Here is a 57671-nt window from a genome sequence, read left to right as displayed (position 1 = left end):
TCGATGCCTGCGGCGGCAAGACCGACACGAGGATACTTTCGGCGCTCGTCGACAACAGGATACCGGCGACGATCTTCGTTACCGGCATCTGGCTGAAGCGCAATGCCGAAGCCGTCGAGATCATGCGGGCGCATCCCGATCTGTTCGAACTGGAAAACCACGGCGGCCGCCACATTCCGGCGGTCGATACGCCGCAGAAGATCTACGGCATCCGCAGCGCCGGCAGCCCGGACGCCGTGCAGGCCGAGGTCGAATCCGGCGCCGCCGCCCTAGCCGGCGCAGGCGGGCCCGCGCCAAAATGGTTTCGCGGCGCAACCGCCGAATACAGCCCCTCGGCGATCGCCATGATCCGCAGGCTGGGCTTCAAGATCGCCGGCTTCTCGGTCAATGGCGACGGCGGCTCGCTGCTCGGCGCGAAGGAAACCGCGCGCCGCATCGCCGCCGCCAAGGACGGCGACGTCATCATCGCCCACATCAACCAGCCGACCCATGCGGCCGGCGAGGGCGTGGTTCAGGGGCTGCTTGCCTTGAAGCAGAAGGGCATGACCTTCGTCCGCCTCGACGATGCCGAGGGCATAGGCAACGACGGCACGACGGACTGAGTTGCCATGATATTCAGGTGAAGCCGGCCTGCGAACAGCGAGTTCCTGCGCTTCCGGCCTTCGCCAGCCGAAGCACTCATGAATGGCACGTCAGTTAAGGTTACGGCCGGCGTAGGCCGGCTCTCGGAACTCGCTTTTGTCGGCTCGGCCTGACCTGAATCTCAAGGCACCTCTGGCGGGCCAACAAAGGCTCAGCCCGGCTCAGCTTCGACCGTTACCTTGCTCGTATAGAATGCGCCGTGATTGCGGATTTCGGCCATCTCGTCGAATGGCGTCTCATAAGCCCACATTGCATTTTCGCCGACGTCGCCGGCTTCGCGGACGCTCCAGTAGCTGGCATCCCCTTTGTACGGGCAATGCGTCGAGTGCTCGGTGGCGGCCAGCTTGCTGAAATCGATGTCGTCGAACGGGATGTAGAAAGCATCCGCGTAGGGCGGCTCCGACAGCACCTTGGCCCGGGTCGACCGGGCGATGACGGTGTCGCCCGCGCGCACGATGACGCTGCCGCGATAGGGTTCGACGGTGATCGCCTTGTCCGGGTTGCGCTGGAAGCCGGGGGCGGGGTTGGCGAGCTTGTCCATGAATGGGTCTCCTTGGGGGAGATTTACATGTGTCGGACAAGCGCGTCGCGCAAGCCCGCGCGGCGCGAGGTGTCATCACCATTCATTGAATGTCTGTCACGCAGCCGTCAGGCGGCCGTCTTGAAGGCATCCATGAGGCTGGCGTAGGCGGCGGCAATGCCCGCAACCGGATTGGTGCTTCTCGCCGCGGTTTCGACCTTCAGCGCGCCGCCGCTGGTCGGCAGCGTCAGCAGCAGGAACTGACGATTGTCGGCGTTGCCGACGCAGGCCGCGGCGACATGTTCACCCTCGGTCCCGTTTTCGACGCGCATCTTGAACAGCAACGTTCCGCCGACGGCCTCCAGCGCGCCGCCGACGACTTCGGCAAATTCATCTTCGGAAACTGTTTTGGTGTCCGGCGTCAGAACGTCCAGACTTTCGGCAAGCGTGCTTTCGAGGGCCTTATCGTCGAGCTGCGCGTCCATGCGAACCACTCCATTCGCCAATCTCACCCAGCCCGTTAATGAAGCTTAACGGCGACGATGGCCGGATTATGGCGGTTTTTCAGGTTCTTCGATCCATCCACGGGCTTCGACTTATGGCGGCTGGACAAACCGCCGGTTCGTTCCACAATGCGTGAAACAAACGACGCGAATGCGCAAAGGGGAGGAACAGATGCTTGGATTGATGCAGGAATGGCCGCTGCTTTGCCACAAGCTGCTCGACCATGCCGAACGCCAGCACGGCGGCAGGGAGGTCGTGTCGCGTTCGATCGAAGGCCCGATCGTGCGCACCACCTTCGCCGAAATCCATCACCGGGCGCTCAAGGTGGCGCAGCGGCTGGAGCGTGACGGCTTCAGGCTCGGCGACCGCATCGCAACCCTTGCCTGGAACACGGCCCGCCATATCGAGGCCTGGTACGGCATCATGGGCATCGGCGCGATCTATCACACGCTCAACCCGAGGCTTTTTCCCGAGCAGATCGCCTGGATCATGAACAATGCGGAGGACAAGGCGATCTTCGTCGATTTGACCTTCGTGCCGCTCCTGGAAAAGATCGCCGGCGCGATCCCGTCGCTGAGAAAGGTGATCGTGCTGACCGACCAGGCGCATATGCCGCAAACGTCGCTGGCGAATGCCGTCGCCTATGAGGAATGGCTGGCCGAGGCCGATGGCGCCTTCGCCTGGAAGGCGTTCGACGAGAACACCGCCGCCGGCATGTGCTACACCTCGGGCACGACGGGCGACCCGAAGGGCGTGCTCTACAGCCACCGCTCCAATGTCCTGCACGCCATGATGGCCGCCATGCCCGACGCCATGGGCATATCCACCCGGGATGTGATCCTGCCTGTCGTGCCGATGTTCCACGCCAATGCCTGGGGTCTTGGCCAGAGCGGACCGATGATCGGCGCCAAGCTGGTGATGCCCGGCTGCAGGATGGACGGAGCCTCGATCTATGATCTGCTCGACACCGAGAAGGTGACGTTCAGCGCGGCCGTACCGACCGTCTGGATGATGCTGCTGCAATATCTTGAGGAGACCGGCAAGAAGCTGCCTCACCTGAAGAAGGTCGTCATCGGCGGCGCGTCCTGTCCGCGCGCCATCACCGCCAAGTTCCAGGACAACTACGATGTGCAGGTGGTGCATGCCTGGGGCATGACCGAGATGTCGCCGCTGGGCACGCTCTGCACCCTGAAGCCGCAATATGAGACGCTGGCTGGCGAGGCGCGGCTCGATATCCAGGGCAAGCAGGGTTTTTCGCCCTTCGGCGTCGAAATGAAAGTGACCGACGACGACGACAACGCGCTGCCCTGGGACGGCAAGACCTTCGGGCATCTCAAGGTGCGCGGCCCCGCGGTGGCCCGCGCCTATTATGGCGGCGCCGGCACCGAGCAGTTCGATGCCGATGGCTGGTTCGACACCGGCGATGTCGCCCATATAGACGCCAGCGGCTACATGCAGATCACCGATCGCGCCAAGGACGTCATCAAGTCCGGCGGCGAATGGATATCGACCATCGATCTCGAGAATCTCGCCGTCGGCCATCCCGACGTGGCGGAGGCGGCGGCTATCGGCATCCCGCATTCGAAATGGGGCGAGCGGCCCTTGCTGGTCGTCGTGAGCAAGCCCGGCAGGGAGCCGAGCAAGGGCGACATCCTCACCTTCATGAGCGGCAAGGTAGCGAAGTGGTGGATGCCCGACGACGTGGCCTTCGTCGGCGAAATTCCGCACACCGCCACCGGCAAGATCCAGAAGACCAGTTTGCGCGACCAGTTCAAGGATTACCGCCTGCCGACGGATTGACCAAAAATGTTTGTTCTTTCGGCTTCAAGCCGGCGTCAAAAACCGCTAACTCTCGGCGCGGGTTGGGACGACACGGCACAGAATGGCATCTATTCCTGAACGGCAGACGTCGAGGGCGGCCGGCTGGTCGCGGCGGATCGGGGCATTTTCCCTCGTCCTTTTGCTCACCGTCATTGCCGCCTACAGGCTGGGTCTCGTCGACACACCGCCTTTCCTGTGGGTGCTGGCGGTCGTGGCGCTGCTGGCGGCGCTTGCCCTGTTGCTGGCTGGTCTCGGTCTATCCAGGGTCTGGAGTTTCGGCGATCGCGGTGGCCGCGATCTCAGCATCGGCGCGCTGCTGGCGCTTCTGGTGCTGGCGCCATACGGCGTCGCCGTCTACTGGGCGACGATCTATCCGCCGCTGCGCGACATCTCGACCGATCTCGACGATCCGCCGGTGCTGGACACCAGCGAGCGCACCGCCGACATGAACGAGCTGTCGCCGCCCACCCCGGGCGAACAGAGCCTGCAGGCCGACGCCTATCCGTTAGTTAGCGGGCGCACCTACAACCTGCCTTTCGAAACCGTCGTCGACGCTGTTGAAACCGTGCTCGACCGCCGCGACTGGCAGCTGACGGCGCCTTATCCCGACATCAACGGCCAGAGCGAGGCGACCATCAATGCGCTGGCCAAGGGCTTCGTGCTCGGACTGCCGGCCGACGTCGCCATCCGCGTCACCGACGACGGCGAGCAGGTCGTCGTCGACATGCGCTCGGCTTCGCGCTACGGCCGCTACGACCTTGGCGACAATGCCGCCCGCATCACGGATTTCCTCGGCGAGCTCGACCAGGAGGTCGCCGGGCAGGTCGGCGCGGCGCCGGCCGAGTGATCAGCCGGCGGGACTGAAAACACCGTCGATGGCAGGCTCGCCGTCGGTTGCGACCAGGCCGCGCGCGACCAGATCCTCGAGATGGGCAAGCACCGAAAGCCCCGCGGCGCCGTGCAGCCGCGGGTCTGTGTCGCGATAGATCGCCGCGACCATTTCCGCGATCGTCCGGTCTCCGGCGCGGATGCGTTCCAGGATCGCCCTTTCGCGCATCTTGCGATGCGTCTTGAGGCCGCGCATGAACCTTCGCGGCGCGGTCACTGGCCCGCCGTGGCCCGGCAAAAGCAGGCGATCGTCGCGCGCCAGCAGCCTGTCGAGGGAGCTCATATAGTCGGCCATGGCGCCGTCCGGCGGCGCGACGATCGAGGTCGACCACGCCATGACATGGTCGGCTGAAAACAGGGTTCCGGTTCCCTCGAGGGCAAATACGGCGTGGTTGGCGGTGTGGCCGGGCGTCAGCACGGTGCGGATTGTCCAGCCGTCGCCCTCAGTCAGCGCATTGTCGGCCAGCACGACATCGGGAACGAAGCCAAGGTCGGCGCTGGCGTCGAGCGGATTGACCTCGCCGATGCGTAAAGGCCGTGCCGGTCGATGCGGGCCTTCGGCAAGCGTTGGCGCGCCGGTCAGCTCTTTCAATCGCGCCGCGAGCGGCGAATGGTCGCGATGGGTGTGGCTGACGAAGATGTGGCTGACCGGGCGGCCAGCGATCACGGTAAGCAACGTCTCGAGATGGACGTCATCTTCCGGCCCTGGGTCGATCACCGCCAGAGTCTCGCGGCCCACGAGATAGCTGTTGGTGCCGTGAAAGGTGAAAGGGCTCGGATTTCTGGCGGTGATGCGCAGCACATCCGGCGCAACCGCAACCGCCCGGCCATAGGCGGGATTGAAACTGGTGTCGAATTCAAGGGCCATGCCGGCGGGCTCCGTTGCAATGCGGCAAAATGATTGCCGCCCGATACGGAAGCCAATATAGGAAAATTAGTGCATGTCGCCCAAAAGTGCGCAGCGGTTTTGGGAGAACGACATGCATCGACACAAAGTCTGAAGCGCGTTGCCTGAAATCCGTTTCTGCGCGGCGCGCTTCAAGCCAGCAAATCAGCCACCCAATAGATTAGCCAGAATGGGGAAGACCATGGCAACTGCAACCACGATGCGCCCGCTTGTTTCTCTCACTCTGCCGGATCGGGGCGCTGCCCGGCTCGCGACTCAGATCTTCCTGGCACTCGTCGGAACCCTGCTGCTGACGCTTTCGGCCAAGACCAAAGTGGTGCTCGGCCCGGTCGACATTTCGCTGCAGACGCTGGCCGTGCTGTTGATCGCCTCGGCGTTCGGCCTGCGGCTGGCCGTCGCCACGCTCCTTCTCTACCTCGCCGAAGGTGCTTTTGGCTTGCCGGTTTTCCAGGGTACGCCGGAAAAGGGCATCGGCATCGCGTATATGCTGGGTTCGACGGGCGGCTATCTTGCCGGCTTCGTGGTCATGGCGGCGATCGCCGGCTGGGCCGCGGATCGCGGCTGGGACCGCAATCCGTTCAAGCTGTTCGGCGCTATGCTGACGGCGGAGGTCGTCATGATGGCCATCGGCTTTGCCTGGCTGGCGATCCTCATCGGGCCGGAAAAGTCCTGGCAGTTCGGCGTCCTGCCCTTCATCGTCGGCGACCTGATCAAGGTGGCTTTGGCCGCCAGCCTTGTGCCGGCCGTGTGGACATTGCTCAAGCGCGGCTGAGACAATCGGCGAGAAAAGGGCCGGCGGGCGACAAGCGCCGGCCGGCCCTTTTTCATGGCGCTGTCGGATTTCGCTCGAAACCGCCTTATGCCAGATGATAGAAAGCGATGAAGTAACGTCGGGAAGCAGTCGAAGCCGACATTGACAAGCCAGCGCCCGAAAACTAAGCACGGGCAACTTGGCGTCGAGGCGGGGGCCGCGGTAGCTCAAGGAGAGCTTGTTGAAAGGAATTATCCTTGCGGGCGGCAGCGGAACACGTCTCTATCCGCTTACATTAGCGATTTCTAAGCAGATACTGCCGATCTACGACAAGCCGATGATCTATTACCCGCTGAGCGTGCTGATGCTCGCGGGAATTCGCCAGATTCTCATCATCTCGACTCCGCGCGACTTGCCGGTCTTTCAGGCATTGCTGGGCGACGGTTCCGAATTCGGGCTGGAATTGTCCTATGCCGAGCAGCCGCAGCCCAACGGTCTCGCCGAAGCCTTCATCATTGGCCGCGAGTTCATTGGCAACGACAGCGTGTCGATGATCCTTGGCGACAACATCTATTTTGGCGGCGGCCTGTCGCAACTCTGCCGCGAGGCGGCGATCCGCGAGGGCGGCGCCTCGGTCTTTGCCTACTATGTCGACGATCCTGAGCGTTATGGCGTGGTTTCCTTCGACAAGGCCTCCGGCAAGGCTCTGACGATCGAGGAGAAGCCGCAAAAGCCGAAGTCCAACTGGGCCGTGACCGGTCTTTATTTCTACGACAACAACGTGGTCGACATTGCCTCGACGATCCGCCCTTCGGCGCGCGGCGAGCTCGAGATCACGGCGGTCAACAACGTCTATCTCGAGCGTGGCGAACTGCATGTCCACCGTCTCGGCCGCGGCTATGCCTGGCTCGACACCGGCACGCATGACAGCCTGCTCGAGGCATCGTCTTTCGTGCGCACGATCGAGCATCGCCAAGGCATCAAGATTGCGTGCCCCGAGGAGATTGCGCTGGAGCAGCACTGGATCAGCGCCGACAAGGTTCTGGATCGCGCCTTTCGGCTCGGCAAGAACGAATATGCCGCCTATTTGCGCCGGCGGGTGGCCGATCTGATGGAGGAACGCGGTGCTTGAGGTCAGGCCGCTCGGCCTCGATGGCGTGCTGGAGATCGTGCCCAAGCGGCATGGCGATGCACGCGGTTTTTTCAGCGAGACCTGGAATGCCGAACGCTTCGCCGAAGCCGGCATCGATCTCGCCTTCGTGCAGGACAACCATTCCTATTCCGCCGCGGCCGGTGTGCTGCGGGGCCTGCATTACCAGTTGCCGCCGCGCGCGCAAGCCAAGCTGCTGCGCGTCATCCGGGGCAGCGTGCTCGATGTCGCGGTCGACATCCGCCGTTCTTCGCCCACTTTCGGCAAATGGGAAGCGCTGGAGATATCGGCCGACAAGGGCAACCAGGTTCTGGTGCCGAAAGGCTTCGCGCATGGTTTCGTCACGCTCGTGCCGGATACCGAGGTGCTCTACAAGGTGACCGACACCTACTCGCCCGGGCACGACCGCTCGATCCGCTTCGACGACCCGGCGATCGGCATAAAATGGCCGGCGATCGCGGGCGGCTTCCAGCTTTCGGACAAGGACCGCAACGCGCCCTTGCTCGGCCTGGCGGAGGTGTTCGCGTGAGGAGGGATGGCGGCATGAATTTTCTGGTCACCGGAGGCGCCGGCTTCATCGGCTCGGCCGTGTGCCGGCATCTGTGCGCCAATCCGGCCTATCGCGTCACCAATCTCGACAAGCTGACCTATGCCGGCAACCTCGCATCGCTGAGGCCGATCGAGAACGCGCACAACTACCGCTTCGAGCAGGCTGATATCTGCGACGAGCGCGCGGTGCTGGAGATCTTGCGCCGCGACGACATCGACATCGTCATGAACCTCGCCGCCGAGAGCCATGTCGACCGCTCTATCGACGGCCCCGGCGCCTTCATCGAGACCAACATCGTCGGCACCTACCGCATCCTGAATGCCGCGCTGGAATACTGGCGCGGACTGTCCGAGACTCGCCAAGGCGGCTTCCGCTTCCATCATGTCTCGACCGACGAGGTCTTTGGCGACCTGCCTTTCGACGGCGGCATGTTCGTGGAGGAGACGCCTTACGCGCCGTCCTCGCCCTATTCGGCCTCGAAGGCGGCATCCGACCATCTGGTGCGGGCCTGGCACGAGACCTATGGCCTGCCGGTGGTGCTTTCCAACTGCTCGAACAATTATGGCCCCTATCATTTCCCGGAAAAGCTGATCCCGCTGGTCATCCTCAACGCGCTCGACGAGAAGCCACTGCCCGTCTATGGCGCCGGCGCCAATGTGCGCGACTGGCTGTTCGTCGAGGACCACGCGCGGGCCCTTGAACTGGTGGCCACCAGGGGGCAGCCGGGCGAGAGCTACAATGTCGGCGGCAATTCCGAGCGCACCAATCTCGGCGTCGTCGAGGCGATTTGCGATCTTCTCGACCTGCGGCGGCCGCGCGCCGGCGGCAAGCGCCATCGCGAGCTGATCGCCTTCGTCACCGACCGCCCCGGCCATGACCGGCGCTATGCGATCGACGCCTCCAAGATCGCGCGCGACCTCGGCTGGGCGCCGCGGGAGGACTTCGACAGCGGCCTGGCAAGGACCGTCGACTGGTATCTCGACAACAAATGGTGGTGGGGGCCGATCCGCGAGCAGCGCTACGACGGCGCGCGGCTGGGCCGAGCTACGGCGCAAAAGCGCCCGATCGAAAACGCCCCGGTCGAGAACGCCCAGATCGAAAATGCAAGGGTCGAAAGCAGCCCGGCCGGGAACGCGGCCGAGAGCAGGAAGGTGACCACGTGAGGCTTGCCGTCACCGGACGCGAGGGCCAAGTCGCCGCAAGCCTGGTCGAGGCGGCGCGGGGCCGCGACGATGTCGAGGTCGTCGCCGTCGGCCGGCCGGCGCTCGACCTGGCGCGGCCAGACACGGTGTTCGCAGCCCTTGAAGCGGCAAGGCCCGACATCGTCGTTTCCGCCGCCGCCTACACCGCCGTGGACCAGGCCGAGGACGAGAAGGATCTGGCGTTCGCCGTGAACGCCACCGGCGCCGGCAAGGTGGCCGAAGCCGCGGCAAGGCTCGGCGTGCCCGTCATCCATCTGTCGACCGACTATGTGTTCGACGGCACCAAGAACGGCGCCTATGTCGAAACCGACCCGACCGCCCCGCTCGGCGTCTACGGCGCCTCCAAGCTCGCCGGCGAAGAGGCTGTGGCGGCCGCTAACCCCCGCCACCTCATCCTGCGCACCGCCTGGGTCTACAGCCCCTTCGGCAGGAATTTCGTCAAGACGATGCTGCGCCTCGCCGCAGACCGCGACGAGATCGCGGTCGTCGCCGATCAATGGGGCAATCCGACATCCGCGCATGATATTGCCGAGGCGATCCTGCATGCGGCGGCGAAACTGGTCGACGACAGCAATTTCGCCGCCTTCGGCGTCTACCATCTGGCGGGCACCGGTGAGATCAACTGGAGCGGCTTTGCCCGTCACATCCTGGATACGAGCCAGGCCCTTGGCGGTCCGCATGCCCGTATCCTCGACATCGCAACCGCCGATTACCCGACAAAGGCAAGGCGGCCGGCCAATTCGCGGCTATCGAGCGCGAAATCGGCGGCTGCATTCAGGTGGACCGCTCCGGATTGGCGGGAATCGACCGGAGCTGCCGTAGGTCGTATCGTCGCCGACCGTTCGGCCTCGGGACGTTGATCGACAGCCCGTGCCATGGAATAGGTCCGAAGCGATCTGGCGCGCCGTATAGAGACAGTCCGATGCGATGAACGAGGCGCCGTAGAAGGATGCTCTGAGATGACCGCGGGGGAGCAAATGGCCATGCCCTGCCCCTTCGTCAACACTACAGCGCAATGCAAACAAAAAACCTCTGGCTCTCCCGCTCGCTCCGCGCTAAGGCGATAACCGGGTTACGGGGGTAGGGGATTTGCAATCCAGGGTGGTGCCGGACGCTGGTCGGGCCGGCGCCGTTCTGGTAGGCATATCCCGCGCCTGGAGCCAGTACTGCCCAATGACCGCATACGTAGAAGCCGTATCGGAACTCCGACCGAGGATGCGGCGCGCCATCATCATGGTCCAGGACCTCGTCATGGTCCTGGTCGCGGTTGCGCTTAGCCTCATCCTGTCGCAGTCGCGGCTTTCCTTCGACGCGTTCTCTTCCGGCGGGCTGGCCTGCTGGGCGCTCATCGTGCTCATCGCCCATCTGCTGTTCCGATCCAGCGGCCTCTACAACACCGTCTGGCGCTTTGCCTCCACGCCCGACTTCTTCAACATCCTGAAGGGCTGCGGCAGCCTGACGGTGATTCTCTATCTGGCCTCGCTTGCCTTCCGCTTCTTCTTCCAGCCGGTCGCCGGCCTCAACGAGCGCCAGTTCATCGTCTTCTTCCTGGTCTCCTTCACCATCATTTCGGCGCCCAGGCTCTATTATCGCTTCCTGCGCGACGGCGCGAGCTGGCGCATCCTGCGCCGCGCCGCCGGCGATGCCTCGACCAAGCAGGCGCTGTTCATCGGCCGGCTGAGCGAGGCGGACCTGATCGTCCGCTTCACCCGCACGGCCATGCCTGCCGAATACGCCATCGCCGGCATCATGGCCACCGAGAGCGACGCGCCGCTCGGCACGCGGATCCAGGGCGTTCCGGTCGTGGCGCTGCGGCCGCGCCTGGTCGAGGTGCTGGAGGAATATGTCAAGGGCACGGAAAACCTCGACCTCCTGATCTTCGGCCAGGGGGTCGAGCGCGAGATCGAGGACTATGCCGAGCTGGTGCGCATCGCCCGCCACAGCGGCATCGCCGTCGTCCAGTTTTCCGGCCTGTCGGAACTGGGGCAGGGCGGCAAGCTGGTTCTCGATGCCGTCGAGATGGCGACCATCATGCGCCGTTCGGCGGTCGCCACCGACATCACGCGCATCGGCGCCTTCGTCGGCGGCAAGCGCGTGATGGTCACCGGCGGCGCCGGCTCCATCGGCCGCGTGCTGATCAAGCGCGCGCTGGAACTGGGCGCCGAGGCGGTGCTGGTGGCCGACAATTCCGAGTTCGGCATCTTCCAGCTCGATCAGCAGACCGACGACGGCGACCGCGACCGGCTGACCAGCCGCATCGTCGACGTCACCGACCGGCCTCACATGACGCGCCTCGTCAGCGAGTTCAAACCCGCGATCATCTTTCACGCCGCGGCGCTGAAGCACGTGCCGCTGCTCGAGGAGAACTGGGAAGCGGCGATCGAGACGAATGTCTTCGGCACGCTCGCCTGCGCCGAGATCGCCGCCGAATGCGGGGTGCCGCAGTTCCTGCTGATTTCCAGCGACAAGGCCGTCGACCCGACTTCGGTGCTGGGCGTCACCAAGCGGGCGGCCGAACAGGTCGTCTCCTCGCTGCATGAAGCCCAGGCGGCCTCGCGGCCGCTGCGTGCCGGCGCGGCAAATGGCCACCATGCCGGCGCCCCCGATCTGCGTCATTCGGGCACGAAATTCATCGCCGTGCGCTTCGGCAACGTCTTCGGCTCCAACGGCTCGGTGGCGACCATCTTCCAGGCGCAGATCGAGGCCGGCGGGCCGGTCACCATCACCGACCGGCGCATGACCCGCTATTTCATGACCGTGGCCGAGGCCGTCGACCTCGTCATCATGTCGGCCGCCGACGCCGAGCAGCGCCGGGGCGCGGATGACTACGCCATCTACATGCTCGACATGGGCAAGCCCGTGCCGATCCTGGAAGTCGCCGAAACCATGATCCGCATGGCCGGCAAAAGCCCCTATACCGACATTCCGATCCGCTTCACCGGCATCAGGCCCGGCGAGAAGCTGCACGAGACGCTGCATGCCGAGAACGAGGAGGTGGTCAAGCTCGACACCGCCAAGATCTTCGGCCTCAGGACCGGCGTCATCGAATGGCCGAAGATCGAGGCGGCCCTGCCGGCGTTGGTGGCCGCGATGCACGATCGCGACAAGACCGCCGCGCTTACGGTGCTGGCGGGGCTACATCAGGACCAGAACATTCCAGATCGCGACATGCCGAAAGCGGCAGGGCAAACGGCTTAGCCTGACTTGTTCATGCGCAGCCACCCAAGTGTACCCGAATACAGGCTGGATGTGCCGCTATTGTTCCCCTTTTGGCGACGGATCTGAGCGATGACCGCGAAGCGCGCGCTTGACCTCGCGGTCGCTGTTCCGATGCTGGTGGTGGCGGCTCCCGTCCTGCTTGTCGCGATGCTGGCAATCAGCGCGACGTCGCCCGGTCCGGCCATCTTCTCGCAGATCCGCGTCGGCCGGGGAGGAGCCCTCTTTGCCTGCCGCAAATTGCGCACGATGTATCGCGCAACGCCTTCCTTGCCCACGCACGAAGCGCCGGCCGGTTCGGTCACCGCGGTCGGCAAGGTGCTGCGGGCAACCAAGATCGACGAATTGCCGCAGCTCTGGAACGTGCTCAACGGCGAGATGAGCCTTGTCGGCCCTCGTCCATGCCTGCCGACGCAGGCGGAACTGATCGAACGGCGCAGGGAACTGGGCGTGCTCGCCGCACTTCCAGGCATTACAGGGCTCGCGCAGATCAAGGGGATCGACATGTCCGATCCAAAACTTTGCGCGGAAACCGACGCGGCCTACATCAAGGCCGCCTCGACCAGCCTGGACCTGAAGATATTGCTGGCTACGTTCTTTTGAGGCGCTTCCGCACGGAAAGCTACGGCGAAGGCGCCGAACCTGGCCGCTTTCCGGAATCGCTCTGACCGGCCTGCCGCGCCAGTTCCTCAAGCCGGCCGAGCGTGTCGGTTTCCGGCATCCAGCCTTCCGAGGCCAGCAGGGACGGGTCACAGATCTGCGTCGCCATGAAGGCTTGCCATGACGCCTGCCGGCCAAGCAGCGTGGCCAGCAGGCGCAGCGGCCAGGCCGGCATGGGGAAAAGCCGGGCCGGCCGGCCGTATCCGCGCCGGAACGCGGTGATGATTTCGGACATCGCAACCGGCGAAGCATCGCTGAGCGCATAGATCGGGCGCGGCGGCGCGGGACGGGTCACAAGATGCGTCACGGCGCCGGCCACGGCGTCTTGCGAGACGAGCGAGCGAACCGCCGTCAGGGCGGCTGCCGGCAGCGGCAGGCCGTTGGCGGCGAGGCGCGTCAGCCCGCGCAGATTTCCCTTCATGCCTTCGCCATAGACCGGCGGCAGCCGCAGCGCCGTCGCCCCGGCGCGCCCTGCCGCTGCGAAAGCCTCCAGCGTTTTGATCTCGCCTTCGCGCTTGGAACGCCCATAGGCGTCTTGCGGGGCAGGGGGCGTGGCCTCGTCGATGGTGCCGCTGAAACCGGCGCCCACCACGGCTCGGATCGAGGAAAGATAGATGAAGCGCCCGGCGGTGCGCGTGGCCGCCGCCTGGGCGAGCCGTCCGGTCAGCATCGCATTGACGGCTTGGAAGTCGGCAGCGCCGGCGTTGCGGTCATTGTTGAGCGCCGCGCAGTGGACGACATGCGTCACCTCGCGCATCAGCGCCAGGAAGGCTTCCTGCGGCGCATCGGCGCCGGGCAGCGCGACGGCATCGTCCACGCCCGCCAGTTGCTGCGGCTGGCGGGAGGCGATCCGTATGCCGAATCCGGCCTCGCGCAACCGGCTGACGACCCGGCGTCCAATGAAGCCTGTCGCGCCGGTGACCAGGACCTTCATGGTTGCAGGCTGGCGTCCGGCGCCGCCGCAGGCGCGCTTTTCCCGGTTGGCGCTGCCGTCCGCCCGGATGCAAGGTAGGTCCCCGAGATCAGGAACACCATCAGCGTTGCATCGAGGATGTCGTGGCCGACCAGGATGCCGGCCATTCCGCCGGTGAGATAGGTGATGACCGCGACAAGGACCATCGTCGCGCCGAACCGCTCCACCGGATCGACGCTGAGGCGCAGTGTCCGTGCCGCGTTCCAGGCGGCGACGACGAAAATCGACGCCAGGGCCAGCGCCCCCAGCAGACCGGCCTCGACCAGCGCGGTCAGGAAGCCATTGTGAAAATGGCTGAAACCCGCGCTTAGGCCGAACTGCTCGTGAAAACCCTGCTTCATCAGCGCCCGGCTCGCCGAGATGCCATGGCCGAAAATCGGCATGTCGCGAAACGCGGCAAAGCCGATTTCCCACATCGCCACGCGCAGGCCGAGCGCCGTCGAATGGTCACCATTGGCGTTCAGCGCATCCCAGTCGCTGACCAGGAAGTCGGTTCTATCCAGCACGGCGCGGGAGCCGATGGCGGCGATCACAAGGGCGACCACGACGCCGATCGCCACGAAGCGTGCCAGGCTGGCGCCGGTGAACCGGCGACGGTTGATGAGAAGCACGACGATGCTGGCGATCGGCACGGCCACCCAGATCATGCGCGATCCCGAATAGACAATCGCAATGGCTCCGGCGACCGCCGCCAGGACCAGAAGCTTCCAGCGTTTCTCGATGCCCGACAGCGCGCCGGCAAGGCATGTCATGACGGCAAGGCAGGTAACGGTCGCGAAGACGATCGGATTGCCGGCGCCGCCCTCCGCCCTCACACCGAGCCGATGATACTGGAACACGGCCATCGCCAGCGCGCCGAAGCAGGCCGCGGTGCTGGCCAGGATGGCGATGCGTGCCAGCGCGCTCTTCTCGGTGATGCTCCAGGTCGAATAGGAGATGGGGAACAGCAGGAAGGTGATCAACGGCAGGAAAAATCGTAGATCGGCGGCCAGCGTGCCGTTGACGATCGAAGCCAGAACCATGGCCGCGCAATAGGCGTAGATCGTCACCGTGACGGCGAGCATCGGCCGGTCGATGTTGAAGCGCCGGCGTTTCGCGGCCAGAAGCATCGCGGACCACACACCACCGGCATTGAAGGCGATGCTGACCAGCGAGCCAAGCACCGGCGGCGAAAAAAAGCAGACGATCGAGAAAAAGACGTTGATCTGTGCGGGCGTGAGGTGGCGCCGGAGCGTTGTAAACGGGTTCAAATGCTTGCTTCGCAATTTTCCAGGTTGCGCCCGGATCCATGGAGCCAGCCAGAGGCCGCCTCGCCGATCTCCGTTTGCCGCGCCTTGCCCGTTCCCCGAGCCCGTATAGCGGCTGGCGCCGCTCCGCGATAGTGCGGTCGACGATGTTGCGGCAGAAATCCCCGATCAGGCCACGATCGGACGGCCTCGGAATTCCCCGGACGCCACGGGCTTTCTCCGCTTCCGCGTTTTCGATGGCTCCGGCAGGATTTTCCGCTTTGCCGGCCGCGCTTGGAAAATTCGTTCTCTAATCACCTCGCGCCGCGCGGGTCTTGCATTGTTATCGGCGGCGCCGATCTGTTAGAACGCCCGCACGAAACAGTTTGTCCGAAGTGAAATCTGCGCCCGGCGGGCATGGAATTGCGCCTGCGATGCAAGATTTCCGCTCCACGGCACGAAAGAACGCTCGACGCTCCATGAATATCGCGCTCACGCATCTGCAGCGGCTCGAGGCCGAATCCATCCACATCTTCCGCGAGGTCGCGGCATCTTTCTCCAAGCCGGTGATGCTCTATTCGGTCGGCAAGGATTCGTCCGTGCTGATGCATCTGGCGATGAAGGCCTTCTATCCGGCCAAGCCGCCTTTCCCGTTCCTGCATGTCGACACCACCTGGAAGTTCCGCGAGATGATCGCCTTTCGCGATCAGATGGCGCAGAAGCTTGGCTTCGACCTTTTGGTTCATGTCAATGAGGATGGTGTTCGCGAGGGCATCAACCCCTTCGATCATGGCTCCAACACCCACACCCATGTGATGAAGACGGTGGCGTTGCGCCAGGCGCTCGACAAATACGGCTTCGACGCCGCATTCGGCGGCGCCCGTCGCGACGAGGAGAAGTCGCGCGCCAAGGAGCGCATCTTTTCCTTCCGCAACGCCCAGCACGCCTGGGACCCGAAGAACCAGCGGCCGGAAATGTGGAAGATCTTCAACACCCGCATCGCGCCGGGCGAATCGATCCGCGTCTTCCCGCTGTCCAACTGGACCGAGCTCGACATCTGGCAGTACATTCTGCAGGAAAACATCCCGATCGTGCCACTCTATTTCGCCAAGGAGCGGCCGGTGGTCGAGCGCGACGGCATGCTGATCATGAAGGACGATGACCGCATGCAGCTGCGCCCCGGCGAGGCGGTCGAGAACCGGCTCGTGCGCTTCCGCACGCTGGGATGCTACCCGCTGACCGGCGCGATCGAGTCCGACGCCGACACGCTGGAGGCCATTGTCGGCGAGATGCTGACCGCGCGCACCTCCGAGCGCCAGGGCCGCCTCATCGACCGCGACGAGGCCGGCTCGATGGAAAAGAAGAAGCGCGAGGGTTATTTCTGATAATGCGCCACATCATGGCAAAAAGCCTCGCCCCGACCGATTCGATCCGCGACTACATGGCCGCGCAGGAGAAGAAGTCGCTGCTGCGCTTTCTCACCTGCGGCTCGGTCGACGACGGCAAGTCGACGCTGATCGGGCGGCTGCTCTCCGACACCAAGCAGATCTTCGAGGACCAGCTTGCGGCGCTAGAGAAGGATTCGCGCAAGCACGGCACCACCGGCGACGACATCGATTTCGCGCTGCTGGTCGACGGGCTGGAGGCGGAGCGCGAGCAGGGCATCACCATCGATGTCGCCTATCGCTTCTTCGCCACGCCGAAGCGCAAGTTCATCGTCGCCGACACGCCCGGTCATGAGCAGTACACGCGCAATATGGCGACGGGCGCCTCGACCGCCGATCTCGCCATCGTTCTGATCGACGCGCGCCAGGGCGTGCTTCGCCAGACCAGGCGTCATTCGATCATCGCCTCGCTGCTCGGCATCCGGCACATCGTGCTTGCGGTCAACAAGATCGACCTCGTCGGCTTCGACGAGACCGTGTTCGACCGGATCGTCACCGACTATGGCGAGTTCGCGAAGGAGCTGGGCTTCGTCAGCATCGCGCCGATCCCGATGTCGGCGCGCTTCGGCGACAACGTCACCAGCCGTTCGGAGCGCACGCCCTGGTATTCCGGGCCATCGCTGATCGAGCATCTCGAAACCGTGTCGGTCGACGAGGCCGCCGTCGAGCTGCCTTTCCGCTTCCCAGTCCAGTATGTGAACCGCCCGAACCTCGATTTCCGCGGCTTCGCCGGGACCATCGCCTCGGGTGTGGTCTCTGAAGGAGACGAGGTCGTCGTGGCCAAGTCGGGCAAGGCGTCCCGGGTCAAGCGCATCGTCGCGCAGGGCGGCGATCTCGAGCAGGCGGTTGCCGGCCAGGCGGTCACGCTCGTCCTCGAGGACGAAGTGGAGGTGTCGCGCGGCAACTTGCTGGTGTCGCCGGCCGCGCGGCCGCAGGTCGCCGATCAGTTCGCCGCCAACATCGTCTGGTTCGACGAGCAGGCGCTGCTGCCCGGCCGCTCCTACGTCTTGCGCACCGAAACCGATCAGGTCAGCGCCACCGTCACCGAGCTGAAATACCGGGTCAACGTCAACGATTTCGCGCGTGAGGCGGCGAAGTCGCTCGACATCAACGAGGTCGGCGTCTGCAACCTCTCGACCCGCGCGCCGATCGCCTTCGATTCGTTCGCCGAGAACCGCACCACCGGCGCCTTCATCCTGATCGACCGCATCACCAACGCCACCGTCGGCGCCGGAATGATCCTGCATTCGCTGCGCCGCGCCGAAAACATCCATTGGCAGTCGCTCGATGTCGGCAAGCGCGGCCGCTCCGACTTGAAGAACCAGCGTCCGGCGGTGTTCTGGTTCACCGGGCTCTCCGGTTCCGGCAAGTCGACCATCGCCAATTTGTTCGAGAAGAAGCTGTTCGCGTCCGGGCGACACACCTATATCCTCGACGGCGACAATGTCCGCCACGGCCTCAATCGCGATCTCGGCTTCACCGACGCCGACCGCGTGGAAAACATCCGCCGTGTCGCCGAGGTGGCCAAGCTGATGGCCGATGCCGGCCTGATCGTCATCGTCTCCTTCATCTCGCCCTTCGCCGCCGAACGACGCGTAGCGCGCGAGCTGATGGCCGAAGGCGAGTTCGTCGAGGTCTTCGTCGATACGCCTTTCGAGGAATGCGCAAGGCGGGATCCGAAGGGCCTTTACGCGCGCGCTTTGAGCGGCGAGATCAAGAATTTCACCGGCGTGGATTCTCCTTATGAGGCGCCGCAGAATCCGGAAATTCACCTGAAGACTCTCGGCAGGAGCCCGCAGGAGATGGCGGAAGCCCTGGAACACTGGCTGACCGAGCGCGACATTGCCGAGGAGCAGTACGACAATGGCGGCGGTATCTGACGACGAGGCGATGTTGGGCGTCTTCGAGCGCCTGGCGCTCGAAGCCGGGCGCGAGGTGATGCGCGTCTTCCACGAGGGCTGCGCCGTCGACAGCAAGGCCGACTCTTCGCCGGTGACGGAAGCCGACCGCGAAAGCGAGAAGATCATCTTGGCCGGTCTGCGCGCCGCCTATCCGGAAATCCCTTGCGTGGCCGAGGAGGAGGTTGCGGCAGGTGTTTCAACGCCCGACCTCGACGGCGCTTTCTTCCTGATCGATCCGCTCGACGGCACCAAGGAATTCGTCAACCGCCGCACCGATTTCACCGTCAACATCGCGCTGGTCCGCCATGGCGTACCGGAAGTCGGCGTCGTTTTCGCGCCGTGCACGGGGCGCTTTTTCTCCGGACGACCCGGCAAGGCCGAGGCGCTCGAGGTCGATGCCGACTATCGCGTGGCCGGCCGCCGGCCGATCACGGTGCGGGCAGGCGGCTCGCCGCTTGCGGTCGTCGCCAGCCGCTCGCACAACACGCCGGAGACCGATGCCTTCATCCGCGACCTCGGCGCGGCCGAGATCGTCTCGATAGGCTCGTCGCTGAAATTCTGCCTGCTCGCCGCGGCGGAAGCCGACGTCTATCCGCGCTTCGGCCGCACCATGGAATGGGATACGGCGGCGGGCGACGCGGTGTTGCGCGCCGCCGGCGGCATGACGCGCACCCTGGACGGCGAGCCGCTCGTCTACGGCAAGCGCAACCAGGCGAGCGACAGCGATTTCGCCAACCCGCATTTCATCGCGACGGGGAAGAGCGCGGCTTAGGGCAGCGTTGCCAATTATCGATGCCGGCGGGACAGAGGGGCGCCCGGCGCCGACCTTTCAGGCTTTAAGCCGCCGCCACATGTGCCGAGTTCGACCCGATATAATTGCGGATCGTCTCGATGATGCGGTCCTGGTCGGCCTCGCTCAAATAGGCGTGCATCGGCAGGCAGAGGATCTGCTTTGGCAATGCCTCCGAGACGGCGAGGCCGGTCGGCGTGCGCGGATAATCCTTGTAGGCCACCTGCTCGTGCAGCGGCTTCACATAATAGATCACCGACGGAATGCCCTTTTCGCCGAGATGGGCCTTGAGCCCGTCGCGTTTCGGCGTCTCGATCGCATACTGCGCCCAGGCCGAGCGGCCATGGCCAAGATTGCGCGACGCCTTGACGATGTCGCCGAGGCCCTTGGCATAGCGGTCGGCGACGATCTGGCGCGCCACCATCTCATCCTCGAGGATGGCGAGCTTTTCGATCAGGATCGCCGCCTGCAGCGTGTCGAGGCGCGAATTGATGCCGACGCGGACATTGTCATATTGCGTCTCGCCCTTGCCGTGGAAGGCGAAGGAGCGGAGCTTGTCGGCCAGCGCGCCGTCATTGGTGAACATGGCGCCGCCGTCGCCATAGCAGCCAAGCGGCTTGGCAGGGTAAAAACTGGTCGAGCCGACATGGCCAAAAGCGCCGCACATTTTGACGTCGGCGGAACCGCCCATCGACTGCGCGGCATCCTCGATCACCAGAAGGTTCTCGCGCTTGGCGATCGCCATGATCGCCTCGTAGTCCGCGGAGAGCCCGAACAGGTCGACGGGGATGATCGCCCTCGGCTTCAGCCTTCCTTCCTTCTTGATCATATCGATCGCCGCCTCGAGGCTGGCGATGTCGATGTTGTAGGTGTCGCGGTCGACGTCGACGAAGACCGGCTCGGCCTTGGCTAGCGCCACCACTTCGGCGGTGGCGGCAAAAGTGAAGCTCGGCACGAACACCGCATCGCCCGGGCCGATGCCGGCGGCAAACAGCGGCAGAAGCAGCGCGTCGGTGCCGTTGGCGCAGGCGACCACATGCTTGACGCCGATATAGGCCGCCAGCTTGTCCTCGAATTCGGCGACCTGCGGGCCGAGGATATAGCGGCCGTCCTCGACGACTTTGTCGATAGCGACCTTCAGCCGGTCGCGGATACGTTCGCGCTGCGCGCCAAGATCGATGAACTGCATGTCGGCCTCAATGCCTGTAAAACCGGCCCGCTGGTAACAGACTTGAACCGGCTGAGAAAGCCGGCGGCGGCCGGCGCAAATTGCTTATGTGTCGCAGCGTGTTACCGACTTTACCGGCGCAATGCCTGAAAAAGCCGGAAATCCGAGCTTTGAGAGGCGTTTTCCGGCCTCTCTTATCGCGTCGTTCCACCGATGGGAAACATAAAGTGATCGGCCGCGAAGGGCGGGCTCACGTCAGTCCCCGCGCCGGATCAGGCGATCTCGTGCCGCCATGGCGGGTTGGCGCCGGCTCGCGAAACCGTTACCGCGGCGGCCTTGGCGCCTAGTTCCAGCGCCTTGCGGATGGCGTCCTCGGAGAGGCTGCCGATCGCCGCCTTGGTGAGCAGGCCCTGCTCGTGCAGCGAAGCCAGGATGCCGGCATTGAACGTGTCGCCGGCGCCGACCGTATCGATGACCTTCACCTTCTGCGGCATGACGGTGACCTTGTGCGCCTTGCTGTAGCCGACGGCGCCTTCGCCGCCATGAGTGACGACGATCAGCTGCGGCCCACGCTCCAGCCAGTTGCGCACCACATCCTCGTGCGAGCCGGCCTCGTCGAACCATTTCAGGTCCTCGTCCGACAATTTCACGATGTCGGCCATCGCCATCATCTCGCGGATGCGCCGAAGATGCTTGGCCTTGTCCGGGATGAAGTTCGGCCGGATGTTGGGGTCGAGCATCATGACGCGGCTTTGGTGCTCGCGTCGCATGAATTCCTCATAGGCCGAGCCCGCCGGCTCAGAGATCAGGCTGATGGCGCCGAACAGCATCGCCTCGATCTCGGCCCCGAGCTTCGGCAGGTCCTCGATGGTCAGCATGCGCCCGGCGGTGTTCTCGTCATAGAAAGTGTAGGTCGCCTGGCCGTTGGTGAGCCGCACGAAGGCGAGCGTGGTCGGGCGAGGGGAGGTGTGCGCATAGGTGGAGCTTACCTTGCTGGCGCCCAGCGCCTCGCGGAATTGGCCGCCGAACAGGTCGGAGGAGAGGCCGGAAAAGAAGCCTGCCGGGGCGCCGAGCCGGCCGAGCGCGATCGCCGAGTTGAACACCGCGCCGCCGACATAGGGCGCGAAGGCCGCTTCGCCTTCCGTTGTGGTGCGCGGCAGCATGTCGATCAGGGCTTCGCCACAGCAAAGGATCATGTCGTCTCGGTCTCCGGCGGATGGATCACGCCCTTGCGGATGATGATGTTGGCAAAGAGCCTGGGTTCGCTGGTCGCCACGATGGCGTGCGCGGCCTTGACGCGTGCATAGAAGTCGGGCCCGGCCAGCGCAACCACCTTGTGGCCCGGCGCGCGCGTGGCGCAAACCGCTTCCATCTCGCGATGCACCGGGTCGGCGAGCGCCGGGTCGCCATGCACCGAGGCACGGAACAAAGCCTCCGGCACCGCCTCGTCCACCGGCAGCACGCTGAGCACGGCGTCGAGGACGGCTATGACGTGGTGGCCGTCCGCGCGGATGAGCCGCCGCGCCTGTTCCTCGGCCGGATAATTGCCGTCGACGATCGCGATCTCGTCGCCATGGCCCATTGCCCTGAGCGTCGCCAGGAACTGGGGCCCGAGCAGCGACGGGATGCCGATCAGCATGTCAGGCGCCCCCGGACGTGTTCGGTCCGATCAGGAAGCGCTCGGAGAGCGGTAGGCTGGCGCCGCCCATGGCGCGAGCGTGGATGCCGACCGTTCCCTCGCGCACGATGGGCAGCTTCAGTCCTTCGGCATCGATGCGGGCAATCGCTTCCGTCACGGCATCGACCAGCCGGCGCCGCACGTCGAGCGGCATCCAGCCATCGATGACCGCCGCTTCGAAATCGATGACCGACGAGGCAGCGACGATGGCATAGGCGAGCGCCCGCGAGGCGCTGGCGATCCACTCGTCGAGATCGGCGCCGATCTCGCCCCATTCCTGCGGCGAGGTCCAAAGATAGGAGCCGTCGATGCCCTTGGCGGAGAGCGCCCTTTCCAGCATCGCGATCGAGGCGACGTCGATGAGCTGCGTCGGCTTGCCGTCCGGCCCCGGCACCGGCATCGAGCCCAGCGCGCCGGCGTTGCCGTTCGGCCCGCTGTAGAGGCGGCCGTTGAGCACGATGCCGCCGCCGGCGAAGGCGCCGATATAGAAATAGACGAAATCGCGCGCCGCGCCGGCCCGCCCGAAGACGAGCTCCGCGCCACAGGCCGACGTCGCGTCGTTCTGCAGGTAGACGGGAAACTCGCACTGCCCCTGGATGTCGGCGCGGATGTCGCGATGGCGCCATTCGTCCATGATCTCGCGCGGCGCGCCGGCCGTGTCGACCCAGTTCCATAGCTCGAACGGCATGGCGATGCCGAGCCCGGCGATGCGCTTGTCCTGAGCCGGCGTAAGCGCGCCGCGCATCGTCTTGATGCCGGCGGTGACGAACTCGACGGTCTCGCGCGGTGCGGGATAGCGGTAGGAATGCTGCAGCATGGCGCGCACATTGCCGAGGAAGTCTATCAGCACGAGCTCGGCGCTGCGGCGGCCGATCTTGAGACCGATGAAAAAGGCGCCTTCCGGATTGAGCGCCATCGGGATCGAAGGTTGGCCGATCTTGCCGCGCAGCGGCGCCTGGCGCACGAGCAGCTTGTCTTCCTCGAGCTCGCGCATGATCACCGACACTGTCTGGGCAGACAGCCCGGTCATGCGCGCAATGTCGGATTTGGCCAGGCTGCCATGCTGGCGCACCAGGGACAGCACGAGCCGCTCATTGTGGTCGCGCATGCCGCTCTGGTTGGTGCCGCGATGCAGCCGGCTTTCCAAAGCCTCGGGCGAACCGTGCCTCGCAATGCCGGTCTCCACCCTGTTCCTCCCGTCTGTTTCCCCTCGATGCTTTTCGTTCAGAATGAGTGAACAGCGCAAGAGTGTCAATAATAAATAAGAGTGATTTAATTATTGACAGCCGTTACGGACTGGTGTCTCTTTGACATCGCGCCCACACTGGGAGAACTTCGGTGGGCGCTCCGCAGGCGCCGGTTGGCCGGCGCCGGAGTGGTTCACTGGGAGGAAATCATGCGTAAATGGACTATTCTGAAGGCGGCCGTTGCCGGTCTTGCCTTTTACGGCGCGATGGCCACGGCCTCGTATGCCGCCGACATCGTCGGCCTGATCACCAAGACCGAGGGCAACCCGTTCTTCGTCAAGATGCGCGAAGGCGCGCAGGCCAAAGCCAAGGAGCTCGGCCTCACGCTGCAGACCTTTGCCGGTAAGTTCGACGGCGACAATGACAGCCAGGTCGCGGCCATCGAGAATCTGATCTCGGCCGGCGCCAAGGGCTTCGCCATCGTGCCGAGCGATTCCAGCGCCATCGTGCCGACCATCAAGAAGGCGCGCGATGCGGGCCTGCTGGTCATCGTGCTCGACACGCCGCTCGATCCGATCGACGCGGCGGACGCCACTTTCGCAACCGACAATTTCAAGGCAGGCGAGCTGATCGGCGAGTGGGCCAAGGGCACGCTGGGCGACAAGGCCTCCAGCGCCAAGATCGCCTTCCTCGATCTCGCCACCAACCAGCCGACCGTCGACTATCTGCGCGACCAGGGCTTCATGAAGGGCTTCGGCATCGACATCAAGGATCCGAAGAAATACGGCGACGAGGACGACGCGCGCATCTGCGGCCATGAGATGACCGGCGGCGCCGAGGATGGCGGCCGCACCGCCATGGAAACGCTGCTGCAGAAGTGCCCGGACGTGAGCGTGATGTACACGATCAACGAGCCGGCGGCGGCCGGTGGTTACCAGGCGCTCAAGGCGGCCGGCAAGGATGACGGCTCGGTCCTTGTGGTTTCGATCGACGGCGGTTGCCCGGGCGTCAAGAACGTCGCGGCCGGCGTCATCGGCGCGACCTCGCAGCAATATCCGCTGAAGATGGCCGCCATGGCCATGGAAGCGATCGAGAAGTTCGCCAAGACCGGCGAAAAGCCGAAGCCGACCCCCGGTAAGGAGTTCTTCGACACCGGCGCCACGCTGATCACCGACAAGCCCGTCAACGGCGTCGAGTCGATCGACAGCAAGAAGGGCGCGGAACTTTGCTGGGGCTGATGCCCTTCCTAATACCCGCAATAACGGACTAAACTCACTGAAAGGGCGGCTCCGGCCGCCCTTTCCCGAAACACGGGATCCTGGGAGGGGATAAAGATGAGCGACGACACAACCGGCTCGGTCTCGGCCGAGCGCGGCCTTCAGGGCCACGACCAGTCCGTGGCGAGTTTTGATGAGGACCGGGGTTCATTAGTCAAAACCCTGCAGCGCTTCCTGCACGAATATCCCACGGCCATCCCGTTCATTGTCCTGGTCATCGGCGTTTTGATCTTCTCGGTCGCGGCGGGCGGGCGCTTTTTCGCGCCGTTCAATCTTTCGCTGGTGCTGCAACAAGTCACCATCATCGCCTTTCTGGGCATCGCCCAGACGCTGGTCATCCTGACCGCCGGCATCGATCTTTCGGTCGGCGCCATGATGGTGCTGTCGTCCATCGTCATGGGCAGGCTGACCGTCACCTATGGCGTGCCGGTCGAATTGAGTTTCGTGCTGGGCCTGCTCACCGGTCTTGTCTGCGGCCTGATCAACGGCGTGCTGGTGGCGGTGATCAAGCTGCCGCCCTTCATCGTCACGCTCGGCACCTGGAGCGTCTACGGCGCGATGGTCATCTACGTCTCGCATTCCGAGACCGTGCGCGCCCAGGACATCGAGGCGGCGGGACCGCTGCTGCAGTGGCTGGGCCACACGATCAGGTTGGGAGGCGGCGCGGTGCTGACCTACGGCGCCATCGCCATGATCCTGACGGCTCTGATCATCTGGTATGTGTTGAACCGCACCGCCTTCGGCCGCCATGTCTACGCCACCGGTGACGACGACGAAGCCGCACGCCTCGCCGGCATCAACACCCGCGGCGTGTTCATTGCCGTCTACACGCTGGCCGGCTTCATCTGCGCCGTCGCCGCCTGGGCGCTTATCGGCCGCATCGGCGCCGCAAGCCCGCTCGGCAACCAGACCGCCAATCTCGATGCCATCACCGCCGTGGTGATCGGCGGCACCTCGCTGTTCGGCGGGCGCGGCTCGATCGTCGGGACATTGTTCGGCGCACTGATCGTCGGCGTCTTCCGCAATGGGCTGGCGCTCGCCGGCGTCGACTCGCTCTGGCAGGAGTTCACCGTCGGCATCCTCATCATCCTCGCCGTCACCATCGATCAGTGGATCAGGAAGATTTCGGCATGAGCACCCAGTCGATTCATCAGGTCCCCATTCTTCAGGCCAAAGGCCTCAACAAGCGCTATGGCAGGGTGGTCGCTCTCGACAATGCCGATTTCGACCTGATGCCGGGCGAGATCCTTGCCGTCATCGGCGACAACGGCGCCGGCAAGTCGACACTGGTGAAGGCGCTGTGCGGCGCGGTCATCCCGGACTCCGGCGCGATCGAGCTCAACGGCCAGCCGGTGCATTTCCGCTCGCCGATCGAGGCGCGCATGGCTGGCATCGAGACCGTCTACCAGAACCTGGCCTTGTCGCCGGCGCTGTCGATCGCCGACAACATGTTCCTCGGCCGCGAGCTGCGTAAGCCGGGTTTTGCCGGGCAATGGCTGAGGAGGCTCGACCGCTCGGCCATGGCGCGCATCGCCCGCGAGAAACTGTCCGAGCTCGGGCTGATGACCATCCAGAACATCAACCAGTCGGTCGAAACGCTGTCGGGCGGCCAGCGCCAGGGTGTTGCTGTGGCCCGCGCCGCGGCGTTCGGCAGCCGCGTCGTCATCATGGACGAGCCGACCGCGGCGCTCGGCGTCAAGGAAAGCCGCCGCGTGCTGGAGCTGATGCTCGACGTCAAGAAGCGCGGCCTGCCGATCGTGCTCATCTCGCACAACATGCCGCATGTCTTCGAGGTGGCCGACCGCATCCACATCCATCGCCTGGGCCGTCGCCTCGCCGTCATCGATCCTAAGCAATATACAATGTCCGACGCCGTCGCCTTCATGACCGGCGCCAAGGCACCGCCGGAAGTTTTGGAGACGGCCTGATTGGGCCGTCTTGTTCCGGCACACGACCATTGGTCAGCCGTCTAAATCGATTGAGTATATGTTGCAATGCACTAGGATGGGCTGGGAGGAACGATACAAGCCGTTATGATCACGCCAGTTGAACGAGAGGCGAAATGACATCCGCCATGACGATCGAAGCCCCTGTTCTCGACAATCCCGATCCCAAGACCCTCGCTGAGGAGGTCTTGATGTCGCTCAAGTATCGGGTCGGCAAGGACACAACCGTCGCCACGCCCTATGACTGGTTGACGGCTTCGATCAAGGTCGTCCGCGACCGCATCGTCGACCACTGGATGCAGGCAACCAAGGAAGCCTACGACCAGCAGGAAAAACGCGTCTATTACCTTTCGCTGGAATTCCTGATCGGGCGCCTGATGCGTGACGCCTTCTCCAATCTCGGCCTGATGGAGAACATGCGCGAGGCGCTGTCCTCCCTCGGCGTCGACCTCGACCTCATCGCTGGGCTCGAACCGGACGCCGCGCTCGGCAATGGCGGCCTCGGCCGTCTCGCCGCCTGCTTCATGGAAAGCATGGCGACCGTCGATATCCCCGCCCATGGCTATGGCATCCGCTACGCCAACGGCATGTTCCGCCAGGAAATCCACGGCGGCTGGCAGGTCGAGCTGCCGGAGACCTGGCTCGATCACGGCAATCCCTGGGAGTTCGAACGGCGCGAGCGCTCCTTCGAGGTCGGCTTCGGCGGCTCGGTGGAATCGATCACCTCCAAGGACGGCCGGCTCGAACGCCACGTCTGGAAGCCGACCGAGCACGTGCTGGCCGTCGCCTACGACACGCCCGTCGCCGGCTGGCATGCCAGGCGCGTCAACACGCTGAGACTTTGGTCCGGCATGCCGATCGATCCGATCCTGCTCGACAAGTTCAACGCCGGCGACCACATCGGTGCGCTGGCCGAAAGCAACAAGGCCGACGCGCTGTCGCGCGTGCTCTATCCGGCAGATTCCCACATGGCCGGGCAGGAGTTGAGACTGCGGCAGGAGTATTTCTTCTCTACCGCCTCGCTGCAGGACATCGTGCAGCGTCATCTCAGCCAGTATGGCGACCTGAAATCGTTGCCCGACAAGGCGGCGATCCACTTGAACGACACCCATCCCGCGGTCGCCGTGGCGGAGCTGATGCGGCTCCTGATGGACGTCCACGGCATGGACTTCGACCAGGCCTGGGACACCACCAAGCGCACCTTCGGCTACACCAACCACACGCTGTTGCCCGAGGCGTTGGAAAGCTGGCCGGTGCCGCTGTTCGAACGTCTGCTGCCGCGCCACATGCAGATCGTCTATGCCATCAATGCGCAGGTGCTGCTCGAGGCCCGCGCCACCAACCAGTTCTCGGGCGATCAGATCGCCCGCATCTCGCTGATCCAGGAAAATGGCGACCGCCGCGTGCGCATGGGCAATCTGGCCTTCGTCGGCTCGCATTCGATCAACGGCGTCTCGGCCCTGCACACCGAGCTGATGAAGGAGACGGTGTTCGCCGATCTCCACAAGCTCTATCCCGACCGCATCAACAACAAGACCAACGGCATCACGCCCAGGCGTTGGCTGATCCAGTGCAATCCGGGCCTGACCTCGCTTGCCCGCGAGGCGATCGGCGACCGCTTCATGGACGACATCGAGGCGATCAAGGATCTCGATCCGCTCGCCGACGACGCGGCGTTCCGTGAGAAATTCGCCGCCGTGAAGCGGCAGAACAAGGTGAAGCTCGCCAACCTGATCGCCGATCGGCTCGGCGTTCGGCTCGACCCGTCGGCGTTGTTCGACATCCAGGTCAAGCGCATCCACGAATACAAGCGCCAGCTCCTCAACATCATCGAGGCGATCGCGCTCTACGACCAGATACGCTCGCATCCCGAGCGGGACTGGATGCCGCGCGTCAAGATCTTCGGCGGCAAGGCGGCGCCGAGCTACCACAACGCCAAGCTGATCATCAAACTGGCCAACGACGTCGCGAAAGTCATCAACGGCGATCCGTCGGTGCGTGGGCTGCTGAAGGTGGTGTTCGTGCCGAACTACAATGTCAGCCTGGCCGAAGTGCTGATGCCCGCCGCCGACCTCTCCGAGCAGATCTCGACCGCCGGCATGGAAGCATCCGGCACCGGCAACATGAAGTTCGGCATGAACGGCGCGCTCACCATCGGCACGCTCGACGGCGCCAATGTCGAGATGAAGGAACATGTCGGCGACGACAACATCTTCATCTTCGGCCTCACCACCGCCGAGGTCGCCGATCGGCGCAACAATGGCTACAACCCGCGCGGCATCATCGAGGCGTCCCCTGAATTGTCGCAGGCCGTCGCGGCGATCTCGTCCGGCGTCTTCTCGCCCGATGACCCCAATCGCTATCGCGACCTCATGAACGGGCTCTACAGCAGCGACTGGTTCATGGTGGCGGCCGACTTCGATTCCTACGCCGCCTGCCAGCGCGACGTGGACCGCGTCTGGCGCGACAGCCCCGATTGGAACGCGCGCGCCATCCGAAACGTTGCCCGCATGGGCTGGTTCTCGTCCGATCGCACGATCCGCCAATATGCGAAAGAAATCTGGAACGTACCCGTCTGATGTGATTGCATGAGATCACGAACAATGTGGTGTCGTGCATGTCGCCCAAAAGTGCGTTGCGGTTTTCGGGCGACGACATGCACAAAACAAAATAACTCCCGGGGAGGGAACACCGCCTGATGAGGAAGCCGCGCGCGACCGCTGCGACAAGCGGGCCGGACGGACTGGCGCCAGCCGGCGATGTCGCGGCGATTGTCGCCGGAACGCATGGCGATCCTTTCTCGGTCCTGGGCGTGCAGGAAGCCGGCAAAGGCTTCATCGCCCGCTGCTTCGTGCCCAACGCCGAATTCGTCACCGCCTATACGCTGACCGGCAAGGAGGTCGGCGAGCTCTCCCGCCGCGACGATGCCGGCTTCTTCGAGGGCAAGGTCTCGATCCGCAAGCGCCAGCCGCTGCGCTATCACGCCAGCAACGCCGGCGGCGACTGGTGGCTGACCGATCCCTATTCCTTCGGTCCGGTGCTCGGTCCGATGGACGACTATTACATGGCCGAAGGCTCGCATCTCAGGCTCTTCGACAAGCTCGGCGCCCACATCGTCGAACACGAGGGCGCCACCGGCGTGCATTTCGCCGTCTGGGCGCCCAATGCCAGGCGCGTCTCCGTGGTCGGCGCCTTCAACGACTGGGATGGCCGCCGCCATACCATGCGCGACCGCAAGGACACCGGCATCTGGGAGTTGTTCATTCCCGATCTCGGCGCGGGCCAACCCTACAAGTTCGAGATCATCGCGCCCGACGGCGTGCGCCTGCCGCTCAAGGCCGATCCGTTCGCCTTCGAGTCGGAACTGCGCCCGGCGACCGCCTCGGTGACGGCGCCGCCGATCGCGCATCAATGGGGCGACGAGGCGCATCGCGGCTACTGGCGCAAGGCCGACCCCAGGCGCGAGGCGATCTCGATCTACGAGGTCCATGCCGGTTCCTGGCAGCGCCGCGACGAAGGCACGTTCCTGTCCTGGGACGAGCTGGCCGCACGGCTCATCCCATACGTGGTCGACACCGGCTTCACCCATATCGAGTTCCTGCCGATCTCGGAGCACCCCTACGACCCGTCCTGGGGCTACCAGACCACCGGCCTTTACGCGCCGTCGGCTCGCTTCGGCGACCCCGACGGCTTCGCCCGCTTCGTCGACGGCGCGCACCGCGCCGGCATCGGCGTCATCCTCGACTGGGTGCCGGCGCATTTCCCGGTCGACGAGCACGGGCTGGTGAAGTTCGACGGCACCGCGCTCTACGAGCATGCCGATCCGCGCCAGGGTTTCCATCCCGACTGGAACACGGCCATCTACAATTTCGGCCGCCGCGAGGTGGTGTCGTTCCTCGTCAACAACGCGCTGTTCTGGGCCGAGAAGTACCATGTCGACGGCCTGCGCGTCGACGCGGTCGCCTCGATGCTCTACCTCGATTACTCGCGCAAGGCCGGCGAGTGGATCCCCAACGAGAAGGGCGGGCGCGAGAACCTGCAGGCTGTCTCCTTCCTGCAGAAGATGAACAAGGAGCTTTACGGCCACCACCCCGGCGTGATGACGATCGCCGAGGAATCGACCTCATGGCCGAAAGTGTCGCGTCCCGTGCATGAAGGCGGCCTCGGCTTCGGCTTCAAATGGAACATGGGCTTCATGCACGACACGCTGGAGTATCTCTCCAAGGAGCCGATCTTCCGCAAGCACCATCACAACGACATCACCTTCGGCCTGGTCTACGCTTTCTCGGAAAACTTCGTCCTGCCGCTTTCGCATGACGAGGTCGTGCACGGCAAAGGCACGCTGCTCAACAAGATGGCCGGCGACGACTGGCAGAAGTTCGCCACACTGCGCGCCTACTACGCCTTCATGTGGGGCTATCCCGGCAAGAAGCTCCTGTTCATGGGCCAGGAATTCGCCCAGCGCCGCGAGTGGAGCGAGGAACGCGCGCTCGACTGGGACCTGCTCGAATTCGCGCCGCATCGCGGCGTCTGGCAGGCGGTGCGCGACCTGAACTACCTCTACCGCTCGCGCCCGGCGCTGCATGCGCGCGATTGCGAGCCGGAGGGCTTCTCCTGGCTGATCGTCGACGACCGCGACAATTCGGTCTTCGCCTGGCTGCGCAGCGCGCCGGACGGCAATTCGATCGCCGTCATCTCCAATTTCACGCCGGTGCCGCGCGAGAACTATCGCGTGCCGCTGCCGAAGGCGGGAAAATGGCGCGAAATCATCAATACCGACGCCGAGGTCTATGGCGGCTCCGGCATGGGCAATCGCGGCGTGGTCGAGGCGAGCGGGGAAGGGGGAGGCATATCGGCGACGATGCTCTTGCCGCCGCTGTCGACGATCATGCTGGAATTCGTCGCGGATTGAAGCAGATGATGTCTCATCCTGCTCTTGCAACGGTCCGGGCAGCTTGTTTGGGAGGGTAACAAAATGGCAGAGATCAAAAGAACCCAGCCGCTGGCGCGCGATGCCATGGCCTATGTGCTGGCCGGCGGCCGCGGCAGCCGCCTCAGGGAACTGACCGACCGGCGCGCCAAGCCCGCCGTCTATTTCGGCGGCAAGACGCGCATCATCGATTTCGCCCTCTCCAATGCGCTCAACTCCGGCATCCGCCGCCTCGGCGTCGCCACCCAGTACAAGGCGCACTCGCTGATCCGCCATTTGCAGCGCGGCTGGAACTTCCTGCGGCCCGAGCGAAACGAAAGCTTCGATATCCTGCCGGCATCACAGCGTGTGTCCGAAACGCAGTGGTATGAAGGCACGGCCGACGCCGTCTACCAGAACATCGACATCATCGAGGCCTATGGGCCCGAATACATGGTGATCCTCGCCGGCGACCACATCTACAAGATGGATTACGAGCTGATGCTGCGCCAGCATGTCGACGCCGGCGCCGACGTCACCGTCGGCTGCCTCGAAGTGCCGCGCATGGAGGCGACCGGCTTCGGCGTCATGCATGTCGACAAGAAGGACAACATCATCGCCTTCGTCGAAAAGCCGGCCGATCCGCCGGGCATTCCGGATAAACCGGAATTCGCCCTGGCCTCGATGGGCATCTACGTCTTCAAGACCAAGTTCCTGATGGAGCAGCTGCGCCGCGACGCGGCCGAGCCCGGCTCCAGCCGCGACTTCGGCAAGGACATCATCCCTTACATCGTCCAGCATGGTAAGGCGATCGCTCACCGTTTCGCCAAATCCTGCGTGCGTTCCTCGCACGAGTCCGAGCCCTACTGGCGCGACGTCGGCACGGTGGACGCCTATTGGGAGGCCAATATCGACCTCACCGACGTCACGCCCGAGCTCGACCTCTACGATCGCGACTGGCCCATCTGGACCTATGCCGAATTGAAACCGCCGGCAAAGTTCGTGCATGACGAGGACGGCCGCCGCGGCGAGGCGATCTCCTCGCTCGTGTCGGGCGACTGCATCGTCTCCGGCGCATCGCTGCGCCGCAGCCTGATCTTCACCGGCGCCCGCATCAATTCTTATTCCAAGCTCGAGGAGGTGGTGATGCTGCCCGACGTCACTGTCGGCCGCAAGGCGCGCCTCAAGCGCGTCGTCATCGACCATGGCGTGCAGATCCCCGAGGGGCTGGTGGTCGGCGAGGATCCGGCGCTGGACGCCAAGCGTTTTCGCGTGTCGGAGAAGGGCATCTGCCTGATCACCCAGGACATGATCAACAAGCTGTCAACCTGATAAGGTTGATCAGCTGTCGACCTGATAGGGTCGATCAGCAAGCTGTCGGGTCGATCAGCAAGCTGATGACTTGATCAACAGATTGTCACTTTGACCTGTCACGTTGAGATCGGAATGTGGAGCGCATGCAGGTTCTGTCGGTTACGCCCGAAATCTTTCCGCTGGTCAAAACCGGCGGGCTTGCCGACGTGACCGGCGCCCTGCCGATCGCGCTGGTCGGGAAGGGCGTGGCGATGCGCACGCTGGTCCCCGGCTATCCTGTCGTGATGGCGGCCTTCGCCAAGAAGAAGGCCGTTTACCAGTACCCGCTGCTGCAAGGCGGCAAGGCTTCGGTCCATGCCGTCAAGATCGGCGAGCTCGATCTCTTCGTGCTCGACGCGCCGCATCTCTTCGATCGCCAGGGCGGCCCCTACGGCACCGCCTCCGGCGCCGACTGGCCGGACAATTGGCGCCGCTTCGCGGCCTTGAGTCAGGTCGGCGGCGACATTGCCGGCGGCGCGATCTCCGGCTACCAGCCGGACATCGTTCATGCCCACGACTGGCAGTCGGCGATGACGCTTGCCTATATGCGATACGGCAAGGCGGTCGGGGTGCCGTCGCTGATCACCGTGCACAATCTTGCTTTCCAGGGCCAGTTCGGCGCCGGCATCTTCGGCGAACTCGGCCTGCCGGCTGTGGCTATGCAACTCGACGGCGTCGAATATTATGGTGGCGTCGGCTATCTCAAGGCCGGCCTTCAGGCGGCCTGGGCGATCACCACGGTGAGCCCGACCTACGCGCAGGAAATCCGCTCGCCGGAATTCGGCATGGGCCTCGACGGGCTGATCAACATGCGCGCCACCGATCTCTACGGCATCGTCAACGGCATCGACGTCGACATCTGGAATCCCGAGACCGACAAGCATCTGGTGGCCAATTATTCGGCCGAGACGCTTGCCGCGCGGGCCAAGAACCGCAAGGCGGTCGAAGAGCGCTTCAACTTGGAGGCGGACGGCAGCCCGATCGTCTGCGTCGTCAGCCGGCTGACGTGGCAGAAGGGCATGGACATCCTGGCCGCGGTCGTCGACGGCATCGTCGCCGCCGGCGCGCGCCTCGCCATTCTGGGCTCTGGTGACGCCGGTCTCGAAGGCACGCTGCTTGCCGCCGCCGCCCGTCATCGCGGCCGCGTCGGCGTCGTCGTCGGTTACGATGAAGGCCTTTCGCACGTCATGCAGGGCGGCTGCGATGCCATCATCATTCCGTCCCGCTTCGAGCCCTGCGGCCTGACCCAGCTCTATGGCCTGCGCTATGGCTGCGTGCCGGTCGTCGCCCGTACCGGCGGTTTGGCCGACACCATCATCGACGCCAATGAAGCCGCGTTGTCGGCAGGCGTCGCCACCGGCTTCCAGTTCGCGCCCAACAATGGCGGCGCGATGCTGCATGCCATCCAGCGGCTGGTCGAGCAGCATGCCCGGCCGACGACCTGGGCCTCGATCCAGCGCCAGGGCATGAAGGCCGATGTCTCCTGGGACAAGAGCGCCGAAAAATACGTCGAACTCTATCGCTTGCTGCTTTCGAAAAGGGCTGCCTGAGGCATGATCAGAACCGTCCCCACCAAACCCTATACCGACCAGAAGCCGGGCACCTCCGGCCTGCGCAAGAAGGTGCCGGTGTTCCAGCAGGAGCACTATGCCGAGAACTTCATCCAGGCGATCTTCGATGCGCTGGACGGTTTTCAAGGAAAGACGCTGGTGATCGGCGGCGATGGCCGCTTCTACAACCGCGAGGTCATCCAGAAAGCCATCGCGATTGCCGCCGGCAACGGCTTCGGCAAGGTGATGGTCGGGCAGGGCGGTATCCTGTCGACCCCCGCCGCCTCCAACATCATCCGCAAATACAAGACCTTCGGCGGCATCATCCTGTCGGCCAGCCACAATCCCGGCGGCCCGCACGAGGATTTCGGTATCAAGTACAATGCCGGCAATGGCGGCCCGGCGCCCGAAAAGATCACCGACGCGATCTTCGCCAAGTCGAAGGAGATCAAGAGCTTCAAGATCGCCGATATAGGCGCCATCGACATCGACACCATCGGCACCGTCAAGGCGGGCGACATGACGGTCGAGATATTCGATCCGGTCAAGGACTATGCCGAATTGATGGAAAGCCTGTTCGACTTCGATGCGCTGAAGAAGCTCTTCAAGTCGGGCTTCCGCATGCGTTTCGACGCCATGCACGCGGTGACCGGCCCCTATGCCAAGGAGATCCTCGAACATCGCCTCGGCGCGCCCGACGGCACCTGCCGCAACTTCAAGCCGCTTCCCGACTTCGGCGGCCATCACCCGGATCCGAACCTGGTGCATGCAAAACACCTCTATGACGAGATGATGGGGCCGGACGCGCCGGACTTCGGCGCGGCCTCCGACGGCGACGGCGACCGCAACCTGATCATCGGCAGGGGCATCTTCGTCACGCCGTCGGACTCGGTGGCGATGCTTGCCGCCAATGCCCAACTGGCGCCGGGCTACAAGGACGGCCTGAAAGGCATCGCCCGTTCCATGCCGACCAGCGGCGCGGCCGACCGCGTCGCCGAAAAGCTCGGCATCGGCATCTACGAGACGCCGACCGGCTGGAAGTTCTTCGGCAACCTGCTCGACGCAGGCATGGCGACCATCTGCGGCGAGGAGAGCGCCGGCACCGGCTCCAACCATGTGCGCGAGAAGGACGGTCTGTGGGCCGTGCTTTTGTGGCTCAACATCCTCGCCGCGCGCGGCGAGAGCTGCAAGCAGATCGTCACCGAGCATTGGGCGACGTACGGCCGCAATTACTATTCGCGCCACGATTACGAGGAGGTCGAGAGCGACCGCGCCAACGCGCTGGTCGACGAACTGCGCGCCAAGCTTGGTTCGCTCCCCGGCACCGGCGTGCGCGGCCTCAAGATCGCCAAAGCCGACGATTTTGCCTATCACGATCCGGTCGACGGCTCCGTGAGCGAGCATCAGGGCATACGAATCCTGTTCGAGGGCGGCTCGCGCGTTGTCCTGCGTCTCTCCGGCACCGGCACGTCAGGGGCGACGCTGCGCGTCTATATCGAGCGCTACGAGCCGGACAAGGCCAGGCACGATCTCGACACGCAGGAGGCGCTCGCCGATCTCATCGCCGCCGCCGACGACATCGCCGGCATCAAGAGCCACACCGGCCGCAACAAGCCGAGCGTGATTACTTGAGGGTGGCGGCGCGGCGCGGCTCCCCCTTCTGCCCTTGTGAGAGAAGGTGTCGCCGAAGGCGACGGATGAGGGGTGCTCCAGCTTGGCGCAAACCGGCGGTGGCACCGCCGCCCACGCCTCATTTCTTCCAACATCCCTCATCCGTCTCGGCGCTGCGCGCCGATCCACCTTCTCCCACAAGGGGAGAAGGGGAGGCGCCCGCATGACCCAGCTTGGCGCCACCATCAACCCCGAAGGCATCCGCTTCGCCGTCTGGTCCTCATCGGCGCGGCGTCTCTGGGTCTCGATCTTCGACGACACCGGCGCGCGCGAATTCGATCGGCAGGAGCTCAATCCGGAAGGCGAGGGCGTGCACGCGCTCCTCGTCCCCGGCCTTGGCGAGGGCACGCATTACGGCTTTCGCGCCGATGGCGACTATGCGCCGGAGCGCGGCCTTTGGTTCGACCCGAACAAGCTTCTCACCGACCCCTACGCCGTCGAGTTGGACCGTCCATATCAATATCATTGGCGGCTTGCCGCCAAACGCAATGAAGGCGCCGACACGTCCTCGCTGATGCCGAAGGCGATTGCGCGTCCGCTGCCCAAGCCGGAATCGGCCAAACCGCCGCTCTTCCAAGCCGGCGGGCTGATCTACGAGCTCAACGTCCGCTCCTTCACCAAGCTGCATCCGGAGGTTCCGGAAGCGCAGCGCGGCACCATTGCGGCGCTCGCCCATCCGGCTGTCATCGAGCACCTGAAGCGTCTCGGTGTGTCAGCCGTCGAGTTGATGCCGGTCACCGCGTCGATCGATGAGCGGCACCTGCCGCCATTGGGGCTGAGCAACGCCTGGGGCTACAATCCTGTCACCTTCATGGCGCTCGATCCGCGTCTCGCGCCCGGCGGCCTCGAGGAACTGCGCGATACCGTCGCCGCGTTGCGCAAGGCGGGCATCGGCACCATCCTCGATCTCGTCTTCAACCACACCGGCGAAAGCGATCGGCTCGGGCCGACGCTGTCGCTGCGCGGACTGGATGCGATAAGCTACTACCGGCATCAGCCGGACGGCAGGCTGGTCAACGACACCGGCACCGGCAACACCGTCGCCTGCGACCATCCGGTGGTGCGCGAGATGGTGCTTGACACGCTCCGCCACTTCGTCCGCCTCGCCGGGGTCGATGGCTTCCGTTTCGATCTGGCGCCCGTGCTCGGGCGAGTCGATGGCGCCTTCGATCCCGAGGCACCGCTGCTTCAGGCCATCGCCGACGATCCTGCGCTCGCCGATCGCGTGCTGATCGCCGAACCCTGGGATATCGGTCCGAACGGTTACCAGCTCGGCAGTTTCCGTCCGCCATATCTGGAATGGAATGACCGCTACCGCGACGATGTCAGGCGATTCTGGCGCGGCGATACCGGCGCGATCGGCGCTTTGGCCACCCGGCTTGCCGGCTCTTCCGATATCTTCGGCAGGGACGGCCAACCGGCGAGCCGCAGCGTTAATTTCATCGCCGCGCATGACGGCATGACGCTGACCGACATCGTCGCCTATGAGCGCAAGCACAACGAGGCAAATGGCGAGCAGAATCGCGACGGCCACAACGACAATTTGTCTTGGAACAACGGCGCCGAGGGCGAGACGGACGACGAGGCGATCGCCATGGCCCGCTTCAACGACCAGCGCGCGCTGCTCGCCACGCTCTTTGCCTCGCGCGGCACCATCATGCTGACCGCCGGCGACGAGTTCGGCCGCACGCAGAAAGGCAACAACAACGCCTATGCGCAGGACAATGTCATCACTTGGCTCGACTGGGCTGGCCGCGACCGGGCGCTGGAGCAATATGCATCGTCGCTGGCCACGCTGCGCCGGGCCTTTCCTGCGCTGGCGGATACGCACTTCCTGACCGGCGAGCCTGCCGACGGATCGGAAATCCCCGACGTGGCCTGGCTGACCGAGACCGGCGCGCCGCTCGGCGATACGGACTGGAACGATCCCGGCCGACATCGCCTCGTCATGCTGCTCGGCGATGCCGAGGGCAGGCGCCTGGCAGTGGTGATCAACGGCGACCGCCGCCAATGTGTCTTCAGCCTGCCCGCGCGGGACGGATTTGAATGGCGCCCGGCAATCGAGACGCAGCCGGTCGATTTGGCGCGGCCGTTGCCCGGCCGCAGCGTCGGTTTCATGATCGAGCGGCGAGCCGCTAAATCGCGCAGCAGGAAGGGGTCGTGATGGCTGGCGACAATCCAGAGCAAGGCGCCGAATGGTGGCGCGGCTGCGCCATCTATCAGGTTTATCCGCGCTCCTTCCAGGATACGAGCGGCGACGGCAGCGGCGACCTGAAGGGCATCGCCGCGCGGCTCGCCCATATCGCTTCGCTCGGGGTCGACGCGGTCTGGCTGTCACCCTTCTTCAAGTCGCCGATGGCCGACATGGGCTATGACGTGTCCGACTACCGCGACGTCGATCCGATGTTCGGGACGCTGGGGGATTTCGACGCGCTGGTCGCCGAGGCGCATCGACTCGGCCTGAAGCTCATCATCGACCAGGTGATCTCGCATTCGTCGGACAAGCACGAATGGTTCGCCGAAAGCCGGGCCAGCCGCGACAATGCCAAGGCCGACTGGTATGTCTGGGCCGACGCCAGGCCGGACGGCAACGCCCCCAACAACTGGCTGTCCGTCTTCGGCGGCCCGGCTTGGGAGTGGGACGCCACCCGCCGGCAATATTACATGCACAATTTCCTGGCCGCTCAGCCGGATTTGAACTTTCACAATCCTGACGTTCAGGACGCGCTGCTCGACACCGTGCGCTTCTGGCTGGAGCGCGGCGTCGACGGCTTCCGGCTGGATACGGTCAACTACTATGTCCATGACCTCTGGCTGCGCGACAACCCGCCCTTGGCATCAAGCGTCGCCGGCACCAACGGTTCGACCAGCACCTATGGCTTGCAGGAGCATCTCTTCGACAAGACGCGGCCCGAAAACCTTGACTTCCTGAAACGCTTCCGCGCGCTGCTCGACGAATATCCCGACCGCGCCGCGGTCGGCGAGGTGGGTGACGAGGAGCGTTCCTTGCAGACGCTCGCCGCCTATGTATCCGGCGGCGACAAATTGCAGATGTGCTACACGTTCGACCTGCTCAGCCCGCAATTTTCCGCCGCCCATGTGCGCGGCTGCGTGGAGGGGTTCGAGACGACCGCCCCGGACGGCTGGGTCTGCTGGGCCTTCTCCAACCATGACGTCGTGCGCCACGTCAGCCGCTGGACACGGCCCGGCGAGAGCCCGGACGCGGTGGCGAAGTTCTCGATCGCGCTGCTGTCATGCCTGCGCGGGTCGATCTGCCTCTATCAGGGTGAGGAACTGGGGCTGGAGGAAGCCGAGCTTGTCTATGAGGATCTGCGCGATCCGGTCGGCATCCGCTTCTGGCCGGGCGTGAAGGGCAGGGACGGCTGCCGCACGCCGATGGTGTGGCAGGCGGAGGCGGACAATGCCGGCTTCTCCACCGGCAAGCCCTGGCTGCCGGTGCCGCAGGCGCATCGCGTGCGTGCGGTCGATGTCCAGCATGGCGAGGAGCGGTCGGTGCTTGCCGCCTATCGGTCGATCCTTGCCTTGCGCAAGAGCCATCCGGCACTGATCCAAGGCGCGATCCGTTTCCTCGAGGCCGAGGGCGATGTGCTGGCTTTCATCCGCCAGCACGAAGACGAGAAATTGCTGTGCGTCTTCAACTTCGCCGCGGAGCCGGCGAACTGGGCGCTGCCGGCCGAGATCAGGGATACCGAGATAACTGCTCTTGCCGTTGAGGTCGCCGGCGTTCTTGGCGGTGTTCTCGAGGAGGTTGCCCTGGCACTGCCGCCCGTGGGGTGCTTCGTCGGGAGAATTGCCTGAAAGGCGGCTTACTGGACGAGGACCGAGCGTCCGCAGGTCGCGCCGGTCACCCGGACGTCGGCCTCGCCGACACGGACGCCAAGCGCCCCAAGAACGTTGTAGACCAAGCTATCGACCGGCGCGGTCACGCCGTTGAGCAGCGTCGTCACCGCCGGCTTCACCGTGCCGAGCACGGCGGTCACGTCGAGGCCTAGCCCCAGCGCATTGACCGAAAGCGACAGGTTGTTGACCAGCGATGTCGTCAGCGACTGCGTCAGGTTCTTCGTCGACACCGTCTTGATCACCTTGTTGGCGATGTCGGTGGCGTTGTAGGTCAGGGTGGTCGGCGTCATGTTGGTGACCGAGAAGGCCGACGATCCATTGATCTGCAACAGGTTGAGGTTGATCAGCAGCAGCTTGAGGCTGACATCCGCGATCTCGGCGTCGGAGAAGGATTGCGGATTGGTGAAGTCCGCGAAACCGCTGGCGCTGCTTTTGGCGAGATGGGCCTCGACCACGCCCGGCTGCGCGGCGATCGAAACCTTGATGCTGGAGGGCCCGGTCGGGCAAGTGATGTCGGCCAGCTTGGCTTCCGCATAGGCGACTTCGACATTGAGCGGCAGGTTGACGGCAAGCAGACTGATGCCGCCGCCGAGATTGGCGTTGCCGAGCGTGATGCTGGCGTTGAGCTTGATGCGAGTCTGCGCCGTGCGCACCACGGTGCCTGCTTCTCCGACCGCGAGCCAGGGCGAGTTCTGCATCGGCTCGCCGATGGCGATGGCAAGCGTCGTCGATGCCAGCCCCGGTATCGTGGCGCCGAGATTGACCGGGACCTGGTTCGTGCCGTTGGCAAGCGCCGCCGCCGCCGTCAGCATGCTGAGCGCGCTGGCGTCGACCGACAGCCCGGCGGGTTTCTGCCCGAGGCCGAGGCTGCCCACCGAGCCCAGGTCGACGAGGCTGCCGAGCGGAATCTTGACCGTATTGGTGGCGCTGGAGGCCATGGTCTGCAGGGCGATCTTGGCTGTGCGGTCCAGCCCCGGCACATTGGCCATGGCGGTGGCGATCTGGCCGATCGTTGCCTTGGAGGCGAGCACGTCGGAATAGCTGACGCCAGTCAGATGCAATTGCGTGGCCAGCGCATCGGTGAACGAAAGAACATCGACATCGGCCGACACCAGTGAATTATAATCCATCACGCTGAGCGAGATGTTGCCGCCAAGAAGGCCGCCGAGAAGCGCGTTGAGAATGCCGCCATTGAGGCTGGCAAGCCGCGAGCCGACCGAAAAAGCCGCTTGCGGCTGCGCGCTGGCGATAGCGGTCGTGCCAAGAGTGGGCGGCGACATGATCGAGCCGGCGAAATAGAGCGTGCCCTGCTTCTTCAGCGACACCTGCACGGCATTGTAGGGCAGCTTGCCCGCCTCGAACCGGTTGCCGGCGGCAATGGTGCTGACGCCCGTGTAGCGCCCCGGCACGATCTGGACGACCGCCTTGCTGGCGGTTGGCGCCACGGTGGTGCCTTGTTGCTGCACGGCGACCGAGGTGATGCCGTTGTCGCTGAGCGTCGTCAGCACCGCCTGCTGGGCATTGGTGATGTTCGAGGCCGCGGTGATGGCGGCAAGGTCGACGATCGACTGCGCGGCCCGGCGCTCGTTGTAGAGTGAGCCTTCGTCGATCGCGAAGGCGGTCAGCGCCAGCGCCACCGGCGTGCATAGCGCCGTCATGACGGCGAAATTCGCGTTACGGTCGGCGAGCAGTCTTCGAGTCGCCGCCATCAATCCCCCCTTGATGGGCATCATATGCCTCCGACGCGGATCGTCGATTGACTCTGGATCGTCGTGCCCGGCAGCGGCAGCGTCCGGAACAGGTTCCAGATCGGCAGGTTGCGCGCATCGTAGCTGACCGAGACGACGAACTGGCTGCCGTCGGCGACACTGTCCTTTGCGTTGACGGTCAGCTTGTTGGGATCGACGAAAGGGTAGCCCGCGACGTCGTGGGCGATGAAATCGGTGACCAGTGCCTGCCGCTCGGTCTGGTTGAGGCCGGCAATCGCCGTGCGCGCCGCATCGGCGGCGATCTGCTGCACGGAGTGGCTGGCACCGAAATAGATTCCATATGCAACCATGCCGAGCAGAAGCAGGATGAAGATCGGCGCAAGCATGGCGAATTCGATTGCCGACGTCCCCGAGGCGTCCGCCCGGAAACGAGACCAAGAAACAGGGAATTTTCGGTTTTTCAGCATGTTGCGGAGAATGCCAACACCTGCCTGCAAAAACAGAAAACACATCGAACAACCGGCAGGTGTGCCAAGTTGAAGGCAAGCTATAAGCTTTAGGTTTCGCTGTTTTAGCGTGATGACGCTCACTCTGCGTCAAGCAGGCAATGGTTGAAATAAGATTTCGCTCTGTCTAGTCTCCTGCCACCAGCCGCCGGAACGGATCGGCGGCACGCCTGAAACGGGGCCGTTTCAACGGTTCCGGGTGTCAAAACTTAAAAAGGCGCGGCTGAGGGGCCGCGCCGACAGGGAGAAACTTCATGCTGAAAAACATGCTGAAGGCGACGGTGTTCGCCACCACCATGGCTCTGGCCGCCGGCACCTTGTACACGCCGGCCTTCGCCGAGACCGTCTACAACCGCGGCGCCGCCGCCGAGGCGGAGACGGTCGATCCGCACAAGACATCGACAGTCTATGAAGCCGATATCATACGCGACCTGTTCCAGGGCCTCGCCATGCATGACCAGAAGACGAACCTCATTCCGGGCGCCGCCGAAAGTTGGACGGTATCGGATGACGGCACCGTATACACCTTCAAGCTGCGCAAGGACGGCCTCTGGTCGGACGGCACCCCGGTGACGGCGGACGACTTTGTCTATTCGTTCCGTCGACTCGAAGATCCGGCCACCGCTGCGGAATACGCCTCGATGCTCTATCCGGTGAAGGGCGCGGAGGACTTCAACACCAAAAAAGGCAAGGCCGAGGATATGGGCGTGAAGGCGATCGACGCCAACACGCTTGAAGTCACGCTGAAGGCTCCGACACCCTACTTCCTGGAGATGCTGACCCACCAGGCGACCTATCCGGTCAACAAGGCTTCCATCGACAAGCTCGGCGCCGACTGGATCAAGCCAGGCAAGCTGGTCTCCAACGGCGCCTATACGCTGGCGGAGTGGGTTCCCAACGACCATATGAAATTGGTCAAGAACCCGAAGTTCTGGGACGCCGCGAGCGTCAAGCTCGACGTGGTCAACTACATCCCGACCGAGGATCGCTCGTCGGCGATGAAGCGTTTCGAGGCCGGTGAACTCGACAGCTATGGCGACCTGCCAACTGAACAACTCGCCGATCTCAAGACCAAATTCGGTGACCAGGTCCGTGTCGGGCCATATCTCGGCACTTATTATTACGCGATCAAGACCGACAAGGCGCCGTGGGACAATGTCGAGTTGCGCAACGCAATCTCGATGGCGATCGACCGCGACTTCCTCGCCGAGAAGGTCTGGCAGAACTCGATGCTGCCTGGATATTCGATGGTACCTCCGGGCATCGAGGGCTACACGCCGGCACTGGCCAAATACGCCGACATGCCGCAGATAGACCGCGAGGACGAGGCCAAGAAGATCTTGGAAAAACTAGGCTATACACCCGAGCATCCGTTGAAGATGGAGATCCGCTACAACACCTCGGAGAACCATAAGAACACGGCGGTCGCCATCCAGGAACAGCTGAAGCCGCTCGGCGTCGAGGTGACTCTGCTCAACACCGACACCAAGACCCACTACGGCTTCCTCGAGCAGAAGGGCAATTACGACGTCGCCCGCGCCGCCTGGATCGCCGACTACAAGGATCCTGAGACCTTCCTCGGCATCTCGCGCAAGGCAAGCGGCAACAACTACTCGAACTACAACAGCCCTGCCTATGAAGCCGCCATGGACAAGGCGGCCGCCGCGGGCGGCAAGCCTGAGGAGCGCATGAAGGACCTCGCCGCAGCCGAGCGCATCCTCGTCGACGATGTCGGCGAGATCCCGCTTCTCTACTACAGCTACCACGACATCGTTTCCTCGAAGCTGCATGGCTTCGACGACAATGTGATGGACATTCATCCGTCCCGCTTCATCTCCAAGGACTGACAAGAAACCTTGGCCGTGCCGCCGCTCTCCTTTTGGGAGCGGCGGCCTCGGTCTGTCGTCGTGCCGGGCCGAAAGTCGGATTGGATTTTCGGGCATGCCGGTGCGAAGATCAGAGATGCCAGCGCGCCACGGTCTCGTCTGGAGAGCTGTCGCCCTGGCTGAAGCGGGGCGCCGATGCTGCGTTATGTTTTCCGGCGGCTGTTGACCGCCATCCCCACGCTGTTCGTCATCGTGACGGTGGCGTTTTTCCTGATCCGCGTCGCCCCTGGCGGCCCGTTCAACCAGGAGCGGGGCCTGAGCCCTGAGATCAGGGCCAATCTCGAAGCCCAGTTCGGCCTCAACGATCCGCTCTGGCTGCAATATGTTCACTATCTCGGCAATCTTTTGCGCGGCAGTTTCGGCCCGAGCTACAACCTGCCGGATTTCACCGTCACCGAACTCTTCGCCAAGGGCCTGCCGATCTCCATCCAGATCGGCACCTCGGCGCTGGTGCTGGCGCTGCTGCTGGGCTCCATCCTGGGCACCATCGCCGCGCTCAACCAGAACAAAATAGGCGATTATTCGGTGATCGCCTTGGCCACCGCCGGCAGCACCATCCCGACCTTCGTCATCGCGCCGGTGATCCAGCTCGTCTTCGGGCTGTCTTGGAAGCTATTGCCGATCGGCGGCTGGGGGGACGGCGCCTTCATCAACAAGGTCGGCCCGGTGCTGACGCTGGCCTTGCCGCAGATCGCCATCGTCGCCCGCCTGATGCGCGGCTCCATGATCGAGAGCCTGCGTTCGCACCATATCCGCACGGCGCGCGCCCTCGGTCTCTCCGACTGGTCGGTGGTGGTCAAGCACGCGCTGCGCGGCGCCGTGCTGCCGATAGTCTCCTTCAGCGGCCCGGCGGCCGCCGCGCTGTTGACCGGTTCGATTATCGTCGAGACGATCTTCTCCATCCCCGGCGTCGGCCGCTACTTCGTCGATGCAGCCCTCAACCGCGACTATACGCTGGTCATGGGAACCGTGGTGGTGATCGCGCTCTTCACCATCGTCTTCAACCTGATCGTCGACCTGCTCTATGCGGTCGTCGATCCGAGGGTGCGCTATGACTGACCTCGCCGTCGCCGTACCCGAGCCGATCGTCGGCCGCTCGCTCTGGGGCAATGCCTGGGCTCGGCTCAAGCGCAACCGCGCCGCGATGCTCAGCCTCTACTACCTGGCCTTCATCGCCGTCACCAGCATTTGCGGTCCGTGGGTCGTGCCGCACGAATACACCACCATCTATGGCGACTATGTGCGCATGCCGCCGAGCCTTTCGGCCTATCCGAAACCCGACATGATCCAGGGTGCGCTGGGCGACGCCATCAAGCGCATGCGCGCCGACATCAAGGAATGGCACCAGGACGGCAATCGCGTCACCGTAACCGTCACCTCGACCAAGCCGATCGACGACCGCAACATCCGCTATCTCGACCGCTCCGACGCCTTCGACGACACCAGGATCGAGAACAAGTCGCCCGACGGTCTCGAAGTGACGATGAGCTCGGCCGTGAAGCAGCAATATTTCTTCTTCGGCACCGACAACACCGGCCGCGACCTGCTCTCGCGCACGCTGATGGCCGGACGCATCTCTTTAGCCATCGGCCTGCTCGCGGGCGTCGTCGCCGGCGTCATCGGCGTCATCTATGGCGCCACAGCTGGCTTCGCCGGCGGCAGGGTCGACGAGGTGATGATGCGCATCGTCGACGTGCTCTATTCGCTGCCCTTCATCTTCTTCGTCATCATGCTGGTAGTGTTCTTCGGCCGCAACTTCGTGCTGATGTTCCTGGCGGTGGGTGCTGTGCTGTGGCTCGACATGGCGCGCATCGTGCGCGGCCAGGCGCTGTCGATCCGCAGGCAGGAATATGTCCAGGCGGCGGAAGCCATGGGCGTCGGCCAGCGCGGCATCCTGCTGCGCCATGTCATCCCAAACCTGCTCGGGCCGGTGGTCATCTACATGACGCTGCTGGTGCCGCAGGTGATTATCCTGGAGAGCTTCCTCTCCTTCCTCGGTCTCGGCGTGCAGGAGCCGATGACCAGCTGGGGCGTGCTGATCTCGGTCGGCGCCAAGAACATCGGCTACGCCAACTGGTTGCTGCTGTTCCCGGCCTTCTTCCTCGTCTCGACGCTGTTCGCGCTGAATTTCGTCGGCGACGGCCTGCGCGACGCCCTTGACCCGAAGGACCGTTGACATGGCCACCGAAACGATCCTCAGCGTCAAGGACTTGCGCGTCCGCTTCCAGACCCTCGACGGCACGGTCGAGGCGGTCAAGGGCATCAACATCAAGGTCAATGCCGGCGAGACGGTCGCCGTCGTCGGCGAATCCGGCTCCGGCAAGAGCCAGACGATGATGGCGGCGATGAGCCTGCTTTCCTCCAATGGCGAGGCGACGGGCCATGTCGATTATCGCGGCCGGAACCTTCTGGCCATGTCGAAGAGCGAGCTGAACCAGGTGCGCGGCCGCAAGATCAGCATGATCTTCCAGGAGCCGATGACCTCGCTCGACCCGCTCTACACCATCGGCAGCCAGCTGATCGAGCCGATCCGCCGGCATCGCGGGCTTGCCGCGGCGGCCGCTCGGGAGGAAGCGCTGAAGCTCCTGAGGCTGGTGCATATTCCCGATCCCGAACGGCGGATGAAGTCCTATCCGCACGAGATGTCGGGAGGCCAGCGCCAGCGCGTCATGATCGCCATGGCTCTGGCCAACGATCCCGACATCCTGATCGCCGACGAGCCGACGACGGCGCTCGACGTTACCATCCAGGCGCAGATCCTGACGCTGCTGGCCGAGCTGCAGCGCAAGCTCGGCATGGCAATCGTCTTCATCACCCACGACCTCGGCATCGTGCGGCGCTTCGCCGATCGCGTCTATGTCATGCGCCAGGGCGAGGTGGTGGAGGAGGGCGCGGCGGAAGCGCTCTTCGCCAACCCGCAGCACGCCTACACCAAGATGCTGCTCGCGGCCGAGCCGACCGGCACCAAGGCGGCGCCGCCGGCCAATTCGCCTGTGCTGCTCGAAGGCCGCAATGTCGAGGTGGTGTTCAAGATCGGCGGCGGCTTCTTCGGCGGCGAGCCGCTGATGCTGCGCGCGGTGGACAGGATCTCGGTCCGGCTGAAGCGCAACCAGACGATCGGCATCGTCGGCGAGTCCGGCTCGGGCAAGTCGACGCTCGGCCGCGCGCTGCTCAGGCTCTTGCCCAGCGACGGCGTCATCCGCTTCGGCGACCGCGATATTTCCGAGGCCGACCGCCAGGCGATGCGGCCGCTCAGGCGCGAATTGCAGCTCGTCTTCCAGGATCCGTTCGGTTCGCTGTCGCCGCGCATGACCGTCGGTCAGATCGTTACCGAGGGCCTTTTGGTGCACGAGCCCTCGCTCACGGGCAAGCAGCGCGACCAGCGCGCCGTCGATGCGCTGCGCGAGGTCGGCCTCGATCCCAACGCGCGCAACCGCTACCCGCACGAATTCTCCGGCGGCCAGCGCCAGCGCATCGCCATTGCCCGCGCCATGATCCTGAAGCCGAAAGTGGTGGTGCTGGACGAGCCGACCTCGGCGCTCGACCGCTCCGTGCAGAAGCAGATCGTCGAGCTGTTGCGCAAGCTGCAGGCCGACCACGAACTGTCCTACCTCTTCATCAGCCACGACCTCGCGGTGGTGCGCGCCATGGCCGACTACATCATCGTCATGAAGCAGGGAAAGATCGTCGAGGAAGGCCCGACGCAAGAGATCTTCGACAATCCGCGCGAAGCCTATACGCAGACGCTGATGAACGCGGCGATCGATTCCACACGGTTCCGCATGAGCGCTTGAGGCGGGGCGAGCCCAGCCAGGCTAATGCATGTCGCCCACAAGTGTGCGGCGGCATCGCCTGAAACCGTTCGGCGCGACGCGCTTCAGGTTCACTGCGAGGATGGGCACTTCTGCTTCCGCGTGGCGACGATAGCCTGCTGCTGTTGCTGCAGCCTGTCGATCCGGGCGGTTTCGCGATTGGCCACCACCGTCTTCACGCGCTCGCCGCCGAGCAGCCACGTCGGCACGCTCGTGTTGGCGACCTTGCCGCGGGCTATTGCGGTGCGTGAAATATCGGTTGCGGTGTCGCCGACCGCATTATTGAGCTCGGGGCAGTTCATTTTGTCGTATTTCGCCGGGCTGATCGACGCTGTGGTCGATGAACAGCCGGCCGCGAACAGCAGGAACACGAGTGTCGGTGCAATGGCCGTCGGCGTGAACTTCATACTCTCAACCCTGGTTCGCCGTCTTACAGTCCCGCGCATCTCGAAAGCATAGCGGGTTGCCATTAGGCCAAACTGAGAAACTGTTGTCGAGCGTTGCCGCGCGATTCTGTTTCGAGGTCAGGCCATCCTTCGACGGCGCTGACCGCAATAACTATTGGCATAATATGCCATGTCCCTGTATCGTGCCTGTTGAATTGGAGCTGATATCGCGATGCCGACACGCAATGTTGTCCTGACGGAACACCTCGAAGAGGTGATCGACCGGTTGGTGAAAACCGGGCGCTATCAGAACGCGAGCGAGGTGTTGCGTGACGGCTTGCGGCTGGTCGAGCAGCGCGAGGCGAGGGAGAAGGCAAAGCTCGCTGCGCTCAGGGAGGCCGCCAACATCGGCTTCCACGACATCGAACAAGGCCGTTTCGAGGATGTTACTGAAGACGGCGTCGAAAAATTTATGGATGGCCTGGGGCAACAGTCAAGCTTACGCGCGAAAAAAACCGGCTTGTAAGGCCATGGTCCTATACCGGCTTTCCGCGGCCGCGAAGGAAGACATCGTTCAAATACTCGCCTACACGGAAGTCAATTTCGGCGAGATTGCGCGTATTCGCTACCAACGGCTGCTGATGATCGCCCTGCGCGACATTGTCGCCGATCCCCAACGGGCCGGCAGCATCGCCCGCGCGGAGCTGGGAAACAAGATCCGCAGCTACCACCTGCGCCATAGTCGGGACCGCGCGCGGACCGAACATGGCATTGTGCTACGACCGCGCCATTTCCTGCTCTATCGGATGACGCTCCAGGTCATCGGAATTGGCCGCGTTCTCCACGACGCAATGGAACTACAGCGTCATCTGCCGGAGAGCTACGGCGACGATTGACGCCAGTCCTGATTTCAGGCGGGGAGTAATTTCGGGAAAAGCCAAGTGCTTGTTTTTTCTGGTCGGAGTGGCAGGATTTGAACCTGCGACCCCCTCGTCCCGAACGAGGTGCGCTACCAGACTGCGCTACACTCCGTGACCAGACCGCGGGCTTATAGCTGCCGCTTTCCGATCCTGCAAGCGGCAATGGCAGCACATGTGTCGCATTTCCTTTCTTTCGCGAAGCTTGCCCGAATGGCATAGGATCGGCTGTCAGCTAAAGGGGGGCTTAAAGGCTTTTGTCGTAAGGCCGTCCCATCGGAGCCAGACTTTTGACAGGGTCGTTCATGAGCCAGCGCATCGTCAGTTTCGTCATGAGCGGCGGCGTCGGCTCGCGGCTGTGGCCGCTGTCGCGCGAGGACAACCCCAAGCAGTTCCACGACTTCTCGGGCGACGGCTCGATGCTGGCTAAGACCTTGCGCCGGCTGGCGGCGCGCCCGCAAGGCGAGACACCGATTTTCCTGATCGCCGCGGAACGTCACGCCGACCGCGTCCATGCCGACCTTGCCGGTCTCGATCTGGCCGGCGGCGGACCGCTGTTCGAGCCGACAGGTCGCAACACGGCAGCCGCGGTGGCGCTTGCCAGCTTGCGCACGCTCTCCGAATATGGCGACGAACTGGTGCTGGTGGTGCCGTCCGACCACGAAATATCGACGCCTCGTCAGTTCTGGCAAAGCATCGAGGCGGGCGCCGGCGCGGCAAATGCCGGCCGGCTCGTTGTGTTCGGCCTGAAACCGACAAAGCCCGAGACCGGCTATGGCTACATCGAGGTCGGGGCCGGCAAGGACGGCGTCTTCAACGTCTCGCGCTTCGTCGAAAAGCCCGATCTCGCCACCGCGCAGGCCTATCTGGACGCCGGCAGCTTCTACTGGAACACCGGTATCTTTCTGTTCCGCGCCGGCGCCATGCGCGACGCCTTCGCGGCCCATGAACCGAAAATCTGGCAGGCGACGGAAGCCGCCTACAAGGCTGCGACCAGCGATCTGTCCGGCCTCTACATGCCGCTGGAACTCTATTCCGCGATCCCGTCGACCTCGATCGACTACGCCATCATGGAACGCGCGAAAGACATCGCCATGGTGCCGGCCGGCTTCCGCTGGAACGATCTCGGTTCATGGCAGTCGTTGCTCGATGTCGGCCCGTCCGATGGGCAGGGCAACGTTATCGTCGGAGACGTCGTCGCCATCGATTGCGAGAACTCCTATATCCGCAGCGAGGGGCGCCTGCTGTCGGCGATCGGCATGAAGGACGTGGCGATCGTCTCCACCGCCGACGCCACTTTCGTCGCGCCGGTCAGCCACAGCCAGCACGTCAAGAAGATCGTCGAGCAGTTGGAGAAATCCGGCCGGCTCGAAACCAGGTTCACGCCGGCGCATGACCGCGTCATCGAGAGCGGCGCCTGGCGGCGGCGCGTGCGCCACTGGCTGTTCGAGGAGACGCTGCCGCTATGGTCTACCATTGGCGTCGACGAGCGCCATGGCGGCTTCCACGAGGCGCTGGGCTTCGACGCCTCGCCGCTGATGAAACCCAAGCGCATGCGCACGCAGGCGCGTCAGGTCTATGCTTTCGCGGTCGCCAAGGAGCGTGGCTGGGACGGCCCGGCGGACACGCTGATTGCGCACGGCATCGACTTCATGGCGGGTCAGGGCCGCACCGACAAAGGCGGCTGGGTGCGCACGCTCAACATCGACGGCTCGGTCGCCGATCCGGTCGAGGATGCCTACGACCATTCCTGCGTGCTTCTGGCCCTGGCCCACGCCCATATGTCAGGCCATCCCGATGCGTTGCGGCTCGGCGAGGAGACGTTCGCCTTCCTCGATGCGCATCTGGAAGATGCCCGCATGACCGGCTTTCTGGAAACCTCCGACGGCGAGGGCGAGCGCCGCTCCAACCCGCACATGCATCTGCTCGAAGCCTTCCTTGCCTGGCACCGGGCGACCGGAGACCGCGCCTATCTGCGCCGCGCCGCGCGCATCATCGATCTTTTCCGCAGCCATTTCTTCGACCCGGAAAGCTGGACGTTGGGCGAATATTTCGACGCCGGCTGGAAGCCCGCCGCCGGCGACAAGGGCGCCTGGACCGAGCCCGGCCACCATTTCGAATGGGCCTCGCTGCTCATCGATTTCGCCGCCCGCAGCGGCCAGACGGAGCTCGGCGGCTTCGCCAGGAAACTCTATGCCTCGGCGATCGCCAACGGCCTCAACCGCGCCACCGGCCTTGCCTATGGCGCCGTCTCGCGCCAGGGCCTGCCGCTCGACAGGGTCTCGCGCAGCTGGCCGCAGGCCGAAGCGGTGAAGGCGGCGATAGCGCTCGACGGTTCGGGCGGCCCGGATCTCAAGCCGGAGATCGAGGCGCGCGTCGGCCGGCTGTTCCGCTGGCACATCGACCCGGCGCCGCTGGGCTTGTGGATCGACCGCATCGACGAACGCGGCCGCTCACTGGCGAGCGACGTGCCGGCCAGTATCTTCTACCATCTGGTCTATGCGCTGACGCAGTATCTGGATGGCACCAGCGATAAGTCGTAGGCCGTTTGCCCCATGCTCGGACCTTGACGTCACTGCACGGTGGCGGGTGCGCTTTCCTGTATGACAAGGGGCACGATCGCAACGATCGGCGGCAGCGCAAAACACCACATTCCGACTTGTGAATAGAGCAAAGCGGCTGTCCCACATCCCAGCGCGAAGACGAACACGGCGACCGACATTCGCGCCAGGCGCGATCGGGACGCGGCCTCGCTCTCGGGCAGTGCGCCGTGGATGAGATCGGCGAGGTCGAGCATGATCTGGGTCGTGGTGCCCGTCATCAGCGTCGACGGCGGCGCACTGGGAAGATGGACGCGATGCGCGGCATTCTGCACCGCCATGGCCGAAACCAGCACCATGCCGGTGACGATGGCGGCCCAGCTGTTTCCGTCGGGAAATGGGCCAAGGCGGATTGCCAGGATCGCACCTGCCGTCAGCAGCAACAGTTTGATTGCCAACAATGACCGGAAGACCGGCAGCTTCCGGCTTCGTAACGGATAGGATAGAAGTCGGCTAAGGATAACCATGAAGCAGAAGACCGGCAAAGCCAGAAGTTTTGCAAAGGCGCCTGACGTGCCAAGCGCCAGCGAAGCGCCGAGCGTGACGAAATTGCCGGTGACATGCGCTGTGAAAAGTCCCTGCAGCGCCAGGAAGCCCGCGGTATCGACATAGCCTCCATTGAAGCTAAGCAGCAGCGGCAGCGTGGCCGCCTTGTTGTCCTTGGCTTCGCCCGCCATTTTCGCCTCCTCGATTGCCCCGTCAGAAAACCTACGGCAAGCCGGCAGCAAGGAGAACTGCCTTCTCGGCAAATCGCGCCCTTCAGCAGAGGCTCAGTAGGGGGCCACTACATCCCCCGTCTCGACGTAGACAGACTTCAATTGCGAATAATGCGCCAGCGCGGCCAGCGAATTCTCCCGCCCTATGCCGGATTGCTTGACGCCGCCGAACGGCATTTCCACCGGCGTCAGATTATAGGCGTTGATCCAGCAAGTGCCGGCCTGCAACTCGGCGATCACCCGATGCGCGCGCGGCAGGTCGCGCGTGAACACGCCGGCGGCCAGCCCGAATTCGGTGTCGTTGGCGCGCTCGATCACCTCGTCCTCGCTGTCGAATCTCAAGACGCTCATCACCGGCCCGAAAATCTCCTCGCGCGCGATGCGCATGGTGTCGATGACGCCTGAGAACACCGTCGGCTCGATGAAGAAGCCGCCGTCGAAACCCTGCAGTGACGGCACGTTGCCGCCGCAGGCGAGGCTGGCCCCTTCCTGCTTGCCGGCTTCGATATAGGAGACGACCTTGTCCTGCTGCGCCCTGTTGACCAGCGGCCCCATCTGCGTTTCGGGATCGAGCGGATCGCCGATGCGGATTTTCTTGGTGCGTTCGACCAGCCGCTCGACGAAGCGGTCATGCAGGCCGCTCTGCACGAAGACGCGTGTGCCGTTGGAGCAGATCTGCCCGGTCGAGTAAAAATTGCCGAGCATGGCGCCGCCGATGGCGTTCTCGAGATCGGCGTCGTCGAAGACGATCAGCGGCGACTTGCCGCCGAGCTCCATCGTCGCGTGCTTCATCTTCGAGCCGGCAAGCGACAGCACCTTGCGGCCGGTCGGCACCGAGCCGGTCACCGAAACTTTCGCCACGACATCGTGGCCGACAAGGCCGGCGCCGACATCGCCATAGCCTTGCACGACATTGAACAGCCCGTCGGGCAGGCCGGCCTCCGAGTAGATTTCGGCCAGCGCCAGCGCCGAAAGCGGTGTGTTCTCCGACGGCTTGAACACCATGGCATTGCCCATGGCCAAAGCCGGCGCCGACTTCCAGCCGGCGATCTGGATCGGATAGTTCCAGGCACCGATGCCGACGCAGACGCCGAGCGGCTCGCGGCGCGTATAGGCGAAGGGCCCGCCGAGATCGATCATCTCGCCATTGAAGGCGGCGACCGCTCCGGCGAAATATTCCAGGCAGTCGGCGGCCGAAGGGGCGTCGGCCACCAGCGTCTCCTGGATCGCCTTGCCAGTGTCGAGCGTCTCGATACGGGCCAGATCGGCATTGCGCGCCCGCAGGATGTCGGCTGCGCGGCGCAGGATGCGGCCGCGTTCGACCGGCTTCAGCCGCGCCCAGGCCGGCTGCGCGGCGCGTGCGGCCTCGATGGCGAGTTCCAGCACGTTGGGCGTCGCTGAATGCAGCGTGGCGATGGTCTCGCCCGTCGCCGGATAGATCACGGGCAGTGGCGCGCCGCCTTCGTCCTCGATGTAGCGGCCGTTGACGTAATGCGATGCCGTGGGTTGGGCGCGCATGGCTTTCTCCAAGTCTGTTCGCCGAGCGGGCGGTCTGCCCGACAATGCCCTATCGGTCCGCCACCTGCCAGCGTGGATTGATCCACGGTTCCTGGTTGGATGGCGCCAGCGGCGTGCGGCCGAGGATGTGGTCGGAGGCCTTTTCGCCGGTCATGATCGATGGCGCGTTGAGATTGCCGTTTGTCACCCGCGGAAAAATCGAGGAGTCGGCGACGCGCAGCCCCTCGACGCCGATTACCCGGCATTCCGGATCGACGACGGCGGTCAGATCGTCGGCGCGGCCCATCCTGCAGGTGCCGCAGGGATGATAGGCGCTCTCGGCATGGTCGCGGATGAAGGCGTCGAGTTCGTAATCCGATTGCACATGGCTGCCCGGCGAAATCTCCTTGCCGCGAAAGCCGTCGAAGGCTTTCTGGCCAAAAATCTCGCGCGTCAGCCGGACGCAGTGGCGGAACTCGCTCCAGTCGTCCGGATGCGACATATAGTTGAAGCGGATCACCGGCTTCGTCTTCGGATCTGGCGAGCGCAGGCTCACCGAACCGCGCGACTTCGAGCGCATCGGCCCGACATGCGCCTGGAAGCCATGCGACTTCGCCGCCGACTTGCCGTCATAGCGCACCGCCGCCGGGATGAAGTGGTATTGGATGTCCGGGTAGTCCACACCGGCTTGCGAGCGCACGAAGGCCGCCGCCTCGAAATGGTTGGTGGCGCCAAGCCCGGTCTTGAAGAACAGCCACTGCGCGCCGATCAATGCCTTGGAGAAAGGATTGAGCACCGAGTTCAGCGTGATCGGCTTGGTCGATTCCTGCTGGATGTAGAGTTCCAGATGATCCTGCAGATTTGCGCCGACGCCCGGCCGGTCGGCAATCACCTGGACGCCGTTTTCCTTGAGATGCGCGCCCGGGCCGATGCCGGACAGCATCAGGATCTTCGGCGAATTGACCGACGATGCCGCGACGATCACCTCACGCCGCGCCTTAACGACCTGAATCTGTTTGTTGGCTTCGATCTCGACGCCGATCGCGCGTTGATTCTCGATCACCACGCGTCGGGCGAAGCCTTTGATCAGACTCACATTCCTGCGTTTGAGAGCCGGCTTCAGATAGGCGTTCGCCGCCGACCAGCGGCGGCCTCCAAGAATGGTCTGCTCCATCGGTCCGAAGCCTTCCTGCTTCGAGCCGTTATAGTCGTCGGTGAGCTCGAAACCGGCTTGGCGGCCGGCCTCGACGAAGGCGCCGTAGAGCGGATTTTTCCGCGTGCCGCGCTGCACATGCAGCGGTCCGCTTTTGCCCCGCCAGCCATCCTCGCCGCCGTCGGAATCCTCCATGCGCTTGAAATAGGGGAGCACGTCGGCGAAGGCCCAGCCGGCAGCACCCTGTTCGGCCCAGTGGTCGAAGTCATGCGCATGTCCACGCACATAGACCATGCCGTTGATCGAGGAGGAACCGCCGAGCACCTTGCCGCGTGGCGTGGCGAGCACGCGCCCGCCGAGATGCGGCTCCGGTTCGCTGGCGAAACCCCAGTCGTAGAGGCTCATATTGAGCGGGATCGACAGCGCCGACGGCATCTGGATCAGCGGCCCCATATCGGTGCCGCCGAACTCGATGACGATCACCGAGTGCTTGCCGTCTTCCGACAGCCGGTAGGCCATGGCCGAGCCGGCGGAGCCGGAGCCGATGATGACGAAATCCGCTTCAAGCATTGTTCATATGCGCCATAAAGTCGGCGAGCGAGACATTGCCGCCGGTTGCAACCACGAGGACAGTTTTGCCCTTCACATCCACCTTGCCGCCGAGCAGCGCCGCCAGCGATGCCGCGCCCGACGGCTCCAGCACCAGCTTCATCCGCTCGAAGGCGATCTTCATCGCACGCCGCACCGAGGCGTCGTCGACGGTGACGCCGCGCACCCCGGCGGCGCTCACCGCCGCGAAGGGCGCGTCGCCGGGCTTTCGGGCCATCAGCCCGTCGCAGATCGATTTCGGCCCGATCGGCATCGTCTCGATCGCGCCATGCGCGAGCGACGAGCCCATGCCATTGAAACCTTCCGGCTCGACTGCGATGATCTCGGTACCGGGCGACACATAGTGGAAGGCGAGCGAAACGCCGCCGATCAGGCCGCCGCCGCCGACCGAGCAGAACACCAGATCTGCTTGCGTCCTCTTCGCTGTCAGCTGGTCGAGCGCTTCCAGCCCGGCGCCGGCCTGGCCCGCGACGATCTCCGGATCGTCGAAGGGATGCAGCAAGGTGAGGTGCTCGGTCTCGGCGATCTCGCGCGCCTTGGCGGCCGCGACCTCCTCGCGGGCGCGGTCGCCATGATCGGTCAGCACCACGCGCGCGCCATAACCGGCTGTCGCGTCACGCTTGGCGGCCGGCGCGTCGATCGGCATGACGATGGTGACCGGAATGCCCAGCGCCTGGCCGGCGGCCGCCAGCCCCTGCGCGAAATTGCCGGAGGAATACGCCACCACGCCTTTCTTCGCTTCATCCGCCGAAAGCCGATTCAGCCGCCAATAGGCGCCGCGCACCTTGAAGGAGCCGGCCCATTGCAGCGACTCCGGTTTGACGAAGACGCGCGCGGCGCCGGTCTCCTTGGCCAAAGCCGCCGACTCCAGCAGTGGCGTCACCTGCGTGGCCGTCGAGGTGACGGCGTAAGCCTGCTTCAGATGATCGAGGGTAGGGATGAGAACGTCTGCCATCATTCGCCTCTCGGATACCGTTTGCTCTCTTCGAGATTGTCGAGGTTCATGTGATTGCGCATGTAGCGTTCCGATGCCTTCTGCAGCGGCTGGAACTCCCACGGGTAGTAAGCGCCGTTGCGCAGCGCCGGGTAGACGACCCAGCGGCGCGCCTGGCTTTCGCGCACGGCGGCGTCGAAGCTTGCCATATCCCAGCGGCCACGGACCTTTTCCATGAAGGTCGAGACCAGATCGGCGTAGGCCGGATTGGTCGCGAGATTGTCGAGCTCGCGCGGATCGGCATCGAGGTCGAAGAGTTGCGGCGGATCGAGCTCGCAATGGACGAATTTGTATTTGCCCTCGCGGATCGCCACCATGGGTGCGGAGGAGCCTTCGGCCGCATATTCCATCAGCACCGGCGCCGAGCGCTGCTTGCCGCCGGCAAGCGGCAGCAGCGACTGGCCGTCCGTCCAAGGCGCGATCCCGCTCATATCGATGCCGGCGAGGTCGCACAGCGTCGGCGTCACGTCGAGATTGGAGACAGGCGCCTCGATCAGCCCGGCCTTGATGCCCTTGCCGGCCATCATCAAGGGCACTCGCGCCGCGCCTTCATAGAAGCACATCTTGAACCACAAGCCGCGCTCGCCCAGCATGTCGCCATGGTCGGAGCAGAACATCACGATTGTGTCGTCGGCCATACGGGTGCGCTCCAGCACCGACAGCAAGTCGCCGACCTTGTCGTCGAGATAGGAGATGTTGGCGAAATAGCCGCGCCGCGAGCGGCGCACCTGCTCCGGCGTGATGTCGAAGCTGTCGTAGTCCGATGCCTTGTAGAGCCGCTTCGAATGCGGATCCTGGCTGTCATAGGGGATGAAACCCACCTCCGGCTCCAGCGCCCGGCAATCCTTGTAAAGGTTCCAGTATTTGCGCCGCGCGACATAGGGGTCGTGCGGATGCGTGAAGGAAATGGTCAGGCACCAGGGGCGACGTCCGGCGTCGTCGGAAACACGGGCAAACTCATAGAGCTTTTGCGTCGCGTGGAACGCGACCTCATCGTCATATTCCATCTGGTTGGTGATCTCGGCGACGCCGGCGCCAGTCACCGAACCCAGATTGTGGTACCACCAGTCGATGCGCTCGCCGGGCTTGCGGTAGTCCGGCGTCCAGCCGAAATCGGCCGGGTAGATGTCGGTGGTGAGC

The 57671-nt window shown here is 64.3% G+C and carries 47 protein-coding genes and 1 tRNA gene (1 of these 48 running past the window's edge); 30 read left to right on the top strand and 18 right to left on the bottom strand.

Annotated elements, in window-relative coordinates:
* Positions 1–602, top strand: the 3' portion of a protein-coding gene (locus FJ424_RS24180) for a polysaccharide deacetylase family protein (protein WP_140657102.1). 145 nt of this gene lie to the left of the window's left edge; the window shows 602 of its 747 coding nt (coding positions 146–747); its start codon lies beyond the left edge, outside the window; it ends in the stop codon at positions 600–602.
* A gap of 191 nt (positions 603–793) precedes the next feature.
* Here FJ424_RS24180 and FJ424_RS24175 read toward each other — a convergent pair whose 3' ends face one another.
* Positions 794–1183 carry a DUF427 domain-containing protein gene (locus FJ424_RS24175; RefSeq protein ID WP_140643348.1) on the bottom strand — a complete coding sequence of 130 codons (390 nt, stop codon included), beginning with the start codon at positions 1181–1183 and terminating at the stop codon, positions 794–796.
* 107 nt (positions 1184–1290) lie between these two features.
* Positions 1291–1647, bottom strand: coding sequence for a hypothetical protein (locus FJ424_RS24170; RefSeq protein WP_140643350.1), 357 nt, complete (start codon positions 1645–1647; stop codon positions 1291–1293).
* A gap of 190 nt (positions 1648–1837) precedes the next feature.
* Between FJ424_RS24170 and FJ424_RS24165 the strand changes: the two genes are divergently transcribed.
* The gene (locus tag FJ424_RS24165; RefSeq protein WP_140657100.1) at positions 1838–3466 is read left to right on the top strand and encodes a fatty-acid--CoA ligase; all 1629 of its coding nucleotides are present in this window, start codon (positions 1838–1840) and stop codon (positions 3464–3466) included.
* A gap of 82 nt (positions 3467–3548) precedes the next feature.
* A complete protein-coding gene (locus FJ424_RS24160) occupies positions 3549–4334 on the top strand; it encodes a DUF1499 domain-containing protein (protein WP_140657098.1) in 786 nt (261 codons plus the stop codon).
* On the opposite strand, the gene FJ424_RS24155 is transcribed toward FJ424_RS24160, so the two are convergent.
* On the bottom strand, positions 4335–5243 hold the full coding sequence (locus FJ424_RS24155; protein ID WP_140657096.1) for an MBL fold metallo-hydrolase: 909 nt from the start codon (positions 5241–5243) through the stop codon (positions 4335–4337). It abuts the gene before it with no gap.
* Positions 5244–5463: 220 nt separating this feature from the next.
* Here FJ424_RS24155 and FJ424_RS24150 point away from each other — a divergent pair, with 220 nt between their 5' ends.
* The 7 genes from FJ424_RS24150 to FJ424_RS24120 all read left to right on the top strand — a co-directional run bounded on the left by FJ424_RS24150 (position 5464) and on the right by FJ424_RS24120 (position 12754).
* The gene (locus FJ424_RS24150; protein WP_140657094.1) at positions 5464–6054 is read left to right on the top strand and encodes a biotin transporter BioY; all 591 of its coding nucleotides are present in this window, start codon (positions 5464–5466) and stop codon (positions 6052–6054) included.
* Positions 6055–6274: 220 nt separating this feature from the next.
* Positions 6275–7165 carry a glucose-1-phosphate thymidylyltransferase RfbA gene (rfbA, locus tag FJ424_RS24145; protein WP_140657092.1) on the top strand — a complete coding sequence of 297 codons (891 nt, stop codon included), beginning with the start codon at positions 6275–6277 and terminating at the stop codon, positions 7163–7165.
* Positions 7158–7712: a dTDP-4-dehydrorhamnose 3,5-epimerase gene (rfbC, locus tag FJ424_RS24140; protein ID WP_140657090.1), complete on the top strand. Its 555-nt coding sequence runs from the start codon at positions 7158–7160 to the stop codon at positions 7710–7712. Before rfbA ends, rfbC begins: the two co-directional genes overlap by 8 nt.
* 14 nt (positions 7713–7726) lie before the next feature.
* Positions 7727–8896 (top strand): dTDP-glucose 4,6-dehydratase, encoded by a 1170-nt coding sequence (gene rfbB / locus FJ424_RS24135; protein WP_246677339.1) that lies wholly within the window; start codon positions 7727–7729, stop codon positions 8894–8896.
* Positions 8893–9795, top strand: coding sequence for a dTDP-4-dehydrorhamnose reductase (rfbD, locus tag FJ424_RS24130; protein ID WP_140657088.1), 903 nt, complete (start codon positions 8893–8895; stop codon positions 9793–9795). Before rfbB ends, rfbD begins: the two co-directional genes overlap by 4 nt.
* A gap of 313 nt (positions 9796–10108) precedes the next feature.
* Positions 10109–12133 carry a nucleoside-diphosphate sugar epimerase/dehydratase gene (locus FJ424_RS24125; protein ID WP_181182117.1) on the top strand — a complete coding sequence of 675 codons (2025 nt, stop codon included), beginning with the start codon at positions 10109–10111 and terminating at the stop codon, positions 12131–12133.
* 90 nt (positions 12134–12223) lie between these two features.
* Positions 12224–12754 carry a sugar transferase gene (locus tag FJ424_RS24120; RefSeq protein ID WP_140657086.1) on the top strand — a complete coding sequence of 177 codons (531 nt, stop codon included), beginning with the start codon at positions 12224–12226 and terminating at the stop codon, positions 12752–12754.
* 19 nt (positions 12755–12773) lie between these two features.
* Here FJ424_RS24120 and FJ424_RS24115 read toward each other — a convergent pair whose 3' ends face one another.
* Positions 12774–13745 carry an NAD-dependent epimerase/dehydratase family protein gene (locus FJ424_RS24115; protein ID WP_140657084.1) on the bottom strand — a complete coding sequence of 324 codons (972 nt, stop codon included), beginning with the start codon at positions 13743–13745 and terminating at the stop codon, positions 12774–12776.
* Positions 13742–15034 carry an O-antigen ligase family protein gene (locus FJ424_RS24110; RefSeq protein ID WP_140657082.1) on the bottom strand — a complete coding sequence of 431 codons (1293 nt, stop codon included), beginning with the start codon at positions 15032–15034 and terminating at the stop codon, positions 13742–13744. The genes FJ424_RS24115 and FJ424_RS24110 overlap by 4 nt, the downstream gene beginning before the upstream one ends.
* Before the next feature lie 455 nt (positions 15035–15489).
* Between FJ424_RS24110 and cysD the strand changes: the two genes are divergently transcribed.
* From cysD to cysQ, 3 genes are read left to right on the top strand one after another with little or no spacing between them, the layout of a single operon-like run.
* Entirely contained in the window at positions 15490–16395 is a 906-nt protein-coding gene (gene cysD / locus FJ424_RS24105) for a sulfate adenylyltransferase subunit CysD (RefSeq protein ID WP_246672342.1), read from the top strand.
* A gap of 2 nt (positions 16396–16397) precedes the next feature.
* Entirely contained in the window at positions 16398–18335 is a 1938-nt protein-coding gene (gene cysN / locus FJ424_RS24100) for a sulfate adenylyltransferase subunit CysN (RefSeq protein WP_181182116.1), read from the top strand.
* Positions 18336–18345: 10 nt separating this feature from the next.
* Entirely contained in the window at positions 18346–19128 is a 783-nt protein-coding gene (cysQ, locus tag FJ424_RS24095; protein WP_181182118.1) for a 3'(2'),5'-bisphosphate nucleotidase CysQ, read from the top strand.
* 64 nt (positions 19129–19192) lie between these two features.
* Here the strand turns inward: cysQ and FJ424_RS24090 are convergent, their stop codons facing one another.
* From FJ424_RS24090 to FJ424_RS24075, 4 genes are all read right to left on the bottom strand, one after another.
* Positions 19193–20335, bottom strand: coding sequence for a DegT/DnrJ/EryC1/StrS aminotransferase family protein (locus FJ424_RS24090; RefSeq protein ID WP_140657078.1), 1143 nt, complete (start codon positions 20333–20335; stop codon positions 19193–19195).
* A gap of 251 nt (positions 20336–20586) precedes the next feature.
* Positions 20587–21510: a carbohydrate kinase gene (locus FJ424_RS24085; protein ID WP_140657076.1), complete on the bottom strand. Its 924-nt coding sequence runs from the start codon at positions 21508–21510 to the stop codon at positions 20587–20589.
* Positions 21507–21953 carry an RbsD/FucU domain-containing protein gene (locus FJ424_RS24080; protein ID WP_140657074.1) on the bottom strand — a complete coding sequence of 149 codons (447 nt, stop codon included), beginning with the start codon at positions 21951–21953 and terminating at the stop codon, positions 21507–21509. The genes FJ424_RS24085 and FJ424_RS24080 overlap by 4 nt, the downstream gene beginning before the upstream one ends.
* Before the next feature lies 1 nt (position 21954).
* Positions 21955–23178, bottom strand: a complete 1224-nt coding sequence (locus FJ424_RS24075) for an ROK family transcriptional regulator (RefSeq protein ID WP_140657072.1) — start codon at positions 23176–23178, stop codon at positions 21955–21957.
* A 210-nt stretch (positions 23179–23388) separates the two neighbouring features.
* Here FJ424_RS24075 and FJ424_RS24070 point away from each other — a divergent pair, with 210 nt between their 5' ends.
* From FJ424_RS24070 to FJ424_RS24025, 10 genes are all read left to right on the top strand, one after another.
* Positions 23389–24417, top strand: a complete 1029-nt coding sequence (locus FJ424_RS24070; protein ID WP_140643399.1) for a sugar ABC transporter substrate-binding protein — start codon at positions 23389–23391, stop codon at positions 24415–24417.
* A gap of 96 nt (positions 24418–24513) precedes the next feature.
* Positions 24514–25590, top strand: coding sequence for an ABC transporter permease (locus FJ424_RS24065; protein ID WP_140657070.1), 1077 nt, complete (start codon positions 24514–24516; stop codon positions 25588–25590).
* Entirely contained in the window at positions 25587–26384 is a 798-nt protein-coding gene (locus tag FJ424_RS24060) for an ATP-binding cassette domain-containing protein (RefSeq protein WP_140643403.1), read from the top strand. The genes FJ424_RS24065 and FJ424_RS24060 overlap by 4 nt, the downstream gene beginning before the upstream one ends.
* A 134-nt stretch (positions 26385–26518) precedes the next feature.
* Positions 26519–28981: a glycogen/starch/alpha-glucan phosphorylase gene (locus tag FJ424_RS24055; RefSeq protein WP_140657068.1), complete on the top strand. Its 2463-nt coding sequence runs from the start codon at positions 26519–26521 to the stop codon at positions 28979–28981.
* A gap of 119 nt (positions 28982–29100) precedes the next feature.
* Positions 29101–31314: a 1,4-alpha-glucan branching protein GlgB gene (gene glgB / locus FJ424_RS24050; protein ID WP_140657066.1), complete on the top strand. Its 2214-nt coding sequence runs from the start codon at positions 29101–29103 to the stop codon at positions 31312–31314.
* Between the two features lie 63 nt (positions 31315–31377).
* A complete protein-coding gene (gene glgC, locus FJ424_RS24045; protein ID WP_140657063.1) occupies positions 31378–32643 on the top strand; it encodes a glucose-1-phosphate adenylyltransferase in 1266 nt (421 codons plus the stop codon).
* Between the two features lie 125 nt (positions 32644–32768).
* Positions 32769–34214: a glycogen synthase GlgA gene (gene glgA, locus FJ424_RS24040; protein WP_140657061.1), complete on the top strand. Its 1446-nt coding sequence runs from the start codon at positions 32769–32771 to the stop codon at positions 34212–34214.
* Between the two features lie 3 nt (positions 34215–34217).
* Complete coding sequence (locus FJ424_RS24035) at positions 34218–35846, top strand: alpha-D-glucose phosphate-specific phosphoglucomutase (RefSeq protein WP_140657059.1); 1629 nt, start codon at positions 34218–34220, stop codon at positions 35844–35846.
* A gap of 202 nt (positions 35847–36048) precedes the next feature.
* Positions 36049–38049 carry a glycogen debranching protein GlgX gene (glgX, locus tag FJ424_RS24030; protein WP_140657057.1) on the top strand — a complete coding sequence of 667 codons (2001 nt, stop codon included), beginning with the start codon at positions 36049–36051 and terminating at the stop codon, positions 38047–38049.
* Entirely contained in the window at positions 38049–39704 is a 1656-nt protein-coding gene (locus tag FJ424_RS24025) for an alpha-glucosidase family protein (protein ID WP_140657055.1), read from the top strand. Before glgX ends, FJ424_RS24025 begins: the two co-directional genes overlap by 1 nt.
* Positions 39705–39712: 8 nt before the next feature.
* Here the strand turns inward: FJ424_RS24025 and FJ424_RS24020 are convergent, their stop codons facing one another.
* Together FJ424_RS24020 and FJ424_RS24015 are read right to left on the bottom strand one after the other, a co-directional pair.
* Positions 39713–41455 carry a TadG family pilus assembly protein gene (locus FJ424_RS24020; RefSeq protein WP_246677338.1) on the bottom strand — a complete coding sequence of 581 codons (1743 nt, stop codon included), beginning with the start codon at positions 41453–41455 and terminating at the stop codon, positions 39713–39715.
* A 20-nt stretch (positions 41456–41475) separates the two neighbouring features.
* Positions 41476–42045: a TadE/TadG family type IV pilus assembly protein gene (locus FJ424_RS24015; RefSeq protein ID WP_246677337.1), complete on the bottom strand. Its 570-nt coding sequence runs from the start codon at positions 42043–42045 to the stop codon at positions 41476–41478.
* A gap of 170 nt (positions 42046–42215) precedes the next feature.
* Here FJ424_RS24015 and FJ424_RS24010 point away from each other — a divergent pair, with 170 nt between their 5' ends.
* The 4 genes from FJ424_RS24010 to FJ424_RS23995 all read left to right on the top strand — a co-directional run bounded on the left by FJ424_RS24010 (position 42216) and on the right by FJ424_RS23995 (position 47641).
* Positions 42216–43808 (top strand): peptide ABC transporter substrate-binding protein, encoded by a 1593-nt coding sequence (locus FJ424_RS24010; protein ID WP_140643423.1) that lies wholly within the window; start codon positions 42216–42218, stop codon positions 43806–43808.
* 174 nt (positions 43809–43982) lie between these two features.
* Positions 43983–44906: an ABC transporter permease subunit gene (locus FJ424_RS24005; RefSeq protein WP_140643425.1), complete on the top strand. Its 924-nt coding sequence runs from the start codon at positions 43983–43985 to the stop codon at positions 44904–44906.
* Positions 44899–46023 (top strand): ABC transporter permease subunit, encoded by a 1125-nt coding sequence (locus FJ424_RS24000; RefSeq protein ID WP_140657051.1) that lies wholly within the window; start codon positions 44899–44901, stop codon positions 46021–46023. The genes FJ424_RS24005 and FJ424_RS24000 overlap by 8 nt, the downstream gene beginning before the upstream one ends.
* Position 46024: 1 nt before the next feature.
* A complete protein-coding gene (locus FJ424_RS23995; protein ID WP_140657049.1) occupies positions 46025–47641 on the top strand; it encodes an ABC transporter ATP-binding protein in 1617 nt (538 codons plus the stop codon).
* Positions 47642–47730: 89 nt separating this feature from the next.
* Here FJ424_RS23995 and FJ424_RS23990 read toward each other — a convergent pair whose 3' ends face one another.
* Entirely contained in the window at positions 47731–48066 is a 336-nt protein-coding gene (locus FJ424_RS23990) for a hypothetical protein (RefSeq protein WP_140657047.1), read from the bottom strand.
* Positions 48067–48277: 211 nt separating this feature from the next.
* Here FJ424_RS23990 and FJ424_RS23985 point away from each other — a divergent pair, with 211 nt between their 5' ends.
* Positions 48278–48571 carry a type II toxin-antitoxin system ParD family antitoxin gene (locus FJ424_RS23985; RefSeq protein WP_140657045.1) on the top strand — a complete coding sequence of 98 codons (294 nt, stop codon included), beginning with the start codon at positions 48278–48280 and terminating at the stop codon, positions 48569–48571.
* Positions 48522–48941: a type II toxin-antitoxin system RelE/ParE family toxin gene (locus tag FJ424_RS23980; protein ID WP_348640137.1), complete on the top strand. Its 420-nt coding sequence runs from the start codon at positions 48522–48524 to the stop codon at positions 48939–48941. Before FJ424_RS23985 ends, FJ424_RS23980 begins: the two co-directional genes overlap by 50 nt.
* Positions 48942–49000: 59 nt before the next feature.
* On the opposite strand, the gene FJ424_RS23975 is transcribed toward FJ424_RS23980, so the two are convergent.
* A tRNA-Pro gene (locus tag FJ424_RS23975) sits at positions 49001–49077 on the bottom strand.
* A gap of 190 nt (positions 49078–49267) precedes the next feature.
* Here FJ424_RS23975 and FJ424_RS23970 point away from each other — a divergent pair.
* Positions 49268–51505 (top strand): mannose-1-phosphate guanylyltransferase/mannose-6-phosphate isomerase, encoded by a 2238-nt coding sequence (locus tag FJ424_RS23970; protein WP_140657041.1) that lies wholly within the window; start codon positions 49268–49270, stop codon positions 51503–51505.
* Between the two features lie 29 nt (positions 51506–51534).
* Here the strand turns inward: FJ424_RS23970 and FJ424_RS23965 are convergent, their stop codons facing one another.
* The 5 genes from FJ424_RS23965 to betC all read right to left on the bottom strand — a co-directional run.
* Entirely contained in the window at positions 51535–52239 is a 705-nt protein-coding gene (locus tag FJ424_RS23965) for a YoaK family protein (RefSeq protein ID WP_140657039.1), read from the bottom strand.
* A 93-nt stretch (positions 52240–52332) separates the two neighbouring features.
* Positions 52333–53796 (bottom strand): betaine-aldehyde dehydrogenase, encoded by a 1464-nt coding sequence (betB, locus tag FJ424_RS23960; protein ID WP_140657037.1) that lies wholly within the window; start codon positions 53794–53796, stop codon positions 52333–52335.
* A 49-nt stretch (positions 53797–53845) separates the two neighbouring features.
* Positions 53846–55498, bottom strand: a complete 1653-nt coding sequence (gene betA, locus FJ424_RS23955; protein ID WP_140657035.1) for a choline dehydrogenase — start codon at positions 55496–55498, stop codon at positions 53846–53848.
* Positions 55491–56495 (bottom strand): threonine/serine dehydratase, encoded by a 1005-nt coding sequence (locus FJ424_RS23950; RefSeq protein WP_181182115.1) that lies wholly within the window; start codon positions 56493–56495, stop codon positions 55491–55493. The genes betA and FJ424_RS23950 overlap by 8 nt, the downstream gene beginning before the upstream one ends.
* A partial coding sequence (betC, locus tag FJ424_RS23945; protein ID WP_140786381.1) for a choline-sulfatase occupies positions 56492–57671 on the bottom strand: 1180 nt, incomplete at its 5' end. The genes FJ424_RS23950 and betC, both read right to left, overlap by 4 nt.

Origin of the sequence: Mesorhizobium sp. B3-1-8 (assembly GCF_006439495.1) — a bacterium.
In the GTDB taxonomy this organism is placed as follows: Bacteria; Pseudomonadota; Alphaproteobacteria; order Rhizobiales; family Rhizobiaceae; genus Mesorhizobium.
The sequence above is the reverse complement of the archived record's forward strand: the minus strand, read 5'-3'. Positions and strand labels throughout refer to the sequence as shown.

Excerpts from the sequence above, each read along its gene's own strand:
- FJ424_RS24175 (WP_140643348.1), bottom strand. The coding sequence starts at position 1,183 with ATGGACAAGCTCGCCAACCCCGCCCCCGGCTTCCAGCGCAACCCGGAC.
- FJ424_RS24170 (WP_140643350.1), bottom strand. The coding sequence starts at position 1,647 with ATGGACGCGCAGCTCGACGATAAGGCCCTCGAAAGCACGCTTGCCGAA.
- FJ424_RS24165 (WP_140657100.1), top strand. The coding sequence starts at position 1,838 with ATGCTTGGATTGATGCAGGAATGGCCGCTGCTTTGCCACAAGCTGCTC.
- FJ424_RS24160 (WP_140657098.1), top strand. The coding sequence starts at position 3,549 with ATGGCATCTATTCCTGAACGGCAGACGTCGAGGGCGGCCGGCTGGTCG.
- FJ424_RS24155 (WP_140657096.1), bottom strand. The coding sequence starts at position 5,243 with ATGGCCCTTGAATTCGACACCAGTTTCAATCCCGCCTATGGCCGGGCG.
- FJ424_RS24150 (WP_140657094.1), top strand. The coding sequence starts at position 5,464 with ATGGCAACTGCAACCACGATGCGCCCGCTTGTTTCTCTCACTCTGCCG.
- rfbB (WP_246677339.1), top strand. The coding sequence starts at position 7,727 with ATGAATTTTCTGGTCACCGGAGGCGCCGGCTTCATCGGCTCGGCCGTG.
- FJ424_RS24125 (WP_181182117.1), top strand. The coding sequence starts at position 10,109 with ATGACCGCATACGTAGAAGCCGTATCGGAACTCCGACCGAGGATGCGG.
- FJ424_RS24120 (WP_140657086.1), top strand. The coding sequence starts at position 12,224 with ATGACCGCGAAGCGCGCGCTTGACCTCGCGGTCGCTGTTCCGATGCTG.
- FJ424_RS24115 (WP_140657084.1), bottom strand. The coding sequence starts at position 13,745 with ATGAAGGTCCTGGTCACCGGCGCGACAGGCTTCATTGGACGCCGGGTC.
- cysD (WP_246672342.1), top strand. The coding sequence starts at position 15,490 with ATGAATATCGCGCTCACGCATCTGCAGCGGCTCGAGGCCGAATCCATC.
- cysN (WP_181182116.1), top strand. The coding sequence starts at position 16,398 with ATGCGCCACATCATGGCAAAAAGCCTCGCCCCGACCGATTCGATCCGC.
- cysQ (WP_181182118.1), top strand. The coding sequence starts at position 18,346 with ATGTTGGGCGTCTTCGAGCGCCTGGCGCTCGAAGCCGGGCGCGAGGTG.
- FJ424_RS24090 (WP_140657078.1), bottom strand. The coding sequence starts at position 20,335 with ATGCAGTTCATCGATCTTGGCGCGCAGCGCGAACGTATCCGCGACCGG.
- FJ424_RS24085 (WP_140657076.1), bottom strand. The coding sequence starts at position 21,510 with ATGATCCTTTGCTGTGGCGAAGCCCTGATCGACATGCTGCCGCGCACC.
- FJ424_RS24080 (WP_140657074.1), bottom strand. The coding sequence starts at position 21,953 with ATGCTGATCGGCATCCCGTCGCTGCTCGGGCCCCAGTTCCTGGCGACG.
- FJ424_RS24070 (WP_140643399.1), top strand. The coding sequence starts at position 23,389 with ATGCGTAAATGGACTATTCTGAAGGCGGCCGTTGCCGGTCTTGCCTTT.
- FJ424_RS24065 (WP_140657070.1), top strand. The coding sequence starts at position 24,514 with ATGAGCGACGACACAACCGGCTCGGTCTCGGCCGAGCGCGGCCTTCAG.
- FJ424_RS24060 (WP_140643403.1), top strand. The coding sequence starts at position 25,587 with ATGAGCACCCAGTCGATTCATCAGGTCCCCATTCTTCAGGCCAAAGGC.
- FJ424_RS24055 (WP_140657068.1), top strand. The coding sequence starts at position 26,519 with ATGACATCCGCCATGACGATCGAAGCCCCTGTTCTCGACAATCCCGAT.
- glgB (WP_140657066.1), top strand. The coding sequence starts at position 29,101 with ATGAGGAAGCCGCGCGCGACCGCTGCGACAAGCGGGCCGGACGGACTG.
- glgC (WP_140657063.1), top strand. The coding sequence starts at position 31,378 with ATGGCAGAGATCAAAAGAACCCAGCCGCTGGCGCGCGATGCCATGGCC.
- glgA (WP_140657061.1), top strand. The coding sequence starts at position 32,769 with ATGCAGGTTCTGTCGGTTACGCCCGAAATCTTTCCGCTGGTCAAAACC.
- FJ424_RS24035 (WP_140657059.1), top strand. The coding sequence starts at position 34,218 with ATGATCAGAACCGTCCCCACCAAACCCTATACCGACCAGAAGCCGGGC.
- glgX (WP_140657057.1), top strand. The coding sequence starts at position 36,049 with ATGACCCAGCTTGGCGCCACCATCAACCCCGAAGGCATCCGCTTCGCC.
- FJ424_RS24025 (WP_140657055.1), top strand. The coding sequence starts at position 38,049 with ATGGCTGGCGACAATCCAGAGCAAGGCGCCGAATGGTGGCGCGGCTGC.
- FJ424_RS24020 (WP_246677338.1), bottom strand. The coding sequence starts at position 41,455 with ATGGCGGCGACTCGAAGACTGCTCGCCGACCGTAACGCGAATTTCGCC.
- FJ424_RS24010 (WP_140643423.1), top strand. The coding sequence starts at position 42,216 with ATGCTGAAAAACATGCTGAAGGCGACGGTGTTCGCCACCACCATGGCT.
- FJ424_RS24005 (WP_140643425.1), top strand. The coding sequence starts at position 43,983 with ATGCTGCGTTATGTTTTCCGGCGGCTGTTGACCGCCATCCCCACGCTG.
- FJ424_RS24000 (WP_140657051.1), top strand. The coding sequence starts at position 44,899 with ATGACTGACCTCGCCGTCGCCGTACCCGAGCCGATCGTCGGCCGCTCG.
- FJ424_RS23995 (WP_140657049.1), top strand. The coding sequence starts at position 46,025 with ATGGCCACCGAAACGATCCTCAGCGTCAAGGACTTGCGCGTCCGCTTC.
- FJ424_RS23990 (WP_140657047.1), bottom strand. The coding sequence starts at position 48,066 with ATGAAGTTCACGCCGACGGCCATTGCACCGACACTCGTGTTCCTGCTG.
- FJ424_RS23985 (WP_140657045.1), top strand. The coding sequence starts at position 48,278 with ATGCCGACACGCAATGTTGTCCTGACGGAACACCTCGAAGAGGTGATC.
- FJ424_RS23980 (WP_348640137.1), top strand. The coding sequence starts at position 48,522 with ATGGCCTGGGGCAACAGTCAAGCTTACGCGCGAAAAAAACCGGCTTGT.
- FJ424_RS23970 (WP_140657041.1), top strand. The coding sequence starts at position 49,268 with ATGAGCCAGCGCATCGTCAGTTTCGTCATGAGCGGCGGCGTCGGCTCG.
- FJ424_RS23965 (WP_140657039.1), bottom strand. The coding sequence starts at position 52,239 with ATGGCGGGCGAAGCCAAGGACAACAAGGCGGCCACGCTGCCGCTGCTG.
- betB (WP_140657037.1), bottom strand. The coding sequence starts at position 53,796 with ATGCGCGCCCAACCCACGGCATCGCATTACGTCAACGGCCGCTACATC.
- betA (WP_140657035.1), bottom strand. The coding sequence starts at position 55,498 with ATGCTTGAAGCGGATTTCGTCATCATCGGCTCCGGCTCCGCCGGCTCG.
- FJ424_RS23950 (WP_181182115.1), bottom strand. The coding sequence starts at position 56,495 with ATGATGGCAGACGTTCTCATCCCTACCCTCGATCATCTGAAGCAGGCT.